46 protein-coding genes (2 of these 46 running past the window's edge) are annotated in these 57,671 nt (G+C 73.6%); 25 read left to right on the forward strand and 21 right to left on the reverse strand.

Annotated features, from left to right (window positions below):
- Positions 1-752, reverse strand: the 5' portion of a protein-coding gene (locus POF43_RS03345) for a glycoside hydrolase family 15 protein (protein WP_271324333.1). Its footprint begins 1,438 nt before the window's first position; 752 of the gene's 2,190 nt are visible here — the first part of the coding sequence; it begins with the start codon at positions 750-752; its stop codon lies off the left edge, out of view.
- Between the two features lie 299 nt (positions 753-1,051).
- Between POF43_RS03345 and POF43_RS03350 the strand changes: the two genes are divergently transcribed.
- The 6 genes from POF43_RS03350 to POF43_RS03375 all read left to right on the forward strand — a co-directional run bounded on the left by POF43_RS03350 (position 1,052) and on the right by POF43_RS03375 (position 9,370).
- Positions 1,052-2,929 (forward strand): carbohydrate-binding protein, encoded by a 1,878-nt coding sequence (locus POF43_RS03350; protein WP_271324332.1) that lies wholly within the window; start codon positions 1,052-1,054, stop codon positions 2,927-2,929.
- 97 nt (positions 2,930-3,026) lie between these two features.
- The gene (locus POF43_RS03355; protein WP_271316079.1) at positions 3,027-4,232 is read left to right on the forward strand and encodes an ROK family transcriptional regulator; all 1,206 of its coding nucleotides are present in this window, start codon (positions 3,027-3,029) and stop codon (positions 4,230-4,232) included.
- A 118-nt stretch (positions 4,233-4,350) separates the two neighbouring features.
- Positions 4,351-5,679, forward strand: coding sequence for an ABC transporter substrate-binding protein (locus tag POF43_RS03360; RefSeq protein WP_271316080.1), 1,329 nt, complete (start codon positions 4,351-4,353; stop codon positions 5,677-5,679).
- Between the two features lie 92 nt (positions 5,680-5,771).
- Positions 5,772-6,749 (forward strand): carbohydrate ABC transporter permease, encoded by a 978-nt coding sequence (locus POF43_RS34755; protein WP_271324331.1) that lies wholly within the window; start codon positions 5,772-5,774, stop codon positions 6,747-6,749.
- Complete coding sequence (locus POF43_RS03370; RefSeq protein ID WP_282704392.1) at positions 6,746-7,630, forward strand: carbohydrate ABC transporter permease; 885 nt, start codon at positions 6,746-6,748, stop codon at positions 7,628-7,630. Before POF43_RS34755 ends, POF43_RS03370 begins: the two co-directional genes overlap by 4 nt.
- Before the next feature lie 162 nt (positions 7,631-7,792).
- Positions 7,793-9,370, forward strand: a complete 1,578-nt coding sequence (locus tag POF43_RS03375) for an alpha-amylase family glycosyl hydrolase (RefSeq protein WP_271323088.1) — start codon at positions 7,793-7,795, stop codon at positions 9,368-9,370.
- A 129-nt stretch (positions 9,371-9,499) separates the two neighbouring features.
- Here the strand turns inward: POF43_RS03375 and POF43_RS03380 are convergent, their stop codons facing one another.
- Positions 9,500-10,510, reverse strand: coding sequence for a phospholipase D-like domain-containing protein (locus tag POF43_RS03380; RefSeq protein ID WP_271316767.1), 1,011 nt, complete (start codon positions 10,508-10,510; stop codon positions 9,500-9,502).
- Positions 10,511-10,970: 460 nt separating this feature from the next.
- On the opposite strand from POF43_RS03380, the gene POF43_RS03385 reads away from it, so the two are divergent.
- The gene (locus POF43_RS03385) at positions 10,971-12,110 is read left to right on the forward strand and encodes a glycoside hydrolase family 3 N-terminal domain-containing protein (protein WP_271323087.1); all 1,140 of its coding nucleotides are present in this window, start codon (positions 10,971-10,973) and stop codon (positions 12,108-12,110) included.
- A gap of 31 nt (positions 12,111-12,141) precedes the next feature.
- Here the strand turns inward: POF43_RS03385 and POF43_RS03390 are convergent, their stop codons facing one another.
- From POF43_RS03390 to POF43_RS03400, 3 genes are all read right to left on the reverse strand, one after another.
- Complete coding sequence (locus POF43_RS03390; protein WP_271316769.1) at positions 12,142-12,906, reverse strand: G1 family glutamic endopeptidase; 765 nt, start codon at positions 12,904-12,906, stop codon at positions 12,142-12,144.
- A gap of 382 nt (positions 12,907-13,288) precedes the next feature.
- Positions 13,289-15,085, reverse strand: a complete 1,797-nt coding sequence (locus tag POF43_RS03395) for a serine hydrolase domain-containing protein (protein WP_271323086.1) — start codon at positions 15,083-15,085, stop codon at positions 13,289-13,291.
- A gap of 239 nt (positions 15,086-15,324) precedes the next feature.
- Positions 15,325-16,608, reverse strand: coding sequence for an exo-beta-N-acetylmuramidase NamZ family protein (locus POF43_RS03400; protein ID WP_271323085.1), 1,284 nt, complete (start codon positions 16,606-16,608; stop codon positions 15,325-15,327).
- Between the two features lie 424 nt (positions 16,609-17,032).
- Between POF43_RS03400 and POF43_RS03405 the strand changes: the two genes are divergently transcribed.
- The 4 genes from POF43_RS03405 to POF43_RS03420 all read left to right on the forward strand — a co-directional run bounded on the left by POF43_RS03405 (position 17,033) and on the right by POF43_RS03420 (position 22,632).
- Positions 17,033-18,679, forward strand: coding sequence for a glycoside hydrolase family 3 protein (locus POF43_RS03405; RefSeq protein ID WP_271323084.1), 1,647 nt, complete (start codon positions 17,033-17,035; stop codon positions 18,677-18,679).
- 10 nt (positions 18,680-18,689) lie between these two features.
- Positions 18,690-19,712, forward strand: a complete 1,023-nt coding sequence (locus tag POF43_RS03410) for an alpha/beta hydrolase (RefSeq protein WP_271323083.1) — start codon at positions 18,690-18,692, stop codon at positions 19,710-19,712.
- A gap of 58 nt (positions 19,713-19,770) precedes the next feature.
- Positions 19,771-20,265 (forward strand): metallophosphoesterase family protein, encoded by a 495-nt coding sequence (locus POF43_RS03415; RefSeq protein WP_271316127.1) that lies wholly within the window; start codon positions 19,771-19,773, stop codon positions 20,263-20,265.
- Positions 20,266-20,424: 159 nt separating this feature from the next.
- Entirely contained in the window at positions 20,425-22,632 is a 2,208-nt protein-coding gene (locus tag POF43_RS03420; protein WP_271323082.1) for an MMPL family transporter, read from the forward strand.
- Positions 22,633-22,654: 22 nt separating this feature from the next.
- Here the strand turns inward: POF43_RS03420 and POF43_RS03425 are convergent, their stop codons facing one another.
- Positions 22,655-24,268 carry an APC family permease gene (locus POF43_RS03425; protein WP_282704393.1) on the reverse strand — a complete coding sequence of 538 codons (1,614 nt, stop codon included), beginning with the start codon at positions 24,266-24,268 and terminating at the stop codon, positions 22,655-22,657.
- Between the two features lie 197 nt (positions 24,269-24,465).
- On the opposite strand from POF43_RS03425, the gene POF43_RS03430 reads away from it, so the two are divergent.
- Positions 24,466-25,404, forward strand: a complete 939-nt coding sequence (locus tag POF43_RS03430) for a tetratricopeptide repeat protein (RefSeq protein ID WP_271314945.1) — start codon at positions 24,466-24,468, stop codon at positions 25,402-25,404.
- Positions 25,405-25,705: 301 nt separating this feature from the next.
- Positions 25,706-27,343: an APC family permease gene (locus POF43_RS03435; RefSeq protein ID WP_271314944.1), complete on the forward strand. Its 1,638-nt coding sequence runs from the start codon at positions 25,706-25,708 to the stop codon at positions 27,341-27,343.
- Positions 27,344-27,525: 182 nt separating this feature from the next.
- Here POF43_RS03435 and POF43_RS03440 read toward each other — a convergent pair whose 3' ends face one another.
- Positions 27,526-28,683 carry a PP2C family protein-serine/threonine phosphatase gene (locus POF43_RS03440; protein ID WP_271324601.1) on the reverse strand — a complete coding sequence of 386 codons (1,158 nt, stop codon included), beginning with the start codon at positions 28,681-28,683 and terminating at the stop codon, positions 27,526-27,528.
- Positions 28,684-28,688: 5 nt separating this feature from the next.
- Positions 28,689-29,693 (reverse strand): non-homologous end-joining DNA ligase, encoded by a 1,005-nt coding sequence (ligD, locus tag POF43_RS03445; RefSeq protein ID WP_271314942.1) that lies wholly within the window; start codon positions 29,691-29,693, stop codon positions 28,689-28,691.
- A 78-nt stretch (positions 29,694-29,771) separates the two neighbouring features.
- Between ligD (POF43_RS03445) and POF43_RS03450 the strand changes: the two genes are divergently transcribed.
- The gene (locus tag POF43_RS03450) at positions 29,772-30,848 is read left to right on the forward strand and encodes an ATP-dependent DNA ligase (RefSeq protein ID WP_271314941.1); all 1,077 of its coding nucleotides are present in this window, start codon (positions 29,772-29,774) and stop codon (positions 30,846-30,848) included.
- A gap of 15 nt (positions 30,849-30,863) precedes the next feature.
- Positions 30,864-32,048: a PP2C family protein-serine/threonine phosphatase gene (locus POF43_RS03455; RefSeq protein ID WP_271314940.1), complete on the forward strand. Its 1,185-nt coding sequence runs from the start codon at positions 30,864-30,866 to the stop codon at positions 32,046-32,048.
- Positions 32,049-32,433: 385 nt separating this feature from the next.
- On the opposite strand, the gene POF43_RS03460 is transcribed toward POF43_RS03455, so the two are convergent.
- Complete coding sequence (locus POF43_RS03460) at positions 32,434-33,345, reverse strand: LysR family transcriptional regulator (RefSeq protein ID WP_271314939.1); 912 nt, start codon at positions 33,343-33,345, stop codon at positions 32,434-32,436.
- Positions 33,346-33,570: 225 nt separating this feature from the next.
- Between POF43_RS03460 and POF43_RS03465 the strand changes: the two genes are divergently transcribed.
- A complete protein-coding gene (locus POF43_RS03465; RefSeq protein ID WP_271314938.1) occupies positions 33,571-34,644 on the forward strand; it encodes a phosphatidylinositol-specific phospholipase C domain-containing protein in 1,074 nt (357 codons plus the stop codon).
- Between the two features lie 385 nt (positions 34,645-35,029).
- A complete protein-coding gene (locus tag POF43_RS03470) occupies positions 35,030-36,256 on the forward strand; it encodes a S53 family peptidase (RefSeq protein ID WP_372515803.1) in 1,227 nt (408 codons plus the stop codon).
- A gap of 561 nt (positions 36,257-36,817) precedes the next feature.
- On the opposite strand, the gene POF43_RS03475 is transcribed toward POF43_RS03470, so the two are convergent.
- From POF43_RS03475 to xylB, 3 genes are all read right to left on the reverse strand, one after another.
- Positions 36,818-37,360 carry a hypothetical protein gene (locus POF43_RS03475; RefSeq protein WP_271322764.1) on the reverse strand — a complete coding sequence of 181 codons (543 nt, stop codon included), beginning with the start codon at positions 37,358-37,360 and terminating at the stop codon, positions 36,818-36,820.
- 101 nt (positions 37,361-37,461) lie between these two features.
- Complete coding sequence (locus tag POF43_RS03480) at positions 37,462-38,616, reverse strand: ROK family transcriptional regulator (protein ID WP_271322772.1); 1,155 nt, start codon at positions 38,614-38,616, stop codon at positions 37,462-37,464.
- Positions 38,617-38,728: 112 nt separating this feature from the next.
- Positions 38,729-40,153 (reverse strand): xylulokinase, encoded by a 1,425-nt coding sequence (xylB, locus tag POF43_RS03485; RefSeq protein WP_271314424.1) that lies wholly within the window; start codon positions 40,151-40,153, stop codon positions 38,729-38,731.
- Between the two features lie 115 nt (positions 40,154-40,268).
- Here xylB and xylA point away from each other — a divergent pair, with 115 nt between their 5' ends.
- A complete protein-coding gene (gene xylA / locus POF43_RS03490; RefSeq protein WP_271322765.1) occupies positions 40,269-41,432 on the forward strand; it encodes a xylose isomerase in 1,164 nt (387 codons plus the stop codon).
- Between the two features lie 69 nt (positions 41,433-41,501).
- On the opposite strand, the gene POF43_RS03495 is transcribed toward xylA, so the two are convergent.
- Entirely contained in the window at positions 41,502-42,119 is a 618-nt protein-coding gene (locus POF43_RS03495) for an SMI1/KNR4 family protein (protein WP_271322766.1), read from the reverse strand.
- Between the two features lie 146 nt (positions 42,120-42,265).
- On the opposite strand from POF43_RS03495, the gene POF43_RS03500 reads away from it, so the two are divergent.
- The 4 genes from POF43_RS03500 to ku all read left to right on the forward strand — a co-directional run bounded on the left by POF43_RS03500 (position 42,266) and on the right by ku (position 46,850).
- The gene (locus POF43_RS03500) at positions 42,266-43,729 is read left to right on the forward strand and encodes a lipase maturation factor family protein (protein WP_271322767.1); all 1,464 of its coding nucleotides are present in this window, start codon (positions 42,266-42,268) and stop codon (positions 43,727-43,729) included.
- 104 nt (positions 43,730-43,833) lie between these two features.
- Positions 43,834-44,784, forward strand: coding sequence for an isoaspartyl peptidase/L-asparaginase (locus POF43_RS03505; protein ID WP_271322768.1), 951 nt, complete (start codon positions 43,834-43,836; stop codon positions 44,782-44,784).
- A complete protein-coding gene (locus tag POF43_RS03510) occupies positions 44,781-45,605 on the forward strand; it encodes a M55 family metallopeptidase (RefSeq protein ID WP_271322769.1) in 825 nt (274 codons plus the stop codon). The genes POF43_RS03505 and POF43_RS03510 overlap by 4 nt, the downstream gene beginning before the upstream one ends.
- A gap of 243 nt (positions 45,606-45,848) precedes the next feature.
- Positions 45,849-46,850 carry a non-homologous end joining protein Ku gene (gene ku / locus POF43_RS03515; protein WP_271322770.1) on the forward strand — a complete coding sequence of 334 codons (1,002 nt, stop codon included), beginning with the start codon at positions 45,849-45,851 and terminating at the stop codon, positions 46,848-46,850.
- A gap of 103 nt (positions 46,851-46,953) precedes the next feature.
- On the opposite strand, the gene ligD (POF43_RS03520) is transcribed toward ku, so the two are convergent.
- The 3 genes from ligD (POF43_RS03520) to POF43_RS03530 form a co-directional block, all read right to left on the reverse strand.
- On the reverse strand, positions 46,954-47,973 hold the full coding sequence (gene ligD / locus POF43_RS03520; protein WP_372515804.1) for a non-homologous end-joining DNA ligase: 1,020 nt from the start codon (positions 47,971-47,973) through the stop codon (positions 46,954-46,956).
- Positions 47,970-48,398: a Crp/Fnr family transcriptional regulator gene (locus POF43_RS03525; RefSeq protein WP_271314431.1), complete on the reverse strand. Its 429-nt coding sequence runs from the start codon at positions 48,396-48,398 to the stop codon at positions 47,970-47,972. Before POF43_RS03525 ends, ligD (POF43_RS03520) begins: the two co-directional genes overlap by 4 nt.
- A gap of 473 nt (positions 48,399-48,871) precedes the next feature.
- Positions 48,872-49,522, reverse strand: a complete 651-nt coding sequence (locus POF43_RS03530) for a CatB-related O-acetyltransferase (protein WP_271322771.1) — start codon at positions 49,520-49,522, stop codon at positions 48,872-48,874.
- A gap of 184 nt (positions 49,523-49,706) precedes the next feature.
- Between POF43_RS03530 and POF43_RS03535 the strand changes: the two genes are divergently transcribed.
- Positions 49,707-49,940 carry a hypothetical protein gene (locus tag POF43_RS03535; RefSeq protein ID WP_282699189.1) on the forward strand — a complete coding sequence of 78 codons (234 nt, stop codon included), beginning with the start codon at positions 49,707-49,709 and terminating at the stop codon, positions 49,938-49,940.
- Positions 49,941-49,992: 52 nt separating this feature from the next.
- Here the strand turns inward: POF43_RS03535 and POF43_RS03540 are convergent, their stop codons facing one another.
- Positions 49,993-50,817, reverse strand: coding sequence for a crotonase/enoyl-CoA hydratase family protein (locus POF43_RS03540; RefSeq protein WP_271324557.1), 825 nt, complete (start codon positions 50,815-50,817; stop codon positions 49,993-49,995).
- 280 nt (positions 50,818-51,097) lie between these two features.
- Here POF43_RS03540 and POF43_RS03545 point away from each other — a divergent pair, with 280 nt between their 5' ends.
- Positions 51,098-53,236, forward strand: a complete 2,139-nt coding sequence (locus POF43_RS03545; RefSeq protein WP_271324558.1) for an RICIN domain-containing protein — start codon at positions 51,098-51,100, stop codon at positions 53,234-53,236.
- A gap of 180 nt (positions 53,237-53,416) precedes the next feature.
- Here POF43_RS03545 and POF43_RS03550 read toward each other — a convergent pair whose 3' ends face one another.
- The 3 genes from POF43_RS03550 to POF43_RS03560 all read right to left on the reverse strand — a co-directional run bounded on the left by POF43_RS03550 (position 53,417) and on the right by POF43_RS03560 (position 55,620).
- Positions 53,417-53,707 carry a DUF6295 family protein gene (locus POF43_RS03550; protein ID WP_271315885.1) on the reverse strand — a complete coding sequence of 97 codons (291 nt, stop codon included), beginning with the start codon at positions 53,705-53,707 and terminating at the stop codon, positions 53,417-53,419.
- Between the two features lie 21 nt (positions 53,708-53,728).
- The gene (locus POF43_RS03555; protein ID WP_271324556.1) at positions 53,729-54,469 is read right to left on the reverse strand and encodes a dienelactone hydrolase family protein; all 741 of its coding nucleotides are present in this window, start codon (positions 54,467-54,469) and stop codon (positions 53,729-53,731) included.
- A 134-nt stretch (positions 54,470-54,603) separates the two neighbouring features.
- A complete protein-coding gene (locus POF43_RS03560) occupies positions 54,604-55,620 on the reverse strand; it encodes a M48 family metalloprotease (protein ID WP_271324555.1) in 1,017 nt (338 codons plus the stop codon).
- 735 nt (positions 55,621-56,355) lie between these two features.
- On the opposite strand from POF43_RS03560, the gene POF43_RS03565 reads away from it, so the two are divergent.
- Positions 56,356-56,976, forward strand: coding sequence for a TetR/AcrR family transcriptional regulator (locus POF43_RS03565; protein ID WP_271315882.1), 621 nt, complete (start codon positions 56,356-56,358; stop codon positions 56,974-56,976).
- A gap of 54 nt (positions 56,977-57,030) precedes the next feature.
- Here the strand turns inward: POF43_RS03565 and POF43_RS03570 are convergent, their stop codons facing one another.
- On the reverse strand, positions 57,031-57,671 hold the 3' portion of the coding sequence (locus POF43_RS03570; protein WP_282704394.1) for an LCP family protein. Its footprint extends 766 nt past the window's final position; 641 of the gene's 1,407 nt are visible here — the last part of the coding sequence; its start codon lies beyond the right edge, outside the window — the gene reads right to left on this strand; the stop codon is at positions 57,031-57,033.

The raw sequence follows: 57,671 nt of genomic DNA on the forward strand, positions 1-57,671 counted from the left end.
TACCAGGGCGCCACGGTGGCGCTGGAGGTGCTGGAGTCGGTGTCGTCGCCGACCTGGTGGCCGGTGGAGGCCCCGAACGAGCCCAGGACCAGGTGGTACTGGCCCGAGGACGACATGTCGACGACGTCGGCGTCGCGGGTGGAGTCCCAGGTCGCGGTGTCGGTCCTGCCGCTGCTCGCCCCGGTGTTGTTGACGTGCAGCTGGTCGAGGATGTTCTCGGTGACGGATGCGGACGTGGTGTTCTTCAGCCGGTAGGTGACCACCATGAAGTGCTGGTTGGGCACGGTGGTGTAGTCGCGGCCGATGGTCACCGGCATCGCGGTGCCGTTGTAGGCGCCGTAGTCGCTGCGCAGGATGCCACCGGAGTCGAGGTAGCCGGTGGCGGACGAGAACTGGTGCACCTGGTCGTACTTGACCCCGTGCGTCTCGTCGCGGAAGAAGCCGGTGTAGTCGCTGATCTGGTTGGTGTCGGAGCCGGCGGAGGCGGTACCGCCCGGGGAGTAGTGCAGTTCGGCCAGCCGCGGGCCGAAGCTGGTGTTGGTGTCGGTCTGGGCCAGCTGCGACGCCATCCAGATGCCGGTGGTGTCGCTCCAGTTGTTCATGTAGAGCGACCGGGCCGTCTCGGTCGTCGGCTGGGTGGTGGTCGCCGCCGCGGCGGGGGCGGCGGTCATCGCCGCCGCGCCGACCGCGCCGGCCACCGCCACCGCGCCGGCGGTGGCCAAGCCGATCAGTCGTATGCGAAGTCTCTTCATGCGTGGGCCTCTCACTGAGCCGCACCGTAGGGGGACGGCCGCCGGGGGCGTCAGTGGACGGGACCGACCTCGGGGCGGCAAGAGTGTCGTGCAGGTTAATTGCGCCCGTCAAGCAACAAACCCGTTCCGATACCCGGTCGTTGGCAACGCGCCCGGTGGAACCCCGGTGAATCACAGCCCGGCAACGGAAGGAGACCGGGGAGTTTTTTCCTTGACACACGTAATTGACCTGCGTGAGACTCGCCGCGGTCCCGACAGGCCACGGGCGACGGTGCCCGGTTCGGCGAACGGAGGCACGGATGAACATCTCACGGCGCGCCCTGCTCACGGGAGCGGGCGCCGCGGCGCTCGGCGGTGTGACGGCGGCGGCGCGGCGCGGCGGCGGCACGCAGGTGCCGCTGCGGGTCGCCCAGGTGGCCGCCGCGGCCGCGTCGATCAGCCCGACCAGCCGCAACAGCGTCTGGACCCGCTCCGGCGCCGGACCGCTGTACTGGTCGGCCTACAGCTGGGACTACACCAACAACGCCACGCTGCCGGAGTCGGTGTGGCAGCAGAACGTCGACTGGGTGGCGGCGACGTTCAAGTCCTCGGGCTACACGATGTGCTGCACCGACGGCTGGGTGGACTACACGCAGCAGACCAACGCCAACGGCTACATCCTCAGCTACAGCGACGACTGGGCCAACGACTGGCAGTACTGGGCGAACTACTGCTCCGGCAAGGGCCTCAAGCTCGGCGTGTACTACAACCCGCTGTGGGTGAGCGCCGCCGCGGCCGGCGACTCCACCAAGACCGTCACCGGCATGCCGGGCGTCACCGTCGGCTCCCTGGTCGACAGCGGCGACTTCCTCAACTCCAACGGCGAGCTGTACTGGGTCGACGTCACCAAGAACGGCGCCAAGCAGTTCGTCCAGGGCTACGTCAACTACTTCAAGAACCTCGGCGTCGCCTACCTGCGCACCGACTTCTGGGCCTGGTACGAGGCCGGCGCCACCGACGGCCAGGGCGGCATCGTCGCGCACGGCTCCACCAACTACGCCACCGCGCTGGAGTGGATCGCCGAGGCGGCCGGCGACACGATGGAAGTCAGCGTCGTCATGCCGAACATGTACGACAACGGCGCCCGCGAGGTGCTGTACGGCGACATGGTGCGGATCAACAACGACGCGACCACCGGCGGCTGGACACACCTGAGCGGCGGCCGGCAGAGCTGGCAGGACAGCTGGTCGCAGTGGGACAACGCGTTCAGCGGCTTCACCGGCTGGGCGCACCGCTCCGGGCGCGGGCAGCTGATCCTCGACGGCGACTTCCTGATGATGAACAGCTTCGCCTCGGACGCCGAACGGCAGACCGCCATCAACCTGTTCACCGTCGCCGGCTCGCCCGTCGCGATCTCCGACCGGGTCGACAACATCGGCGCCAACGCCTCGTTCTACACCAACAGCGACGTGCTGAGCCTGCACAACCAGGGCCTGACCGGGAAGCCGTACTTCTACAACGGTTCGCTGTACTCGGTGGACGGCACCTCCCGCGACACCGAGCGGTGGATGGGCCAACTGCCCGACGGCAGCTGGGCGGTGGCGCTGTTCAACCGCAACGACACCAACACGGTGACGAAGTCGGTCAGCTTCGGCACCGACCTGGGCATCGTGGGCGCGGCGGACGTCAAGGACATGTGGTCGCACGCCGACCTGGGGTCGATGACGTCGTTCTCGGCGAGCCTGGCCCCGCACGCCTCCCGGCTGGTGCACGTGGTGCCGGCCGAGTCGACCAAGCGGTACCAGGCGGCGTTCGCGGCCTGGGGCGGCGGCGCCAACTTCAACAACGACCACACCGGCTACTCGGCGATGGGCTTCGTCGACAAGCTGGAGGCGGCCGAGGCCGGCGCCAACGTCACCTTCGCGGTGCAGGCCGCCACCGCCGGATCGCACACCGTCCACTACCGCTACGCCAACGGCGGCGGCACGGCCGGCACGGTGACGGTGGAGGTCCAGACGGCCAACCGCACGGTGGTCGAGGCGCCCGTGACGGTCTCCTTCCCGGCCACCGCCGACTGGAACACCTGGGCCACCGTGACCGGCACGCTGACGCTGGCCGCCGGTCTCAACTTGATCACGATCGCCCGGACCACCGCGGACGCCGGCGCGATCAACCTCAACTACATCGAAGTGTCCTGATCGGCGCCGACCACCCGTACCACCGGGTTCCCGGCATCCGGCGCATCGCCGCGCGATCAACCACCACCGGTCATCCGGCGCTCCTGGAGGCGGCCCGTTGAACGTCAGGGAACGGCACGCCGCCGCGCCGCGGCCCGCCATGACCGACCTGATCGGGGAACGCACCAGGGCGGAGATCTTCGCCCTGGTGCTGACCTCGGGACCGGTCTCGCGCACCGCGCTGGCCGACCGGCTCGGGCTGTCGCCGTCCACCGTGACGCGGCTGCTCGCGCCGCTGGTGGAGGCCGGCCACCTGCGCGAGACGGTCTCGGAGGCGACCGGTCCCGGGCGGCCGCGGCGGCTGCTGCACGTCAACACCGAACGCCAGGTGGTGGTCGGCATCAAGATCGCCCCGACGCACGTCGCGGCGGTGCTGACCGACATGGGCGCCCAGGTGCTGCGGCGGGCCGAACGGGCGATCGCGGACTGCTCGCCGGGCACGGTGCTGGCGGCCTCGGCCGGGCTGACGGAGGAACTGCTGCGGGAGGTGCCGGGCAGCGCCGCCGGCGTGCTCGGCGTCGGCGTCGGGGTCAGCGGCCACGTCGACTCACCGGCCGGGGTGTGCCGCTACTCGGCGCTGCTGGACTGGCACAAGGTGGACGTCGCCGGACCGCTGTCGGCGGCCACCGGACTGCCGGTGGTGGTCAACAACGACGTCAACACCCTCGTGGTGGCGGAGCGCTGGTTCGGCCAGGGGCGGGACGTGGACTCCTTCGCGGTGGTCACCGTCGGCTCGGGGATCGGTTGCGGACTGCTGCTGGACGGCTCGTTGTTCGCCGGTGCCAGCGGCATGGCCGGCGAGCTGGGCCACCTGCCGATGGACCCCGACGGCCCGCTGTGCAGTTGCGGGCGGCGCGGCTGCCTGGAGGCGCTGGCCTGCAACGACGCGGTGCTGGGCCGGCTGCGGCGGGCCGGGGTGACCGGGGTGGACGGCATCGACGACGCGGCGGCGCTGGCCCGCTCCGCCGACGGCCCCGGCGCGCCGGCCGCGCGGGCCGCGTTCGCCGCCGCCGGGGACGCGCTCGGCCGGGGGCTGGCCGGGCTGTGCAACCTGCTGAACCTGGAGAAGATCATCGTGGCCGGTGAGGGCGCCGCCGCCCACGACCTGTTCGGCCCCGCGATGACCGCCGCCCTGGAACGGCACGCCTTCTCCGAGGCGGCCCGGGACTGCGAGGTCCAGATCGACCCGGTAACCGACGACCTGTGGGCGCGCGGAGCGGCGTCCTTGGTCATCAAGGAGACGGTGAGGGCTCCGCTCTCGTAAGATCCGCCACCAACAACGCGCTGGTTCCTCGACCGACTCCCGGTTGCGAGGGGCTAGCCTCAGTCCCCCTGCACAGAGATACAGTCCGTTCGAAATTTCCTCCGCACAAGGAACCCTCATGCACATACGCACCGCAGTCCGCTCGAACAAGGCCATGGCCGTGATCGGGGCCGCCGCCCTGATGCTGGCCGCCAGCGCGTGCTCGTCCGGCAGCAGCAGCGACAAGACCCCGTCCGCCTCCGGGCCGGCCAAGGGCACCATCGTCTGGTACGCCAACCAGTTCGGGCCGACGAACACCGACGTCCGCAAGACCCTGATCGCCGCGTTCGAGAAGGCCAACCCGGCCATCAAGGTGAAGCTCCAGGCGGCGCCGAGCGACTCCGACACCTTCCGCTCGACGCTGACCACCCAGATCTCCGGTGGCAACAGCAGCTTCGACGTCTACGACGGTGACGTGGTCTGGCCGGCGCAGTTCGGCAAGGCCGGCCTGGCGCTGCCGCTGAACAAGTACTTCCCGGCGTCGTACTGGAAGACCTTCTCCCCCGGCCTGGTCTCCTCGCTGACCTACCAGGGCAAGATCATGGCGGCGCCGCTGTTCACCGACAACGCGTTCCTGTTCTACCGCAAGGACCTGCTGGCCAAGGCCCACCTGCCGGTTCCCACCACGTGGGAGCAGCTGCAGAGCGAGGCGAAGACCCTCCAGCAGAAGAAGCTCGTCAAGTACGGCTTCGCGGCGCAGTTCGACTCCTACGAGGGTCTGACCGCCGACTTCACCGAGTTCGAGGCCGACGCGGGCGGCGCGACGCTCAACAGCGGCGCCACCAAGTCGACCATCGACTCCCCGGCGGCCCTGAAGGCGCTGACCTTCATGCGCGGCCTGGTCAGCAGTGGCGTGGCCCCCTCGGCCATCACCACCTTCCAGGAGCAGCAGTCGGAGAGCCTGTTCACCTCCGGCCAGGTGGCGTTCCTGCGCAACTGGACCTACGCCTACGCCGACTCCGACTCCAGCGCCTCGAAGGTGCAGGGCAAGGTGGGCATCGCCAACCTGCCGACGTTCGACGGCAAGTCCGGCCCGGGGTACTCCACCACCGGCGGCTGGAACATGTACGTCAACCCGCACAGCAAGCACCTGGCCGCGGACGTGGCGTTCGTCAAGTGGATGACGGGCACCGCCGCCCAGAAGATCATGGGCATCCAGGGCGGCGAGCTGCCGGTGAACGCGGCCGCGCTGGCCAGCCCGGACGTGCAGAAGGCCAACCCGGCCTACCCGGTCGCCGCGAAGAACAAGCTGGCGGCCCGCCCGTCGGACGCGGCGGAGTACGCGCAGGTGTCGAACTCGATCTACAGCAACGTCAACGCGGCGGTCTCGGGTTCCTCCTCCCCGAAGGACGCGCTCGGCAAGGCCGACAAGGCGATCACCACCGCTCTGGGCAGCAACGGCCTCTGAGGGCCCCGGCCGGACCCCTCGCACTCGACCGGAGGGCGCGGGGTCCGGCGCACAGTCGAACGATGAAGTTCAACGCGTGAAGAGGCAGGAAAGTGTCTGCGGATCAGGCAATACACCCACCGGACCTTGACAACTCGCCGAAGAAGCGGGGGCGTTCACGATCCGGCACCAGATCGGGACTGGAGCGCAGCTCCGCCCGGCTCGGCTGGGCCTTCGCCAGCCCCGCGCTGCTGCTCGTCGCGGCGGTGACGATCTTCCCGATCGTCTTCTCGCTGATCATGAGCTTCAGCAACGTGAACGTGACGGGCGACGGTTTCAGCCTGTCCGGCTTCACCGGCCACAACTTCTCGATCGTCTTCACCAGCGACCTGTGGCAGCACGCGATCGTCTTCACGACGCTGTACACGATCGTCACCGTCATCGTGGAGATCATCCTGGGCACGGCGATCGCCCTGGTCCTGGAGCGGCTGACCGCCTCGCGCGGCTGGATGATGGCGCTGCTGCTGCTGCCGTGGGCCATCATCACCGTCATCTCCGCGCAGCTGTGGAGCTACGTCTACAACGGCGTGTACGGCGTGCTCAACGTGGTGCTGTCACCGCTGAACGGCGGGCACGACATCAACGTGCTGGGCGGGTCGTTCTCGGCCACCGCCGCGATGGCGGTCGCCGACATCTGGAAGACCACGCCGTTCGTCGCGATCATCGCGCTGGCCGGCCTGGTCATGCTGCCCGGTGACATCGTGGAGGCCGCCCGCATCGACGGCGCCAACGCGTGGACCATCTTCTGGCGGGTGCGGCTGCCGCTGCTGCGCCCGACGCTGTCGATCGCGGTGCTCTTCCGCATCCTCCAGGCGTTCGGCCTGTTCGACCTGCCGTACGTGCTGACCGGCGGCGGTCCCGGCGACTCCACCGAGTCGCTGGCGCTGCTGGGCTGGAAAGTCATGTTCAACGACCTGAAGTTCGGTCCCGGCGCCGCGGTCGCGGCGAGCACGGCGGGCATCGTGCTGATCGCCTGCCTGGTGTTCCTCAAGGTCTTCCGTTCACAGGTCGGCTCCGAGGAGACCGCATGAGCACCGTGACCGCCCCCGCCGCCACTCCGGCCCCCGCCCCCGCCCGGCCGCGGCGCCGGGCCGACGGCGCGCGGATCATCACCGTCGTCGCGGCGCTGCTGGTGGCGCTGTTCGTGGCGCTGCCGCTGTACTGGATGGTGGCGACCGCGTTCAAGAGCACCGGCGACGTGGCCGCCGACCCGCCGCAGTACTTCCCGACGCACCCGACGACGGCGAACTTCGGCAGCGCCTTCCACCAGTACAACTTCGGCCGCTACATCGAGAACTCGGCCGTGGTGTCGGTGATCGCCACGCTGCTGGTGCTGGGCTTCGGCATCTTCGCCGCTTACGCGCTGGCCCGGCTGCCGGTGCGCGGCAAGGCCGGCGTGATGATGACGCTGCTGATGATCTCGCTGTTCCCCACGGTCGCGCTGGCCGCCCCGCTGTACCTGCTGATGCGCGACATCGGCTGGCTCAACAGCTACCAGGGGCTGATCCTGGCGTACACGGCGCTGAACCTGCCGTTCGCCATCTGGATCCTGCGCAACTACTTCCTCGCCATCCCCAAGGAGATGGAGGAGGTGGCGTGGATGGACGGCGCCTCGCCGGTGCGCACGGTCGTCAGCATCATCCTGCCGCAGGCCAAGCCGGGGATCTTCACCGCGGGGATCTTCGCGTTCGTCGCGTGCTGGACGGAGTTCCTGATCGCGCTGACGCTGGACAACGACGACGCGCACCGCACGATCCCGGTGGGCATCGCGCTGTTCGGCGGCCAGTTCACCACTCCGTACGGCACGATCTTCGCCGCCTCGGCGGTGGCGATGCTGCCGATCGCGATCCTGGTGCTGGTCTTCCGCAAGGCCGTCGTGTCGGGCCTGACCGCCGGCGCGGTCAAGGGCTGAGGCCCGTTCGCCGTTCCGCCACGCCCGCCCCCGGTGCCCGCGAGGGAACCGGGGGCGGGCGTGCGTGGTGACCGGGACCCGTCCCGGTCGTCCTCCCCAACCGCTCGGGTCGCGCGGCGCCGGCCGGTGCCGCGCACCCCGTCCTGGAGAAGATCTCTGCCGATGACCTCCCGACGTTCCACCCCCCGCTGGCTCGCCGACGCCGTCATGTACCAGATCTACCCGCAGAGTTTCGCCGACTCCGACAATGACGGCGTCGGTGACCTGCGCGGCGCGGCGCAGCGGCTGGACTACCTGTCCTGGCTCGGCGTCGACACCGTCTGGTTCAGCCCGCTGTTCGCCTCGCCGTTCGGCGACGCGGGATACGACGTGATGGACTACCTGGCGATCGCACCGCGCTACGGCACCAACGAGGACGCCTTCGCGCTGGTCGAGGCGGCCCGCGAGCGCGGTATCCGGGTGATGCTGGACCTGGTGCCCGGCCACACCTCGCACAGGCACCCGTGGTTCCAGCACTCGGCGCACGACCCGGCCGACCACCGCTACATCTGGTCGGACCGGGTGGGCGCGCCGGTGCGCGACTGGATTCCCAACCAGGGCCGGCGCGGCGGCTACTACCTGGCCAACTTCTATCCCATCCAGCCGGCGCTGAACTTCGGCTACGCGCGGATGGACCCGGCCGAGCCGTGGCGGCAGCCGGTGGACGCCGAGGCGCCGCAGGCCAACCGGGCGGCGCTGCGGAAGATCATGGCCTACTGGTTCGACCACGGGGTCAGCGGTTTCCGGGTGGACATGGCGGCCTCCCTGGTCAAGGACGACCCGGGGCTGGCGGAGACCGCGAAGCTGTGGGGCGAGATGCGCGACTGGATCGACGCGACGTACCCCGACTGCGTGCTGCTGTCGGAGTGGGGCGACCCGAAGACGTCGGTGCCGGCCGGTCTGCACGCGGACTTCTTCCTGCACTTCGTCGGGCGCGGCATGCGGTCGCTGTGGGACAACTCCACCGGAAGCCGCGGCAGTTGGTGGACGGACCAGGCGTGCTACTTCGACCCGGACGGCCGCGGCTCGATGGCGGAGTTCCTGTCCGCGTGGGGCGAGGCGGACCGGGCGATCGACGGTGCGGGCTTCGTGGCGCTGCCCACCGCCAACCACGACTTCTCCCGGCTGACCTGCGGTCCGCGCACCCGCGACATGGTCGCCCCGGCGTTCGCGTTCCAGCTGACCTGGCCGACGCTGCCGGTCGTCTACTACGGCGACGAGATCGGCATGCGGTACGTGCCGGGGCTGCCGGACAAGGAGGGCAGCCAGCTCGACGGGGAGGCCCGGCAGGGGTCGCGCACCCCGATGCAGTGGGACGACTCGGCCAACGCGGGCTTCTCCGGCGCGCCGGCCGACCGGCTCTACCTGCCGGTGGACCCGGCGCCGGACCGCCCGACGGTGGCCGGTTCGCAGGCCGACCCCGCTTCGCTGCTGCACCAGGTGCGGCAGCTGATCGCGCTGCGCAGGGCGACGCCGGCGCTGGGCACCGGCGGCTCGGTGGAGGTGCTCAGCGACGGCTACCCGTTCGTGTACCTGCGCGGCGGCAGCCACCTGGTCGTGGTCAACGGCCGCCGCGAGCCGGGCCGTGTCGCGCTGGGCGGGCTGTCCGGCGCGTTCCGCCCGCTGGTCGCGCACGGCGCCGAGGTGCGCGACGGCGACGTGGTGGCCGAGGGCTTCGGCTACGGCGTCTTCGAGCTGTAGGGGTCGGCGGCAGCCCCGCCGGGTCGGCGCGGTCGGTGGGCGACGGGCCGTGCGACGGGTGCGGGCCGGGTCCCGGCGCGGTGCGCGCGGACCCGGCCCGCGGGCCGGCGCGGTCCTACGACCGTGCGGTCACGACCAGTTGGTGCCGCCCGCGTAGTCCGAGGCGAGCGCGGACTGGACGCCGGAGATGATGGTGGTGTTGTTGGTCAGGAAGCCCAGTTCGCGGTTCTCGTTGAGCGAGGCGTTGGAGAAGTTCTCCGAACCGGCGAACACCTGGGCCGCGCTGGTGCCGTAGTCGGCGACGATCGCCTTGGCGTGGATGTAGAGCGAGGCGGTGTAGGCGTAGGTGTGCACGTGCACCCCGGCCGCGGTCAGCGCGTCGAACTCGGTGCCGTACTCGTTGTCGTCGTTGGTCATGATGACCTCGACGTTCACCCCGCGCTTGGCGGCGTTCTCCAGCGCGGTGGTGACGGTGGCGTCGCCCATCTCCTCGTTCTCCACCGACAGCGTCTTGGTGGCGCCGTTGATGAGGGCGAGGATCTGCGACTGCGAGTCGGTCGGGCTCCACACCAGGTGGTCGCCATCGGTCGGGGTGATCGCGGTGCCGGCGTAGTCGGCGTTGAAGACCTTCTCGATCGCCTTCACGTCCAGCGAGTTGTTCTCGATGACGGCGAAGTCGCGGCTGGTGGAGTAGTACTGGCTGGTCAGGTTGCCGGTCATGATCGCGCTGGTCGTGTCGTCGATCGTGACGGTCTTCTGGTGGGTGGCCGCATACGTCTTCGAGGCCCACACCGTCGGGACGCCGTTGGCGTTGAGGTAGTTGTAGGCCGTGGTGTTGCTCGACTTCTCCAGGTTCTGGTCCAGGATCACTCTGACCTTCACCCCGCGTTTGGCGGCGGCGGCCAGGTCCTGCTCGGCGGTGGTGTCGGTCAGCTCGTACATCGTCATGTCGATCGACGTCTTGGCCGCGCCGATGAGGTTGTAGATCGCCGTGTAGCCGTCGGTCGGCTCGGTCACCAGGGTGTACGTGACGGTGTGCGGGGCGGCGGTCGACGGGGTGGCGGCGACGGCGGCACCGGAGCCGGTGGCCAGCGCGGCGGCGGCCAGGACGCAGAGGGAGCGGATGGGCAGGCCGGACATTGCGCACCTCACAAGGACGTCGAATATGGCATGCACAGAACAGCACATCGACGTGTCGCGGACTACACGTGGCGGGCGAAGACCTGGGCGGGGGTTGGTAAATTCCGGCGGCGGCGGCCCGGGCCGATCCGCCGCCGCACCACCGCGCGCGAGCGCCACCTTTGAAGACATCGGCGACCCGGCGTACGCGCGCGGCCACCGCAGGTGACGGCACAGCCGGCGCACAGCGCGGGCAGCGCGGCCGCCGGGCCGCCTTTCACCTGGGAAGTCTTTACTTTCGGCGGAAGTCATCTCCGCAGCTCTTTCAGTCCACCGGTGGTCGAGACCAATGGAGTTCCGGCGATCCCCTTCCGCGTGCGGCATGATCACGCGTACGGTCGCAACGCCTTGGCGCCTGTCATGGCCACGGCAATCAGGCGGCACCGAGCGCTTCCCACCCCTCGCACCGGAAGAGGCACCCATGGACGAGCCCCGCAGTCTCCACGTCCGGCGACGCACCCTCCTCGCCGCGACCGGCGCGGCCGTGGCTGCCGCGTCCGTGACCACCACCGCGGCCGCCGCCGCGACCCGGCTGCCCGGCGCCGCCCGGCCGGCCACGCTGACCGCCGCGCAGACCGCCGGACAGCGGGTCATCTGGTCCTACCCCGGCCTGACCCCGCCGCAGAGCCTGCTGACCGCCATCTCCTACGGGCACGCCGCGGGCGTCATCTTCTTCGGCGAGAACATCTCCAGCAACAGCCAGATCGCCTCCGTCATCGCGCAGTTGAACGAGGCGAACGCCTCCAACCCGGTGAAGTCCCCGCTGCTGATGATGACCGACCAGGAGGGCGGGCAGGTGCGCCGGCTGTCCGGGGCGCCGACCCTGTCGGAGAAGCAGATCGGCGCGTCGTCCCAGGCGTCCAGCCAGGCGGCGAGCGCGGGCACCGGCGCCGGGCAGAACCTGCTGAGCGCCAGCATGAACATGAACCTGGCCCCGGTGCTGGACGTCTACCGCACGGCCGGCGACTTCGACGACCAGTACGGCCGCTCCTACAGCACCGACCCGGCCGTCTGCTCCAGCCTGGGCAGCGTCTTCATCCACTCCCAGCAGCAGACCGGGGTGGTCGCCTGCGCCAAGCACTTCCCCGGCCTGGGCGCGGCGACCGCCAGCGAGGACACCGACGCCGGCCCGGTCACCCTGACCCAGTCGCTGTCGGACCTGCGCAACATCGACGAGTACCCCTACGCCGCCGCGATCACCTCCGGCGTGAAGTCGGTCATGGTCTCCTGGGCGATCTACACCGCGCTGGACTCCACGAACCCGGCCGGCTTCTCGTCCGCCATCATCCAGGGCGAACTGCGCGACCGCCTCGGCTTCACCGGCGTGACGATCACCGACGCGCTGGAGGCCGGCGCGATCCCGTCGTCGATGACCACCGCGCAGCGCTCGGTGAAGGCGGCCGGCGCCGGCATGGACCTGCTGCTGTGCTCGGCCCGCGACGTCTCGCAGGGCATCGACGCGGTCAACGCGCTGGCCGACGCCTACACCTCCGGGTCGCTGCCCAAGAGCGCGTTCGACGCCGCCGTCAGCCGCGTGCAGGCCCTGCGCGCCTCGATCTGACCCCCGCGCCCGCCGCACGTGGTGCGGGACGTCAGTTGTGGTCCCAGGTGACGGAGAAGTTCTCGCCGCCGGACAGCGCCGACGTGGTGGCCTTCGTGGTGCTGCCGGAGGCCATGTTGATCTGGTCCGGGTCGAAGTCGCCGATCGGCTCGCCGTTGGCGGTGGCGCCGGTGAAGGAGGCGGTGCCGAAGTTGGTCAGCGGCAGCACGCTGTCGCTGGCCGGGGCCTCGGCGATGATCTCGGCGGAGGCGTCCTCGGCGGTGGAGGAGGTCTTGGTGGTGGTCTTCGTCCAGCCCTGCGTGGTGTCCGCCAGCTTCAGCGTGAAGGTGCTGCCGCTGACGCTCACCGTCGAGGTGAAGTGGTCGCCGGCCTTGACGGTGTTGGTGTAGTTGACCGGGTAGGCCGGGTACATCTCGTACCACGCGTAGTACTGCGGGGAACCGCCCGAGCAGTCGACCTCGCTGCCGGTCTGCTCGACCGAGTCGCTGCCGTCGCCGTCGATGCCGATCCAGAACGCCGCATAGGTGTCCTTGCTGGTGCAGGTGCCCTTCGGCTGCACCCAGCTGGAGGAGACGCTGGTGAACGTGCCGCCGGTGGCCGAGTAGCCCGCCCAGTTCGAGCTGCTGCTGTGCAGGATGCGGCCGTGCGGGTCCATGATGCGCTGGCCGGCCATCGGCGTCATGCGCAGCGCGTGCGGGGTGACCGCACCCGCCTGCGGCGCCATCATGGCGGCGGACAGCAGGGCCGCGGCAGCGGCGGCCGCGGACAGGGCGGAGATTCTGAAGGTTGCCGACATGGTGCTCCTTCTCGCGGTGGTGTCGCGGAACGACGAGCAAACCCGGCGGCACCTGTGGCGCCGGGCACCTGGCGACGAACTGCCCCCCGCCCGGGAGCGGTTGACGATGTGCAGACAATCACAGGTCGGCACACCGCCACCGGGCACCGACGGCAAAGCCTGCGCCAAAAAACGCCAACCGCGCACCCGGATATGGGGATTTGACGCCTTTCGCGGCTTCACCGGCCCTTCACCACTACGACACCTCGCGCCCGCCCGGTGACCGCTGTCCCCTCCCGCCCCACCGCCCCCGTGCGACCGGTGCCCGCACAGCACGACGCCCGGAGCACGGACCGTGGGGTCCGGGGCTCCGGGCGTCGGGGAAGGCGGGAACGGGCGGTGGTCAGCGGTCGGTCAGGGTGAACCCGGTCGCGGTGAAGGCCCCGGGGGCGCGGTCGCCGTCCAGGAGCAATCCGCCCGCGTCGCGGACCGTCACGTGGGCGACGTTGACGCCGCGTCCGGTGTACTCCGCGTCGGTGACGTACTGCCAGCGCAGCACCAGCGGGCCGGTGGCGGCCGGCACCGCGGCGGTCACCCGCCACCAGGCGCGGGCGCCGCCGGACAGCGCGGTGACCTGGCCGGCCGGGGCGCCGTCGCCGGTGGCGGTGACCGCGACGGTGGTCCAGGTGGTGCCGCCGTCGGTACTGGCCAGCAGCGTCAGCAGGTCGTCGCCGGGTTCGGTGTCGACGAACCCGGTCCAGGCGACCTGGAGCGCGCTGCCGCGGGCGGTGAGCGTGGCGTCCAGCGTCGCGGTGGTGGCGTCGGGGTTGCCGGCGTACCAGCTGCGGCCGCCGCCGGGCACCCGCACGGCCATCGCGTTGGCCAGGCCGTCGGCGACCGCCCGGCGCGCCGGGTTGGTCGAGCCCCAGTTGCGGGTGGGGTGGCAGCGGTTGCTGAACTGCAGCGCGATCGAGCGCGACAGCGGGTCGATGACGATGGTGGTGCCGGTGAAACCGGTGTGCCCGGAGGTGCGCGGGCTGTCCAGCCGGCCGCTGTACCAGCGCTGGTCCAGCTCGAAACCCAGGCCGTGCGAGTCGCCGGGGAACTTCTGGTTGTAGTTGGTCATCATCTCGGTCACCGACTCCTCGCTGAGGATGCGGTGCCCGGCGTACACCCCGCCGTTGAGGACGGCCTGGGAGAGCACCGCCATGTCGGCGACGGTGGAGAAGACACCGGCGTGGCCGGCCACCCCGTCCATCGCCCAGGCGTTCTCGTCGTGCACCTGCCCCCACACCAGGCCGCGCTGCGGCTCGCCCGGGCCCTGCTCGTACTCCTCGGCGGCGATCCGCGGCTTGAGGGAGGCCGGCGGGTTGTACATGGTGTCGCGCATCCGCAGCGGTGCGGTGATGCCCTCCTCGACCAGCGTGTCGAGGGTCTTTCCGGTGATGGCCTGGAGGACCTGCTGCAACGAGAGCATGTTCAGGTCGGAGTAGAGGTAGGTCGAACCGGCCGCGTACTGCGGGACGGTGCCGAGGATCGCGGCGACCTTGGAGGCCATGTCCGGGTAGGTCCACAGCGCCGGCGTGGGGTCGGCCGGCAGCCCGGAGGTGTGGGTGAGCAGCATCTGGATCGTGATGTCGCCCTTGCCGTTGCTGGCGTAGGACGGCAGGTAACTGGCGACGGTGGCCGACAGGTCCAGGGTGCCGGCCTCGATCTGCTGCATGGCGCAGATCGAGGTGAACAGCTTGGAGAGCGAGGCCAGGTCGAAGATGGTGTCGGGGCGCATCTCGATGCACTGGCTGTCCGGCAGGAGGTCGCCCGCCAGGTCGGCGTAGCGCACCGCCCAGCCGGCCGCCTCGTGGGTGACGACGACTCCGTCGTGGGCCAGCAGCGTGACCTGGCCGGAGTAGAGCGGGTGGCCGGTGGCCGGGTCCGGCACGGTGTAGCCGTTGACGATGTCGATGCCGGCCTGCAACGCGCCCTGGTCCAGGCCGAGTTCGGCACCGGGGGCGGAGCGCAGCAGGGTGTGCTGCGGGGCGAAGTCCTGCTGCGGCTGGTCGAAGCGGCCGGTCAGCGGTACCCGCGCGGGCCGGGGCGCGGCGGCGGGGCGCACGGCGGCCCCGGCGGCGGCGGGCACGCCCAGCACCGCGGCGGCGGCGGTCAGGGGGACGGCGGCGAGGACGGCTCTGCGATCGAGCATCGGACGGTTCTCCTTCGGGTTGCGGTCCGGCGGCGCGTCGGTGGGGACGCCGCGTCGGCGGGGGGACAGGGCGTCGGTGGTCCGGCGTCGTATCGGCGGTGCGGGGCCGCACCGGTGGCGGGACGTCACGTCCGCGGGCCCGGCGTCGCGTCGGCGGCGGGCACGGCGGCGGGGCGTCGCGTCGGCGAGTTCGATGTCGCGTCCACGGCACGGGCACCGCCTTGTCGGGACGCGTCGCCTCAGCGGTAGAGCAGGAAGGGTTCGCGGCGGGCGCGGAAGGCGGCGAGTTCCGCGCTCCAGGCGCCGACGACGTCATCGGTGCCGGCGCCGGCGTCGACCATGGTGCGCAGCCGGCTGGAACCGGTGAGGTCGTCGATCCAGTTGTCGGGCCGCCAGCCGAAGACCGAGGGGTACAGCCGCCGGGCGGTGACGATCATCGCGACGGCGGTACGGATGGCGTCGACGCGGCGGCGGTCGGTGAGGTGGACCTGGACGCCGCCGCAGGTGCTGTTGGCGAACTTGTCGAACGTCGGCACGGTGTAGTTCTCCCGGAACCGCACGCCGGGCAGACCCTGGGTGTTGAGCTCCTGCGCCCAGCGCCAGTCGATGCCGGGGGCGCCGATGAGTTCGAACGGCCGGGTGGTGCCGCGCCCCTCGGACAGCAGGGTGCCTTCGAACATGCAGGTGCCGGGGTAGAGCAGCGCGGTGTCGCCGGTGGGCATGTTGGGGCTGGGCGGCACCCACGGCAGGCCGGTGTCGGTGAACAGGTCCGCGCGCCGGTGGCCGCGCACCGGGACGACCTCCAGCCGGTCGCCGAGCCGCTTGCCGCCGCAGTCGGCGGGCAGGAAGAGCTCGTCGAACATCCCGGCCAGCTCGCCGGCGGTCATGCCGGGCTGCTGCACGATGGGCTTCAGGCCCACCCCGGTGGCGTAGGCGGGGTCGAGCAGCGGGCCGTACGCCTGGCCGCCGACCGGGTCGGGCCGGTCGAGGACCACGAAGGACGCGCCGGTGGCGACGGCCGCGCACATGGCGGTGTACATCGACCAGGTGTAGGTGTAGAAGCGGGCGCCGACGCCGGCGATGTCGAAGACCACGGTGTCGACGCCGGCCTTGCGGTACATCGCGGCGAGCGCGTCGGCGGTGGCGCCGTAGGCGTCGTAGACCGGGATGCCGGTACGCGGGTCGCGGTAGTCGCCCTCGGAGCCGCCGGCCTGCGAGGTGCCGCGGAAGCCGTGTTCGGGGCCGAAGGCGGCGACCGGCCGGACCCCGGCGTCGGTCATGTCGTCGACGATGTGGGTCAGGTCGCGCAGCACACCGGTGGGGTTGGTGAGCACCCCGGTGCGGCGGCCGGCGAACGCCTTCCAGCGGCCGGCGGCGAGCTGGTCGGCGCCGGGGACGACGCCCGCGCGCGGTGCGGTCGGTGACGGGCCGTCGGTCGCGGCGGCGTGTGCCGGGCCGGCGGCGATGACCGGGGCGGCGATCGCGGAGGCCGCGATGAAGCCTCGTCGGCTGAGCCGTGCCATGTGGGTTCTTCCTCCCGCGGCGCGTTCGAGGGGCGGCGAGCGGCGAGGCCCTGACGGGCCGCAAACGGCCGGGGCCGCCCGGGACGGGCGGCGGGGGACGGGCCTCGCGACAGGTGGGGACGGCGGAGTGGATCAAGCGTGCGGATCACTACGGCACCGGACGCTACGCGGGTAGCGGGCTTCGGTCAATGACGTGAGGATCGTTGACAGCGGGTCAGCCGTCGCGGTCGAATGCGTCGGCACCCGGACGCCTGGTCTATTCCACTTAGCCCCCGGAGGCTGGAAGATGCGTGGTCGTGCGGTCCTGCCTCTCCTGCTGGCCGCGGCCGCGGCCACGCTGACGCCGGCCGCTCCGCCGGCCCGCGCGCACGCTGCCGGGCCGGCCTCTTCGACGGACCGTCAGATCCGGGCCACCATGGCGCGGATGACGCTCCGGGACAAGGTCGGCCAGCTGTTCGTCTGCGAGGTCCACGGCACCGGCGCGACCACCACCACCGCCGCGCAGGCCACCGCCAACCACCACCTGTACGGCCCGGACGTCGGCAACGGGGCCCAACTGCTGGCCAAGTACCACCTGGGCGGCGTCATCTACTTCGGCTGGGCCGGCAACCTGGCCGGCCCGCAGCAGATCGCCGCGCTGTCCAACGGCCTCCAGCGGGCGGCGCTGAGCGACCCGGACGGCGTACCGCTGCAGATCAGCACCGACCAGGAGGGCGGCGTCGTCAACCGGATCGGGGCGCCGCTGGCGGTCTCCCCAGGCAACATGGCGATCGGCGCGGCCTTCTCCCCCCGGGTGGCCTACGACACCGCGAAGGCCGGCGGCACCGAACTGCGGGCCCTGGGCATCACCGTGGACGACGCACCGGTGGTCGACGTCAACACCGAACCGGCCAACAGCGCCGACGGCCCGCGCTCCTTCGGCGACGACCCAGCGACGGTCGCCGCGCTGGGCACCGCCGCGGTCGACGGCTACCGGTCGGCCGGTGTCGCCGCGCAGGTCAAGCACTTCCCCGGGCTGGGCGACACCACCGTCAACACCGACAACGGCGTGGCGGTCACCGACCGGACCCGGGCCGAGATCATGGCCGAGGACGTCCCGCCGTTCCGTGCCGCGATCACGGCGGGCGTGCAGTCCGTCATGGCCGCGCACATCGTCGCCCCGGCGCTGGACCCCTCCGGGGCGCCGGCCAGCCTGTCGCGGCCGATCGTCACCGGCCTGCTGCGCGACACCCTGCACTACGACGGCGTCGTCATCACCGACTCGCTCAGCGCCGCCGCCCTCGGCGGCATCGCACCGGACCGGATCGTCCTGGACGCCATCAACGCCGGCGACGACGAGCTGCTGATGCCCGCCGACCTGCCGTCCGCCGTCGCCACCGTGCTGACCGCGGTGCACGACGGCACGCTGAGCACCGCCCGCATCGACCAATCGGTTTACCGCATCCTGCGCGAGAAGTACGAACTCGGGCTGTTCACCGACCCGTACACCACCTCCGGCGCGGTCGGCGCGAACGTCGGCACCCCGGCCCACCTGGCCACCATGGCCGACGCGGCACGCCGCTCGATGACGCTGCTGCGCAACGACGACCGCACCCTGCCGCTGGCCGCCGGCCGGCACGTGCTGGTCACCGGCTGGGGCGCGAGCCCCACCACCGCCCTGGCCGCCGACCTGACCGCGGCCGGCGTCAGCACCCGGCGCCTTTATACCGGCTCCCCCGACCAGGCCGCCATCGACGCCGCGGTCGCCGCCGCCAGGGCCACCGACGTCACGGTGGTCACCACCTACAACGCCTGGGGCGACGCCACCCAGCGCGCCCTGGTCGACCAGCTGCTGGCCACCGGCAGACCGGTGGTGGTCGTCACCGTCGGCGGCCCGTACGACCTGGCGTACTTCCCCGGGGCGCGCACCTGCCTGGCCGCCTACGGCTACCAGCCGGTGACCCTGTCGGCGGTCTCCGACGCCCTGCTGGGCACCGCGCCCACCGGGCACCTGCCGGTCACCGTGCCGGACGCCGCCGGGGACACCACGTTGCTGCCCTACGGCTCGGGCCTGCCGGGCTACGGACGCTGAGGAGAATCGGATGCGCACTTCGACCCGGCTGTTACGCACCGCGGTGACCGTGGCGCTGGCCGCGCTGATCGCCGTGCTGGGCTCCGGCGCCGGGCCGGCCGCCGCCCGGCCGCCCGCCGCCGCCTCCCCGGTGGCGGCGACCGCGCCGGACGGCGCCCGGGTGGTGGCGGCCCGTCAGGTCGCACCGCGGCAGGTCGACCTGACGGTCGACTCCCCGGCACTGGGCACCACGGCCCAGGTCAGGCTGCTCACCCCGGACGGCTGGCGGCCCGGCGACGGACGGCACTGGCCGACGCTGTGGCTGCTGCACGGCTGCTGCGGCGACTACACCAGCTGGACCGCGATGACCGACGTGGCGAACATCCCGCAGCTGCGCCGGGTGCTGGTGGTGATGCCGGAGGCGGGCAACACCGGCTTCTACAGCGACTGGCTCGGCGACGACGGCTCCGGCCGCGCCCCCGGCTGGGAGACCTTCCACCTGCGTGAGCTGCTGCCGATCCTGGACGCCTCCTACGGCGGCGGGCCGGACCGTACGGTGGCCGGGCTGTCGATGGGCGGCTTCGGCGCGCTGTCGTACGCCGCCCGGCACCCGGGGATGTTCCGCGCCGCCGCGTCCTACAGCGGGGTGGCCGACCCGCTGGAGACCCCGGGCGGGCCGCAGAACATCGCCGCCATCGCCGCCGGTGAGGGCGCCGACGCCGACGCCCTGTGGGGCGACCCGGTGACCGACCGGGCGGTGTGGGCCGCGCACGACCCGTACACGCTGGCGCCCGCGCTGCTGCGGCTGCCGGTCTTCCTGTCCTGCGGCGACGGCGTCGCGGGACCCTATGACCCGCCCGGTGCTACCAGCGCGTACGAGACGCTGTTCCTGGCGGAGAACCAGCACCTGGCCGGGCGGCTCACCGCGCTCGGCGACCGGCGGCTGACCACCGACTTCTACGGCCACGGCACCCACTCCTGGCCGTACTGGCAGCGCGAACTGCACCGGTCGCTGCCGATGCTGCTGCGCGCGATGGGCGTGTCCGAGGTGTGACCCGCCGTACCCGTGCGACGCCCGGTGCGCCGGCCGCCGCACGGGTACGGTCGGCGGTGTGCGTCTCGTGATCACCTCCGACACCCATCTGCCCCGGCGTGCCAAGCGGCTGCCGGACGCGCTGCTGGCCGCCGTGGACGGCGCCGACGCGGTACTGCACGCCGGCGACTGGGTGGACACCGCCGCGCTGGACCTGCTGCTGGGCCGCGCACGGCGGCTCGTCGCGGTCCACGGCAACAACGACGGCCCCGAACTGCGGGCCAGGCTGCCGCTGGTCGCCCGCGCCGAACTCGGCGGTGTGCGGTTCGGCGTCGTGCACGAGACCGGCCCGGCGCGCGGCCGTGAACGCCGCTGCGCGGAGCGCTTCCCCGATCTCGACGTGCTGGTCTTCGGGCACAGCCACATCCCGTGGGACTCCGTCGCCCCCGGCGGCCTGCGGCTGCTCAACCCCGGCTCGCCCACCGACCGCCGGCGCCAGCCGCACCACACGTACCTGTCCGCCGAGGCGGCCGGCGGCACGCTGAGCGCGGTGACGCTGCACCGGCTGACCTGACCGCGGGCGCGCCGGGCGGTGCGGGCGGGACGCGGTGGGCCCCGGTGGTCGCCCGGGTGCCGGGGCGGGCGGTGCCGGCCGGTGTGGGAGGGGGCGCGGCACGGTACGTATGGGCCCCCGGCGCGGTGGGCGTACCGGGTCTCGTCCCCGGGAGGCCGTATGTGCGCTGCGACCAGGCGGCCCGTTGCCGCGGCGGCGCCCGGCCGGCTGGAGCGGCTGGGGCGGTGGTGCGCGCGGCACTGGCCGGTCGTGGTCGTCGGGTGGGTGATCGCGCTGGTCGCGGTGCACGTGCTCCAGGCGGTGTTCGGCGGCGCGTACGCGGACGACTTCTCGTTGCCCGATTCGCCGGCGCAGCACGGGCTGGACGTGCTGCGGGCGCACGATCGGCAGGCCGGCGGGGTCAGCGGCACCGTGGTGCTGCGCGACCGGTCCGCCGCGCTGTCGTCGGCGGGCGACGAGGTCACGCGGGCGGTGACCGCGCTGGACGGGCTGCCGCACGTCATCACGGCGGTCAGTCCGCTGCCGCCGGCCGGGTCCTCGCAGCCGACCGGGGCGCTGTCGCCGGACGGGCACATCGGGTACATCACGGTGCGGTTCGACAAGAACCCCTCCGCGCTGGGGGCGTCCTACCTCGGCGGGGTGGACCGGGCGGTCGCGCCGCTGCGGTCGGCGGGTGTCGAGGTGGAGTACGGCGGGCCGCTCGGCGAGCTGGCCCGGCCGGCCGGCAGCGACCTGACCAGCGAGGTCATCGGGTTCGCGGTGGCGGTGGCGGTGCTGCTGGCGGCGTTCGGCAGCGTGCTGGCCGCGCTGCTGCCGCTGCTGACCGCGCTGCTGGGCGTGGTCGTGGGCCTGGGGCTGCTGGGGCTGCTGGCCGCCGCCGCCACCTTCGCCAGCGTCTCGCCGACGCTGGCGACCATGATCGGGCTGGGCGTGGGCATCGACTACGCCCTGTTCCTGTCGACGCGTCACCGCCAGCAGGTCCTCGACGGCGTGCCACCGGTGGCGGCGGCCGGGCGGGCGACGGCAACCAGCGGGCGGGCGGTGCTGGTGTCCGGCTGCACGGTGGTCGTGGCGCTGGCCGGGCTGTACGTGTCGGGGGTGGGCTTCATCGGCAAGCTGGGGGTGGCCGCGGGCGTCACGGTGGTCACCGCGGTCGCCACCGCGCTGACGCTGGTGCCGGCGCTGCTGGGGGCGGCCGGGCGGGCGGTGGACCGGCTGCGGGTGCGGCGGGCGGTGGCGGAACCGGCGTCGCCGGACGGCACCGGCGGCTGGCACCGGTACGCGGCGCGGGTGCGGCGGGCGCCGTGGTGGTTCGCGCTGGGCGGGGTGGTCGTGGTGCTGGTGCTGGCGGTGCCGCTGCCGTCGATGCGGCTGGGCCACGTCGACGACGGCGCCGACCCGGTGGCCTTCACCGACCGGCGGGCCTTCGACCTGATCGCCACCGGCTTCGGGGTGGGCGCCAACGGCCCGCTGACGGTGGTGGTCGACCGGACCGCGGTGCCGTCGGCGGACCGCGCGGCGCTCGACGACCAGGTGGCCTCGGCGCTGAAGGACCTGCCGGGCGCGGCGGGTGCGACCGCTGCGGCGCCGGCCGGGGACGGGGACGTGCTGCTGTCGAGCGTGGTGCCGGCCGGGGCGCCGCAGGACGCCGGGACCACGGATCTGGTCAACCGCCTGAAGGACACCGTGCTGCCGAAGGCGGTGGCCGGCACGGCGGCGGCCGGGTACGTCACGGGCACGACCGCGGCCCAGGTGGACTTCCTCGACATCGTCACCGCGCGGCTGCCGCTGATCATCGCCGTGGTGGTGGCGCTGGCGTTCGTCATCGTGCTGGCGGTCTTCCGCGGTCCGCTGGTGGCGCTGAAGGCTGCGGTGCTCAACCTGCTGTCGATCGCCGCGTCGTACGGCGTGGTGGTGGCGGTCTTCCAGTGGGGCTGGGGCGGGCCGGCGCTGGGCGTGTCGGGCCGGGTGCCGATCGAGAGCTACGTGCCGATGATGATGTTCGCCATCGTCTTCGGGCTGAGCATGGACTACGAGGTCTTCCTGCTGTCGAGGGTGCGCGAGCGGTGGCTGGCGACCGGGGACGCGCCGGGGGCGATGGCGTACGCGCTGGAGGTGACCGCCCGGGTCATCGGGTGCGCGGCGCTGATCATGGTGAGCGTCTTCGCCGCGTTCCTGCTCAGCGACGACATCGTGGTGAAGATGCTGGGCCTGGGCCTGGCGGTCAGCGTGGCGATCGACGCGACCGTCGTGCGGCTGCTGCTGGTGCCGGCGGTGATGACGCTGCTGGGGCGCGGTGCCTGGTGGGCGCCGCGGTGGCTGGAGCGGGTGCTGCCCCGGCTGGACCCGGAGGGCGGCGGGCGCTGAGCGGCGCACCGGCCGGGCGGGGTCACCTGCGGCGCGGTCCGCGGTGCCGGGGGCCGGGCGGGGCGGCGGGGTCGCGCCAGGCGGGGTCGGCGGCGGAGACCGGGATGGTGTGGCGCAGGAAGAAGGCGGGGGCGATCCAGCGGTAGACGACCATGAGGACCGCGCCGAGGATGAGCGCGCCGGCGCCGATGACGAAGACGCCGCCGAGGTGCCAGTGCGGGGGGAACGGCAGGGTCCACGAGGTGCTGCCGTAGTCGGGTTCGGCGTAGACCACGCAGGCTTCGATGAAGAAGAACAGCAGCAGGACGCCGCCGAGGCCGGGCATGACGCCCTTGGTCCACAGGTCGCGGGCGGAGCGGGTGAGCACCTTGCGGTAGTACCAGACGCAGGCGAAGCCGGTGAGGCCGTAGTAGAACGCGATCATCAGACCGATGGAGCCGATGGAGTCCGCCAGCAGGTTCTGGCTCAGCCGGGTCATCACCACGTAGAAGGCGACCGAGGCCAGTCCCATGCCGACGGTCGACCAGGTCGGGGTGAGGAAGCGGTGGTGGACCCGGGCGAACTGCCGGGGCAGCGCCTTGAAGACGGCCATGGACAGCGTGGTGCGCGCGGTCGGCAGGATGGTGGTCTGGGTGGAGGCGGCCGCCGAGGTCAGCACCATGAAGACCAGCAGCTTGGCCAGGAACCAGCCGAACCCGGTGGTGCCGAAGATCTCCGAGCCGAGGTTGGACAGCACGTCGTCGGAGGTGGCGGGGTTGCCGAGCCCGATGCCGGTGGTGCCGACGCCGGCGTAGGCCTGGGCACCGGTGGTGACCAGCAGGTACATCAGCAGCAGCAGGATCGTGGACAGCACCGCGGCGCGCCCGGGGGTGCGGTTGCGGTCGGCGGTCTCCTCGTTGACCGACACCGCGGTGTCCCAGCCCCAGTAGATGAAGACGGCGGCCAGCACCCCCTTGGTCAGCACGTCGACCGAGCCGACGGACGACGGGTCGAACCAGGAGCCCGACACGTGCCGGGAGACCGCCGGCGCGCCACCGCTGTAGGCCTTCACCAGGGCGGCGACGCCGAGCAGGATCAGCACGATGATCTCGACGGTCAGCAGGATCTTCTGGCTGTTCGCCGAGATCTCGATGCCGATGTAGCAGATCAGGGTCATCACCGCGATCCACACCACGCCGGCCACCGTGGTCCACAGCGTGCTGCGGGCCACGCCGTCGGCGCCGACGAGCTGGAAACCGTACTGGCCGGCGATCTGCGCGAGGTTGGCCATCACGATGATGTCGGCGGCGATGATGCCCCAGCCGCCCATCCAGCCGGTGCGCGGTCCGAAGGCGCGCGAGGCCCAGGTGAAGGTGGTGCCGCAGTCGGGGTCGGCCTGGTTCAGCTCCTTGTAGCCGTAGGCGATCAGGAACATCGGCACGAAGCCCAGCACGATGATGATCGGCGACTGGAGACCCACCCCGGCGACGATCACCCCGAGGGTGGCGGCCAGGCTGTAGGCCGGGGCGGTCGACGCGAGCCCGATGACGGTGCTGGAGAACAGGCCCAGGGCTCCGCCCTTGAGCCCTTTGTCGGTGGTGGCGTGCGGGCCGGTGGGCCCGGAGGCCGGCGCGGTCCCGGTGGTGGGGTCGCTCATGTCGTCTCCGCTCCGCGCTCGGCGGGCTGTGGTGATCACAGCATCCGCCCCGCCGCCCACCTGCACAAGCGGAAGGTAAACCGCCGCCCATCGGCTGCCGACGGAACCGGAAAACCGGCCGCCCGCACGGCTTCGCGCTCATAACGATCCCGGTCAGCCCTGTGCCCGGACGCAGGCGGTGCCTAAGCTCCGGGGCCATGGCGATATTTGGACCGCGCCGGGGGACACCGCGCCTGGCTCCCGAGCTGGACGACGTCGCGCTGGGCCGGGTTCGCAAGCAACTCCAGGTCACGGCCGCCCCCGGGATGTCCGGTATCCGGCTGGACCAGCTGGAGGGGGTCCTGACCGAACCGGGCACCGACTGGGACCGGCGGATGCACCGGCTGACGGTGCTGGCGCCGCTCGCCGACGCGGCCACCGCCGACTCCTGGCAGCGGCGCCGTCCGCACTCCGGCGAGCCGCTGCTGCTGCGGGCCTGGAGCGCGCTGGCGTACGGCCGGCGCCAGGGTGAGCTGGCCGACGCCCAGGAGGTGCTGGACCTCAGCTACCGGGCCGCCGACCTGGCGCCGGACGACCCGGGGCCGTGGATCACGGTGCTCGGGGTGCTGCGGCTGCTGCGCCGGCCGCTGGCGGAGGTGCTGCCGGTCTGGCGGGAGGCCACCGCCCGGGACGCCTGGAGCCGGGAGGCGCACCTTCAGATGCTGGGCTACCTCTCCCCCGAGGAGTGCGGCTCCCCCGGCCAGGTGCTGGACTTCGTCGACTCGATGCGGTCCGCGGTGCCGCCCGACGCCCCGACCGCGGGGGTGGAGCTGATCGCGCTGGTGGAACGGCACGAGCGCACCGTCTCCAGCGGCGGGCTGAACGGACTGATGGCCAGCGGGCAGTGGGGGCAGCCGCGCGCGGCCGCGGTACTGGACGAGGCGCTGGCCGACTGGCCGCGGCCGGGCCACCTGCGGCACGCGGCGGCCCGCGCCGACCTCAACCTTCTCGCATACGCACTGGTGCGCGCCAATCGGGTGGCGGACGCGGCGGAGGTCTTCGCCGCCGTGGGGGGCCTGGTGACGGCGTGGCCGTGGGGGCTCGGGGGGGACCCGGTGCGGCAATTCGCGCACTGGCAGAGCCGGGCCCAGCTGTGAATGGCGGGCCGCCGCTGGGCTCGAATCGAACTCAAGTAGCCCATGAAACGTTCAAGCCAACACCAAGCGATGGTCAAGCGATTAGTCGTACGTGACGCGCCTGGATGCGGACCACCCGGTCCGACCTGCGCAAACGGTAGGTTCTGGGCCCTCGGGCACATGACCACCCGGATGGGCGCGCTCGAACGGAGAATCAACCACCGGTAGGTAACTATTCAGACAACGACTCTTTGCAGACCAACAAGGACTCCCTAATCTGGGGCAACTTTCAAAAGCTCAGTCCTCATTCGAGAGGCCCCTTATGGTTAGCGTTGACAAGTTCGCACCCGACACCGGAAAAAATTCCAGCTCGTTGCGTCGGGATGTCGGACTCATCGGTCTGATGTGGGCCTCCGTGGGCTCCATCATCGGCTCCGGGTGGCTGTACGGGGCGCAGAAGGCCGTGGTGGCCGCCGGCCCGGCGGCCGTCATATCGTGGCTCATCGGTGCCGTCGCGATCGTGCTGCTGGCGCTCGTGCACGCCGAGCTCGGCGGTATGTTCCCGGTCTCCGGTGGCACGGCGCGCTACCCGCACTACGCCTTCGGCGGCCTCGCGGGCATGTCGTTCGGCTGGTTCTCCTGGCTCCAGGCCGCCACCGTGGCCCCCATCGAGGTCGAGGCGATGATCGGCTACGCCGGTCACTGGAGCTTCGCCCAGGGCTTCGAGCACGCGAACGGCACACTGACACCAAGCGGTATCGCCGTGGCGGTGTTGCTGATGGCGGTGTTCGTGGCGGTCAACTTCCTGGGTGTCCGGGTGCTGGCCAACACCAACAGCGCCGCGACGTGGTGGAAGGTCCTCATCCCGCTGGCCACGATCTTCATCGTCGCCATCACCCACTTCCACCCGCACAACTTCACCGCGCAGAGCTTCGCGCCGTTCGGTGCCAAGGGCATCCTGAGCGCGATCAGCAGCTCCGGCATCATCTTCGCCCTCCTCGGCTTCGAGCAGGCCATCCAGCTCGCGGGTGAGAGCAAGAACCCCAAGCGCGACCTGCCCCGCGCCACCCTCGGCTCGGTGGCCATCGGCGCGGTCATCTACCTGCTGCTCCAGATCGTCTTCATCGGCGCCCTGCCGCTGTCGTCGTTCGCGCACGGCTGGGCCAAGCTCAGCTACGCGGGCATGTCCGGCCCGTGGGCCGGCCTGGTCACCGTGGTCGGCCTCGGCTGGCTCGGCGTGATCCTGTACCTGGACGCGGTCGTCTCCCCCGGCGGCACCGGCCTGATCTACACCACCACCACCTCCCGGGTCTCCTACGGCCTGTCGAAGAACGGCTACGCGCCGAAGCTGCTGGAGCGCACCAACTCGCGCGGCGTGCCGTGGTTCGGCCTGATCCTGTCCTTCGTCACCGGTGTGATCTGCTTCCTGCCGTTCCCCAGCTGGCAGGAGCTGGTCGGCTTCATCACCTCGGCGAGCGTGCTGATGTACGCCGGCGCCCCGCTGGCGTTCGGTGTCTTCCGCGACCGCCTGCCGGCCATGGACCGCCCCTACCGCCTGCCCGGCGGCAGCTGGATCTCCCCGCTGTCCTTCGTGGTCGCCAGCTTCATCATCTACTGGGCCGGCTGGACCACCCTTCAGCGCCTGGGCTACGCGATCATCATCGGCTACGTGCTGCTGGGCTCGTACGCCTGGTACGCCATCAAGAAGAACCTGCCGAACGCGCCGAAGCTGGACTGGAAGGCCGCGCAGTGGCTGCCGGTCTACATCATCGGCATGGGCGTCATCTCCTGGCAGGGCGGCTTCGGCGGCCAGAACCACCTCAAGCTGTGGTGGGACCTGCTCGTCATCGCCGTCTTCTCGCTGGGGATCTACTACTGGGCGCGGTCGACGGCCGTCTCCGGTCAGGAGATCGAGCAGAACATCGACAGCGTCGAGGTCGTCGACGCCGGCGGTCACTGACCTGCGGCGTTCACTGATCCGCTGATCCCGCCGCGGGTTCGTCCCGCGGCGGGTGGGTCTCTCGACGGGAGCCCGGCCGGTACCCACCGGCCGGGCTCTCGCGCGTGCGGGCCCCACCGCTCACGGCGGCCGGGGACAGCGGGCGGGCCCCGCCCGGCGCCCGGGCCCTCCCGTGCCCGGCCTCACTCCTCGCGCCGCACCACCAGCACCGCCACGTCGTCGGCCGGGCCCGCGCGACCGCTGTACGCGCGGACGTCGGCGAGCAGGGCGTCGACCAGGGCGTCCGGGTCGCGGTCCGGCAGCGCGGCCAGCCGGCCGGCCAGCGGGTAGAACCGGCCGGCCCGGTCGCGGGCCTCGGAGACGCCGTCGGTGTACAGCACCAGCCCGTCACCGGGCTCCATCGCCAGCTCGGCCGCCGGATAGCCGCCGCCGACCAGCCCGAGCAGCGCCAGCGGCGGCGCGAACCGCGCGGGCCGCACCTCGGTGACCGCGCCGCCCCGCAGCAGCAGCGGCGGCGGGTGGCCGCAGTTGACCACGACGGCGGGCCGGCCGGGCCCGGGCACCCCGACCAGCACCGCGGTGACGAACTCGGGGGTGCCGCCCTGCCGCTCGTCGCCGGGGCGCCGGGCCAGCGCGGCGTCCAGCCGCACCGCGACCGCCGACAGGTCCGGTTCGCTGCGGGCCGCGTCCCGGAAGACGCCCAGCACGTCGGCGACGGTCTCCACCGCCGCCAGGCCCTTGCCGCGCACGTCGCCCAGCAGCAGCCGCACCCCGAACGGGGTGTCGACCACCTCGTAGAGGTCACCGCCGATCCGCGACTCGGCCGCGGCGGCCACGTAGCGCACCGCGACCCGCAGCGGTCCCACCCGGGCGGGCACCGGGCGCAGCAGGGCGCGCTGGGCGGCCTCGGCGACCGTGCGGACGGTGGCCAGCTCACGTTCCCTGGTGCGCACCAGCACGACGGTGGCCGCACTGGTGAAGGTCACCGCCAGCACCGCGGCGCCCGCGGTGATGTGGACGACGGCGGAGACGTCGGAGTTGAGCAGCGACAGCACGACGACCAGCAGCAGCGCGACACCGCCGGCGGCCAGTGGGACGGCCGGGCGGCGGGCACCGGTGCTGGCCAGCACCGGGACGGCGGCCAGCAGCGGGGAGAAGGTGTAGGTCGGGCCGGTGGCCAGGTCGACGGTCACCGCGGCGGCGATCAGCAGGTAGGCGGCCAGGATCAGCAGGCGCACCCGGGGCGGCAGCGCGGGGGTGACGGCGGCCGGCCCGCCCGGCCGGTCCTGCCCGCGCGGGGCCCCGCCCCGCCGCCCGGCCCGCCCGGCGGTACGGGTCACCGGGATCAGTGCCTGGCCCGGCTGGGCCGGACGCGTTTGGGCTCGCCGGCCATCTTGGGGTGGTCCGGCGGATAGGGCAGGTCGCCCAGGCCGTGCTCGGCCTCGTCGCGGGCGGCCAGCTCCAGCGCGGCGTCCAGCGAGAAGGCGTGCTCGTCCATGTCGGCGTGCACGTCGCCCACCTCGGCGTACCGGGCCGGCATGGTGACCAGGTCGAAGTCGCCGGGGCGGGCGTCGGGCACCTCCGGCCAGCGCAGCGGCGCGGAGACCGGGGCGTGCGGGCGCGGGCGCACGGAGTAGGCGGAGGCGATGGTGCGGTCCCGGGCGGTCTGGTTGTAGTCGACGAAGATCTTCGCCCCGCGCTCCTCCTTCCACCACTTGGTGGTGACCTGGTCGGGCATCCGGCGTTCCAGCTCCCGGCCGACCGCGATGGCCGAGCGGCGCACCTGCACGAAGGTCCAGTGCGGCGCGATGGGCACGAAGACGTGCAGGCCGCGCCCGCCGGAGGTCTTCGGCCAGCCGCGCAGCCCGAGGCCGTCCAGGACGTCGCGCAGCTCGTGGGCGGCGCGGACCGCGTCCTCGTAGTCGGTGCCGGGCTGCGGGTCGAGGTCGATGCGCAGCTCGTCGGGGTGGTCGACGTCGCCGCGCCGCACCGGCCACGGATGGAAGGTCAGGCAGCCGAGGTTGGCCGCCCACACCACGGCGGCCGGCTCGGTGGGGCAGATCTCGTCGGCGTGCCGGCCGCTGGGGAAGGCGATCCGGCCGGTGGGGATCCACTCCGGGGTGTTCTTCGGCGCCCGCTTCTGGAAGAACGACTCGCCGCCGACGCCGTCGGGGTAGCGCTCCAAGGTGGTGGGCCGGTCGCGCAGCGCGCGCACGATGCCGTCGCCGACGGCCAGGTAGTAGCGCGCGACGTCCAGCTTGGTCAGACCGCGTTCGGGAAAGTAGACCTTGTCCGGATTGGACAGCCGTACCGTGCGGTCCCCGACCGTCAGCTCGATCGCCTCGCCCATGCGTCCCACGGTAGGCGGGGCCCGGGGCGGGCGCCTGTCGGCGGGCGGGCGGCGGCGGGCGGCCGCACAATCGGGATCATGGACCTTCCGGTCATGCCGCCCGTCAAGCCGATGCTGGCCAAGCCCGCCGCCCGCATCCCCCCGGGTATGAGCTACGAGGCCAAGTGGGACGGGTTCCGGGCCGTCGTGCACCGCGACGGCGACGAGATCGAGATCGGCAGCCGCACCGGCAAGCCGCTGACCCGGTACTTCCCCGAGGTGGCGGCGGCGCTGCTGGCCGAGCTGCCGCCGCGCTGCGTGGTCGACGGCGAGATCGTCATCGCCCGGGACGGCCGGCTGGACTTCGACGCGCTGCTGGAACGCATCCATCCGGCCGACTCACGGGTGCGCACGCTGGCGGAGCGCACCCCGGCGTCGTTCGTGGCGTTCGACCTGCTGGCGCTGGGCGACGACTCCCTGATGGACGTGCCGCAGTCCGGGCGGCGCTCCCGGCTGGTCGAGGCGCTGGCCGGGGTACGCCCGCCGGTGCACGTGGCGCCGGCCACCACCGATCTGGCGGTCGCCCGGCAGTGGTTCGAACGCTACGAGGGCGCCGGGCTCGACGGGGTGGTGGCCAAGCCGCCCGACATCCCCTACCGGCCGGACGAGCGGCTGATGGTGAAGGTCAAGCACGAGCGGACCGCGGACTGCGTGGTCGCCGGGTTCCGCCACCACAAGAGCGGTCCGGTGCTCGGCTCGCTGCTGCTGGGGCTCTACGACGCCGCCGGGCGCCTTCAGCACGTCGGGGTCAGCGCGTCGTTCACGATGCGGCGGCGCGAGGAGCTGGTGGAGGAGCTGGCGCCGTGGCGCATGGACTCCGCCGAGGGCCACCCGTGGCAGGAGTGGGCCGACGCCGAGGCGCACACCGCCGGCCGGATGCCGGGGGCGCCGAGCCGGTGGAGCGGCAAGAAGGACCTGTCGTGGGTACCGCTGCGCCCGGAACGCGTCGTGGAGGTGGCCTACGACCACATGCAGGGCGACCGGTTCCGGCACACCGCGCGGTTCCGCCGCTGGCGGCCGGACCGCACCCCGTCCAGCTGCACGTACGCCCAGCTGGAGGAACCGGTGCGCTACGACCTGGCCGACGTGCTGGCGGCGCCGCCCGCGCCGGCCTGACCCGGACGGAGGAGCATGCGGACCGAACCGCCCGGCCGGGTCCTGCGGCGTGCCCGGCGCCGGACGCGCGACGCCGTCGGCGCCGGCGGGTCGGCGCGGCCGGCCGGCGAGCGGGTGATCCCCGGGGTGGGCCGCGCCGGCAACCGCCGGCTGCGCGCGCTGCCGGCGGTGCTGCTGGTGTGTGGGCTGGTGCTGGACCTGTTCACCCCGCCCGACCTGAGCGCGGCGCCGTTCTACTCGGCGGCGCCGATGGTCGCCTCGACCCTGCTGACGCTGCGCGCAACGGTGCTGACCGGGGTGCTGGCGTGCGCGGCGGACGTGCTGGTCGACGCCCGTTACGGCACCCTGTCGGGGGGCGGCGGGCAGACCGAGGTCGTCACCATCGCCACGGTCTCCGGTATCGCGGTGCTCATCAACCGCCTGCTGAAACGCACCGACCTGCGCCTGGAGTCGGTGCGCGGGATCGCGCTGGCCGTGCAGCGGGCGGTGCTGCCGCAGCCACCGGGCCGGATCGGCTCGACGGACGTGGCCGCGCGCTACGAGGCGGCGCAGTCCGACGCCCGGCTCGGCGGCGACCTGTACGCCGTCCAGGACACCGCGTACGGCCTGCGGTGCATCGTGGGGGACGTACGTGGCAAGGGGCTGGGCGCGGTCGAGGCGGTCGCGGTGGTGCTCGGCGCGTTCCGGGAGGCGGCCGAGCTGGAGCCGACGCTCGGCGGGGTGACGGGCCGGGTGGAGCGGGCGCTGGACCGCGAGGGGCTGCGCCGCGCGAGCCTGGACCGGTTCGAGGGCTTCACCACGGCCGTCCTGGCCGAGATCCCGCCCGGGGGCGGCGAGGTGCGGGTGATCAACCGCGGTCATCCGCTGCCGCTGCTGCTGATGCCGGACGGCACCGTGCGGCAGGTGACGCCGGGCGAGACCGCGGTACCGCTGGGCATGGAGTCACTGCTGCCGCCGCGCAACACGGCCGACCACGTGCCGTTCCCCGACGGGACGACCCTGCTGCTGCACACCGACGGGCTCACGGAGGCCCGCGACCGCGCGGGGGTCTTCTTCGAACCGGTGGCGGCGATGAGCGGCCGGGTCTTCGCCGGCCCGGAGGACCTGCTGGACGCGCTGCTGGCCGACGTCGACCGGCACACCGGCGGCGCCCGCGACGACGACCTGGCGATGATCGCCCTCACCCGGCGCCCCCGCTGACCGACCCGGCCGGCGCCGCGCAGCGGGGGCGCCGGGGGGCGGTGTTGTGCCGCGCGGGCGTCGGGGCGTCGGGCGGGCGCCGGGCGTCGGGCGTGGGATGCGGGACGCGGGAGGCGGGGCTCCCGTTGGCGGGTCGCCGGGCACCATCGTGGTGCGAGACGCCGGTCGCCGGTCGCCGGTTCAACGTGAACCGGTCGCGGGTCGGTCCCCACGCCACGCGGACGCGGTCACCGGGAGCCGGACGCGGGCATCGGGCATCGGGCGTCAGGCGCGGGACCCGGTCACCGGACGCCGCACAGCCGCCGGAGGCGGTCCCCACGCCACGCGGACGCGGTCAACGGACGCGGGACCCGGTCACCGGACGCCGCGCAGCCGCCGGAGGCGGTCAGTCCCACGCGGCGCGGATGCGGTCCGCCTGGAGCCGCAGGGCCGCCAGCAGGTCGCGGGCGCTGCCGGCGGTGGTGGAGCGCAGCATGGCGACCGCGATCTGCCGGGCCAGCGGCGGGCCGTCCAGCGGGCGGATCGCGAGGTCCTCGCGCGGGGTGCCGAGGGCGAGCCGGGGCAGCAGGGCGATGCCGGCGCCGGCCGCGACGAAACCCTGGATGACCCCGTAGTCGTCGGTGCGCAGCGCGTGCACCGGCTCGAAGCCGGCCCGGTGGCAGGCCCAGGTCAGCAACCGGTCGCAGGGGTCCCAGTCGGTGGTGCCGACGATCCACGCCTCGTCGCGCAGCGCCGGCAGCGGGACCCGTTCCAGCCGGGCGCAGGGGTGGTCGGCGGGCAGCGCCAGCAGCAGCGGGTCGTCGAGCAGCGGGTGGACGTCGATGTCCTCGTCGAGGTCGAGGCGGTCGCCGGGCTGGGAGAAGACCAGCGACAGGTGCAGTTCGCGCGAGCGCAGGCCGTCCAGCAGCGCGGGCAGTTCGCCCTCGGTCAGCGACAGCTCGACGCCGTGGTTGTGCAGCGAGCGGACCGCGGGCGGCAGCAGCAGGGCGCCGGCCGTGGGGAAGGTGCCGACCCGCAGGGTGGAGGCGCCGCGCTCCACCAGGTCGCGGACCTCCTTCTCGGCCGCGGTCAGCCGGCGCAGCACCGCGTCGGCGTGCGGCAGCAGGGCCTCGCCGACCTCGGTGAGGGTGGCGCCGCGGGCACCGCGGCGGACCAGCTGGGCACCGAAGTGCGACTCCAGCGAGGCCAGGTGGTGGGTGATGGTGGGCTGGCTGTAGTGCAGGGCGCGGGCCGCTCCGGCGAGTGAACCCTCTCGGGCTATGGCCCGCAGTACGTGCAGGTGCCGCAGGTCCATCATGCCTCCAGCATAGAGACCCGCTATGGAGCACGGCGGGGCACGGCCAAGAGGACTTGGGGGGCCGGACGCGGACGCGGGGACCGGATCGGCTACGCCGATCGGCGTAGCGCGGGCCGGTACCGGGGCCGCAGGGGGGCCGTTGTTCACCCGGGGTGACCTGTCGTGGACATGTCTAGGCCATTACGCTTCCGAATCCGTCCTCCGATCGAGAAGGGCCCTTCAGGCATGTCCGTATTCTCTGTCCGCAGACTCCTCGCGCCGCTGGTCGCGGGCGCGCTGGCCTGCGCCGCCGCGCTGCTGCCGCTGGCCACGGCGGCGCCGGCCGCCGCCGACGGCACCGGCGACCTGTCGCTGGCCGGTGCCACCACGGTCGGCATCCACAACACCTATGACCCGAGCGCCTACCCGTACCTGGCCGACGCGCTGGACAACGGCGCCTCGCTGATCGAGCTGGACACCTGGGTCGACATCGTCACCAACGAGTGGAAGGTCAGCCACTCCAACCCGCTGGGCAACGACAACAACTGCGTGACCGCCACCGACGCCTCCGGGCTGTACAGCGGCGGCGCCAACAAGGACCTGGGCGACTGCCTGGACGACATCCGGCTGTGGATGGGCGCCCACCCCGGGCACGGGCCGATCATGATCAAGCTGGAGCTGAAGGAGGGCTTCGACCAGACCGCCGGCATGGGCCCGGCCGCGCTGGACGCGCTGGTCAAGCAGCACCTGGGCTCGATGGTCTACACGCCGGGCGACCTGCTGGCCAAGCCCGGCGGCGGCAGCTACCCGGACCTGGACACCGCGGCGAAGGCCGGCAACTGGCCGACCCGCTCGGCGCTGTCCGGCAAGGTGCTGCTGGAGGCCATCCCCGGCACCGTCGAGCAGGGCAACCCGTTCGACCACCTGTGGACCGACGTGGAGTACGCCGACTACCTGCGCGACCTGAACGCGAGCGGCAACGTCTCGCAGGCGGAGATCTTCCCCAGCGTGCTGAACGCGGCGACCGGTGACCCGCGCACCCGGTACACCGACACGACGATCCGCCCCTGGTTCGTGGTCTTCGACGGCGACGCCGCGACCTACGTGAACGGGATCGACACCTCCTGGTACGACACCAACCACTACCTGCTGATCATGACCGACGCGCAGAACGTCACGCCCACCTTGGACGACACCGCACCGAGCGTGGCCGACGCGCAGGCCAGGGTGGCCCAACTCGCCGCCGACCACGCCAGTTTCGTCTCCTGCGACTGGCAGGGCCTGACCACCGTGCTGCCGGAGGTCCTGCCGCGCGGCTGAAAATCGCCGCCCCCGTACGCCCCGCCCGCCCCCGGACCCGGCAGAACCGGTCTCCGCGGGCGGGCGGTTGTGCTCAGTGCGGCGCGTTGCCGGTCAATTGCCGCTGCTTATGCGGCTTTTGCGGGGAAATGCGGCCCACAAGGTGACCCCTGGGACGGCAGGGTCTCTTGTGAGGGCCGCCACGTTGGGCTAACTTCACCGCCAGACACCACTGACCGGGGTGGCAATGAGACGGCGGATGACCGTCGTTCCGCCGTTGTCATGCCCATGCCGGTATGTGGTGTTACGCAACGCCGCTCCACCCTTCACCGCTCCAGGGAGCGCGAACACCGTCACCCCACAACGACGGCCGCGTATCCCCAACCCCCACAGGGAGGGCAGTTCGTTGACCACGACTTCCGCACGCCGCCGCAGAATCCAGCGCACCGCCGGTGCCGTCGTCTCGGCCGTCGCGCTGATCAGCGCGGGCATGGCCACCGCCGCCACGGCGGGCGCCGCCACCCCGGCCGGTCACGGCCAGGACTACAAGCGGGTCTGTTCGGTCGCCAAGCCCGGCTTCGCGGCCTGCAACGCGCTGGAGCGCACCAACGTCGTCCAGAAGATGGCGCTGTCGCCGAACGCGACCCCCGACGGCTACGGCCCGTCCGACCTGACCAGCGCCTACAACCTGCCCACCGACGGTGGCGCCGGCCAGACCATCGGCATCGTGGACGCGCAGGACGACCCCAACGCCGCCTCCGACATGGCCGCCTACCGCGCGCAGTACGGCCTGCCGGCCTGCGGCGACGGCTGCTTCAGCAAGGTCGCGGAGGACGGCAGCACCAACTACCCGACCGCCGACTCCGGCTGGGCCGGCGAGATCTCGCTCGACCTCGACATGGTCTCGGCCATCGCGCCGAACGCCCACATCATCCTGGTCGAGGCCACCTCGGCGAACATGGACGACCTGGGCGCGTCGGTCAACGAGGCCGTCTCGCTGGGCGCGGGCTTCATCTCCAACAGCTACGGCGGCTCCGAGGACTCCTCGGACACCTCCGCCGACAGCCAGTACTTCAACCACCCCGGCACCGTCATCACCGCCTCCGCCGGTGACGACGGCTACGGCGTCGAGTACCCGGCCGCCTCCCCCGGCGTCACCGCGGTCGGCGGCACCTCGCTGAGCCAGGACTCCAGCTCGCGCGGCTGGAGCGAGAGCGTGTGGGGCAGCTCCTCCGGCGGCGAGGGCACCGGTTCCGGCTGCTCGACCATCGAGCCGAAGCCGTCCTGGCAGACCGACGCCGACTGCTCGGGCCGTACCGTCGCGGACGTCTCCGCGGTGGCCGACCCCAACACCGGTGTCGCGGTCTACGACACCTACGGCGCCAGCGGCTGGAACGTCTACGGCGGCACCAGCGCCGCGTCGCCGATCATCGCGTCGGTCTACGCGCTGGCCGGCACCCCGTCCTCGGGCAGCAACCCGGCGTCGTTCCCCTACGCCAACACCGGCGCGCTGAACGACGTCACCTCCGGCTCCAACGGTGACTGCTCGGACTACCTGTGCACCGCGGGCTCCGGCTACGACGGCCCGACCGGCCTGGGCACCCCGAACGGCACGGCGGCCTTCACCGGCTGACGCCCGTTCACCCCGCTCAACGAAGGCCCCCGGCGCGCGAGTTGGCGCCGGGGGCCTTTCGCGTGCCGGGCGGCCGGGGCGCGGCTGCGACGGGCACGGGCCGGGGCGCGGGGACACCGGGGGCGACCGGTGAGGGTGCGGAGGAAGGCGCTGGCGTCGCCCGGGCGGCACCGTGGTCCATCCGAGACCGTGACCCGCCCGGCGGCACCGTGCGCCGCGGCCCGGGCGTCCGGGCGGTATCCGGGGCATCCGGGGCATCTTGGAGGACGGCGGCGTCTACGGCCGGAGCGTGGCCGCACCGTGTACCGCGTACCGGCCCGGCGGGACGCCACCGCGGACCGGCCCGGCGGGACGTAGCACCTGCCGCGGAACGGTCCTGCGAGCATCCGCGCGATCCGCCGCGCCCGGGCCGGTGACCGACCGCCCGCCGACCGGCCCGCCCGGCCCTGTGACGGCCCGCGGGCGCGGGCGGCGCCGTCGAGGCCCGCGAGGGGCCGCGCGGCGGTGAGGGGCTCGCACACGGCGGCGCGCCGGGCGGTCCTCAGTGCTTGCTCGCGGTCCTCAGTGTCCGAACAGGTGCCGTCCGGGCCGGTGGCTCGTCCCCCGGCCGCCGGACACCTCGGGCGGCAGGCCGCCGTCCTGGGCGCGCTCGTCCGCGACGGTCGGGTCCTCCGCCATCACCGGGTCGGCGCCCCGGTCCACGTAGCCCCGCTCCTCGGCGCCGCGGTTGACGTACCCGCGGTCCGCACTGCTGCGGTCCACGTATCCGCGGTCCACGTAGCCCTGTTCCGCGTAGCCGTCCTGAGCGCGGGAGGCCAGTTGGTCACGTTCGGCCTGCGCCTCGCGGGCCTCGCGCTTGGCCGCCCGCAGCTCCGCGCGCCGCCGGACGGCCCGCCGTCCGCCGCCGCGCATCATCACCAGCCCCAGGCAGAACAGCAGCGCCAGCGCCGCACCGGCCAGGAAGACCGCCATCGTGTTCATCGTCGCGATGGAGTGCCCGAGCACCGTGGGGGTGTAGTCGGGGCCACCGGCGGAGTTGCCGGCGATCAGCAGGCCGGTGAACGCGGCAGTCGCCGCGACGAGAAGAAGTCCCAGCAAAAGCATCGCAGTCACCTCGATCCGTGCGCTTCATCCTCGGTAGGCGGCTACCCAGAACGGCCGGGTTCAACTGCACCCCGCCGCGAGCACCCCGCGTGACCGCCCGGTCACCGGGCGGCGACCGCCGAGGCGTAACGGGCCGGGTCCTCGATGACGCCACGCACCGTCAGCATCGCGGCGCCCAGCACCGGTCCGCGCCGGCCGAGCGCGGAGACGGTCAGCGCGCCGGGGTCCCACGGGCGGACCGCGACCCGGGCGCGGATCTCGCGGCGCATGCCGGGCAGCAGCCAGTCGCCGAGTTCGGCGTAGGCACCGCCGAGCACCACCGCCGCCGGGTCGACGAGGTTGACGACGCCGGCCAGCGCGGTGCCCAGCGCGACGCCGGCCCGCTCCAGCGCCGCCAGCACCGGCTCCTCACCGCGGGCCGCCCGCCGGGCCAGGTCGGCCACCCGGTCGCCGGCCGGCTCGCGCAGACCGGCCGCCCGGACCACCGCCGCCGCCCCGGCGTACCGCTCCAGGCAGCCGCGCGAACCGCAGGCGCACGGCTCGCCGTCGGGGTGGACCGGGACGTGGCCGAGCTCGCCGGCGAAGCCCCGCACACCGCGGAAGAGCCGGCCGCCGACCAGCAGCGCCGCGCCGATGCCCGCCTCGGCGGAGACGTGCACGGCGTCGGCGCACCCGGTGCCGAGCCAGCGTTCCGCCTGGGCGCCGAGGTTGGCCTCGTTGTCGACGGTGAGCGGCACGCCGGGCAGCCGTTCGGCCAGCAGGGCGGCGGCCGGCACCTGGCGCCAGCCGAGGTTGGGGGCGTGCGCGACGACGCCGTCCGGGGTGACCAGGCCGGGCACCGCGAGCGCCGCGCCGGCCGTGGGCGACGGATGGCTGTCCATCAACTCCTGTGCCATGTCGGCCAGTTGACGCAGCACGTCGGCCGGGTCGCGGTCCTGCGGGGCGTGGTCGGCGCGGGCGGTGGCGCGGACCGTGCCGGTCAGGTCGACCAGGCAGGCGGCCAGGTGGCGCACCCCGACCTCCAGGCCCAGGCCGGCCGGGCCCGCGGGGTCGGGGCCCAGCGCGCTGCCCGGCCGGCCGACCCGGCCGCTGGGGGCCGGGCCGCGTTCGGCGACCAGGCCGGCGGTCATCAGCTCGTCGACCAGGCTGGAGACCGCGGCGCGGGTCAGTCCGGTGCGGCCGGCCACCGCGGCGCGCGACAGCGGTCCGGCGTCGGCCACCGCGGCCATGACCAGGGCGAGGTTCTGCCGGCGCATGCCCGCCTGGGAGGCCGGGCGCCGGACCGGGTCGGCGGGGTGCGGGTGACCGGGCACCGGGTCGGTCCGCTCCACGGTCGCGCTCCTCGCAGCTCGGTCGTCCACCTGTGCCCTACGCCTGACGGTAGGTCATCAGCTCGGCGGCGCGGCTCAGCGTACCGGCGATGCGTTCGACGGCCTCGGTGTCGCGCGGGACCGCCTCCAGCAGCGGGCCGTCGGCGGCGCCCCAGCGGCGGGCCACGTCGTAGGGCGACTCGCCGGTGACCAGCCCGGCGGCCTGGGCGGCGGCGCCGAGCGCGACGAGTTCCCTGCCCTGCGGCACCCGCACCGGGCGCCCGGACAGCCGCCGGACGGTGTCCTGCCAGGCGGCACCCTGGGCACCGCCGCCGATGAGCAGCAGTTCGTCACCGGCGCCGGCGCTCTCGCCGCCCTGGCGCAGCACGTCCTCCAGGGCGACCAGCAGGGTGTGCACCGCGCCGTCGTAGGCGGCCTGGAGCAGCTGGCCGGGGGTGGTGTCGTGCCGCAGGCCGTGGAAGAGCCCGGAGGCGTTGGGCAGGTTGGGGGTGCGTTCGCCGTCGAGGAACGGCAGGACGACCGCGGTGCCGCCGGCCTCGACCGCGTCGCGTTCGCGGCCGAGCAGGGTGGCGATCCGGTCGACGGCCAGCGTGCAGTTGAGGGTGCAGGCCAGCGGCAGCCAGTCCTCGCCCGCGTCGGCGAAGCCGGCCACCGTGCCGGTGGGGTCGGCGGGCCGGCCGCGGGTGACGGCGTAGACGGTGCCGGAGGTGCCCAGCGACAGCACCGGCACCCCGGGCCGCAGGCCCAGGCCCAGGGCGGCGGCCATGTTGTCGCCGGTGCCGGCCGCGACCGGGACGCCCTCGCGCAGCGCGGCGCCGGCCCGCACGGTGCCGGCCGCGGCGCCGGCCGGGACCACCTCGGGCAGCAGCGCCGGATCGAGGCCGACCAGGCCGAGCAGGTCCTTGTCGTAGCCGGCCGGCGTCCACCAGCCGGTGCCGGAGGCGTCGCCGCGGTCGGTGGTGCCGGCGCCGGTCAGCCGGCCGGTGAGGTAGTCGTGCGGCAGCCGCACGGCGGCGGTCGCGGCGGCGGTGTGCGGCTCGTTGTCGCGCAGCCAGGCCCACTTGGCGACGGTGAACGCGGCGGTGGGCACCGACCCGGCCCGGCCGGCCCAGCTGTGGGCGCCCAGCCGCGCGGTGAGCGCCTCGGCCTGCGGCGCGGACCGCACGTCGTTCCACAGCAGCGCCGGGCGCAGCGGGGCGCCGGCCGCGTCCAGTACGACCAGGCCGTGCTGCTGGCCGCCGATCGAGACGGCGGCGGCGCGGTCGGCGTGGCCGGTGGCCCGGACGGCGTCGTCGAAGGCCCGCCCCCACTGGCGGGGGTCGCTCTCGCGGCCCTCTCCGGCGCTGACGGTGTGCGGGGCGCGTCCGGTGCCGAGCACTTCGCCGGTCTCCACGTCGACGGCGACCGCCTTGGTGGCCTGCGTCGAGCTGTCGACGCCGATGACGACGGGTGCGGCGGCCATGTCGGTCTCCTCTGCGGTGCGGGGGCGGGTCGGTTCGGGGGCTTCCCCTGGGCCTACTGTCATACTAGTTTGTTTTCCGCCTTTACGAATAGAGCCGCGACCCCGGGAGCCCGCCATGCCGCAGTCCTTCACCCCCACCCCCGAGGACCGCTTCACCTTCGGGTTGTGGACCGTCGGCTGGACCGGGCGCGACCCGTTCGGCGACCCGACCCGCGCGGCGCTGGAACCGGCCGAGTCGGTGCGGCGGCTGGCGGACCTGGGCGCGTACGGCGTGACGTTCCACGATGACGACGTGGTGCCGTTCGGCGCGTCGCAGGCGGACCGCGACGACCGGCTGCGGCGGTTCCGCCGGGCGCTGGAGGAGACCGGGATGAAGGTCCCGATGGCGACCACCAACCTGTTCACCCACCCGGTCTTCAAGGACGGCGCCTTCACCGCCAACGACCGCGACGTGCGGCGGTTCGCGCTGCGCAAGACGCTGCGCAACATCGACCTGGCCGCCGAACTGGGCGCGTCGGTGTACGTGGCCTGGGGCGGCCGGGAGGGCACCGAGTCCGGCGCGGCCAAGGACGTGCGGGTGGCGCTGGACCGGCTGAAGGAGGCGTTCGACTTCCTGGCCGGCTACGTCACCGAACGCGGCTACGACCTGCGGTTCGCCATCGAGCCGAAGCCCAACGAGCCGCGCGGCGACATCCTGCTGCCGACGGTGGGCCACGCGCTGGCGTTCATCGAGCGGCTGGAGCGGCCGCAGCTGTTCGGGGTGAACCCGGAGGTGGGCCACGAGCAGATGGCCGGGCTGAACATCACGCACTCCGTCGCGCAGGCGCTGTGGGCGGGCAAGCTGTTCCACATCGACCTCAACGGCCAGTCCGGCATCAAGTACGACCAGGACCTGCGGTTCGGCGCCGGCGACCTGCGGCAGGCGTTCTGGCTGGTGGACCTGCTGGAGGGCGCCGGGTACGCCGGGCCGCGGCACTTCGACTTCAAGCCGCCGCGCACCGAGGACTACGCCGGGGTGTGGGCGTCGGCGGCCGGCTGCATGCGCAACTACCTGATCCTGCGCGACCGCGCGGCGGCGTTCCGCGGCGATCCGCGGGTCGCCGAGGCGCTGCGGGCCGCCCGGCTGGACCAGCTGGCGGTGCCGACGCTGGCGCCGGGCGAGTCCCTGGAGGCGCTGCTGGCCGAGCCGTTCGACCCGCGGGCCGCCGCCGAACGCGGCATGGCGCTGGAGGCGCTGGACCAGCTGGCGCTGGACCACCTGCTGGGCGTGCGGGGCTGACGGACCGCGGGAGCGGCCCCGGCGGGGTGCGCCGGACCGCCCCCGGCGGGACCCGGTGGTGACGGGCGGTCAGACGGCGGCCGGGGTGCCGGCCCGGGCCCGGGCCTGCGCGCCCCACCGGTCGAGTTCGACCGACTGCAACTGGTCGTCGGCGACGGCGGCATCGAGGTCCCCCCAGTCGTCGGCGTCCGGGTCGGCGTACCAGCCCGTCCCGGCGAGCGAGGTCTCCAGCCAGCCGGCCAGGCCGTCGGCGTCCTTGAACCAGGCGTTGGCCCAGTCGTGGTCGGCCTCGTTGGGGTCGAACAGCACGACGGTGCCCTCGGCGCTGCGGCAGTCCACCGCGGCGATCATCTCGCTGCCCCAGGTCAGCAGCGGGACCACGCCCTCGGGCCAGAACCAGCCGGGGTCGCCGGGGTCGGCGGACCGCCGGGCGGCGTACCCGGCGACCAGCGCGCCGGGGTCGCCGGCCGGGCCGTCCAGCGGGAAGAACCGGTCGTCGGGGCCGAAGCCGCCGTCGGCGATCTCGGTGTACAGGCGGGCCAGCAGCGGGTGCAGGGCGAAGCCGAGGCGTTCCTCGGCCGCCGCCAGGTCCCGGGGCGGGACCGGGTCGGGCAGGAGGGCGCAGCGTTCGTGGGCGCGGGCCGCCAGGCGTGCGATCAGATCGTCATAGCGGTCATGGACAGTCATGGGACGGCATCATGCCGTCCGGCCGGCCGGAAGCTGTGACCGGGGCATCCCCAACCTGTGCGCCGCGGGCGGAACCGGCCGGCCCGATTCGCCGTCAGGGGGCGCGCACCGCACACCGGGGCGGGGCGAAGTGGTACAGATGACCGGTGGAGTGGTTCACCGTCCCCGGCCAGCAGCTGGGCCGGCTGGTCTTCCAGCGGGGCCTGGCCGCCGTGTACGCCGTCGCGTTCGCCTGCTGCGCCGCGCAGTTCGGAGCGCTGATCGGGCGGCACGGGATGCTGCCGGTGCCGCGCTTCACCGCCCGGGTGCCGTTCCGGCGCGCGCCGAGCCTGTTTCACCTGCGGTATTCCGACCGCCTGTTCGCGTCGGTCGCGTGGGGCGGGACGGTGCTGGCGGCGGCGGTGGCCGGCGGCGCGGCGGACGCGGTGCCGCTGTGGGCGGCGACGGTGATGTGGGCGCTGCTGTGGGCGGCGTACCTGTCGGTCGTCAACGTCGGGCAGGTCTGGTACGGCTTCGGCTGGGAGACGCTGCTGCTGGAGACCGGCTTCCTGGCGGTCTTCCTGGGCAACGCGCGGTGCGGCCCGCCGGTGCTGACGCTGTGGCTGCTGCGCTGGCTGCTGTTCCGGGTGGAGTTCGGGGCCGGGCTGATCAAGCTGCGCGGCGACCGCTGCTGGCGGGATCTGACCTGCTTGTCCTACCACCACGAGACGCAGCCGATGCCGGGACCGCTGAGCTGGCTGTTCCACCGGCTGCCCGGCCCGGTGCACCGGGTGGAGGCAGCCGCCAACCACGTGGCCCAACTGGTCGTCCCCGTCCTGCTGTTCACCCCGCAGCCGGTGGCGGGGACGGCGGCCGCGGTGGTGGTCGTGACGCAGCTGTGGCTGGTGGCGTCGGGCAACTTCGCGTGGCTGAACTGGCTGACGATCGTACTGGCGCTGCCGACGGCGCTGGCCGGTCCGCTGTCCGGGGCGCTGCCGGACACCGGGGCCCGCCCGCCGGCGCCGGGCTGGTTCGAGGCGCTGGTGATCGCGGTGACCGCGCTGGTGGCGTGGCGCAGCGCGGGCCCGGTGCGCAACATGCTGTCGCGCCGCCAGCTGATGAACGTCTCCTTCGACCCGCTGCGGCTTGTCAACTCCTACGGCGCGTTCGGCACGGTGGGCCGGGTGCGGTACGAGGTGGTGGTCGAGGGCACCGGCGAGCGGGAGGTGACGGCGGGCACCCGGTGGCTCGAGTACGGCTTTCGCGGCAAGCCGGGCGACCCGCGGCGGCTGCCGCGCCAGTGGGCGCCCTACCACCTGCGGCTGGACTGGATGATGTGGTTCGCCGCGCTGTCGCCGGGCCCGCCGGGCGAGTGGTTCACCGTCTTCGTCCGGCGGCTGCTGGAGGGCGACCGGGCGACGCTGCGGCTGCTGCGCTCGAACCCGTTCCCGCGCACCCCGCCGGTGTACGTGCGGGCGGTGCTGTACCGGTACCGCTTCACCACCTGGGCGGAGCTGCGGGCCACCGGTGCGTGGTGGAGCCGGACGCCGGTGCGGGTGTACCTGCCGCCGGTCGGCCCGCGGGACCGGGCGGGCGGGGACGGCGGCGCCGGGCCGGCGGCGGCCCGCTGACGTGCGGCGATCGGCCGCCGCGGGCGCGGTCGTACTGGTGGCGGACCGGCGGCGGGTGCCAGACTGCGCCGGACGGCGGACGGACCTGCGGAAGGTGGCGTGGCATGGCGGAGCCGGTGATCATCGGCAGCGAGCGCAGCGAGGCGGGCCTGGCGGCCGGGATGGAGACGCTGCGGCGCGGCGGTTCGGCGCTGGACGCGGTGGAGGTGGCGCTGCGGGCCTGCGAGGACAACCTCGACGACCACTACGTCGGCACCTCGGGGCTGCCGAACGCGCAGGGCGTGGTGGAGCTGGACGCGTCGGTGATGACCGGTTCCGACCGGCGGTTCGGCGCGGTGGCGGCGCTGCGCGGCTACCCGCATCCGGTCTCGGTGGCCCGCGCGGTGCTGGAGCGGCTGCCGCAGCACAGCCTGCTGGTCGGCGAGGGCGCGGCGATGTTCGCCAAGGAGTGCGGCTTCGGCACGGCGGAGCTGCTGACGGAGACCTCGCGGCGGCTGTGGCGCGAGCGGCTGGCCGCCGCGTCGGCGGAGTCGGTGGAGGGGGAGAACACCGCGGCGACCTCCGGCGACCGGCGCTACCGGCAGCAGGCGCTGGACCTGGTCCGGCGGCTGCCGCCGCACGACGGCCCGTGGGGCACGATCAACGTCATCGCGCTGGACGCCTCGGGCGAGATGTGCGTGGGGGTGTCCACCTCCGGCTACCCGTACAAGTACCCGGGCCGGGTGGGTGACTCGGCGGTGCCGGGCGCCGGCAACTGGTGCGACCTGCGGGCCGGCGGCGCGGCCTGCACCGGGCGCGGTGAGCTGGCCATGCGCGGCGGCACGGCCCGTACCGTGGTCGACCTGATGGCCGGCGGCGCGGACCCGGCCGGGGCGTGCGCCGCCGCGCTGCGCGAGGCGGCCGGCCTGCCGGACGACTTCCGCGCCGAGCTGCGGGCGCTGGCGCTGGCCCCGGACGGGCGGCACGGCGGCGCGTCGGGGCAGCGGGGTTCGGTCTACCAGGTGATGACGGCCGGCTGTACGCAGCCGCGGACGTGTGCGAGGAGGGTGGCGTGAAGGTCTTCGTCTCCAGCGACATGGAGGGCACCGCGGGGGTGGTGGCCTGGGAGCAGTGCCGGGCCGGGCAGCCGGAGTACGCCCACTACCGGGAGCTGCTCCAGGAGGAGGTCAACGCGGCCATCGAGGGCGCGGCGGCGGCCGGGGCGGAGGAGTTCCTGGTCAACGACAGCCACGGCGCGATGGCCAACCTGCGCCCCGAGCGGCTGTCGGGCCACGCGCGGTACCTGTCGGGCCGGCACAAACCGATGTACATGATGCAGGGCCTGGACGCGACGTTCGACGCGGTGTTCTTCGTGTCGTACCACGGCTCGATGTCCGGCGGCTCCTCGGTGCTGTCGCACACCTACAACCCGCTGGCGATCAGCGAGGTGCTGCTCAACGGGGTACCGGCCGGCGAGTCGGGGATCAACGCGCTGGCGGCGCTGGGGTACGGCGTGCCGGTGGTGCTGATCACCGGGGACGACACGACGGCCCGCGAGGTCGAGCCGTTCTGTCCCGGCGTCCACCGGGCGGTGGTGAAGACGTCGGTGTCGCGGTTCGCGGCCGACAGCATGCACCCGCTCCAGGCCCGGGAGCTGATCCGCACCGCCGCGCGGGCGGCGATCGAGTCGCTGCCGCAGGCCGGTCCGCCGGCGATCACGCTGCCCGCCACGCTGGAGGTGACGTTCCGCAACGCGGACCTGGCCGAGATGGCGACCTGGATCACCGGGGTGGAGCGGACCGGGACGGTGAGCGTGGCGATGGCCGGCGAGAACCCGTTGCGGCTGTTCCGCACCTTCGTCACGGTGGTGCTGCTGACCCGGGGCATCGCGGAGTGAACCGGTGCCCCGGGCCGGTACGGCGTGAGCCGGGCGCGTTCCGCGCGGGCGCGCCGCTCACCGCCGCGCCCGCCCGGGCCGGTGCCGCAGCCGGTTCCGCTTCGCTGCCGGACGCCCCCGGCCGACCGGGCGGGCGCGACCGCCGCGAGCCGGTCGCACCGGTGCCCCGGACGGGCGATCGGGGCCGGTCAAAGCCAGCGGTGACGGCTTACGCTTAAGGCTCCGCGACGGAGGGACACGCGCATGCGCAGCATCTGGAAAGGGGCCATCACCTTCGGCCTGGTCTCCATTCCGGTTTCGCTGTTCAAGGCGACCCAGGAGCACCGGCTGCCGCTGCACCAGGTGCACGCCGAGGACGGCGGCCGGGTGCGGCAGAAGCGGGTGTGCGAGGTCTGCGGCGAGGAGGTCGCCTACGCCGACCTCGCCAAGGGGTACGAGGACGGCCAGGGCCGCCAGGCGGTGCTCACCGACGACGACCTCGCCGACCTGCCGCTGCCCAGCAAGAAGATCATCGACGTGCTGGCCTTCGTCGACGCCGACGACATCGACCCGGTGATGCTGTCGTCGACGTACTACCTCGACACCGGCTCGGCCACCGCCGACAAGCCCTACGCGCTGCTGCGCGACGCCATGGTGGAGGGCGGCAAGGCGGCCATCACCAAGATCACCCTGTCCACCCGCGAGTCCCTGGCGCTGCTGCGGGTGCACGAGGGCGTGCTGACGCTGCACACCATGTACTGGCCGGACGAGGTGCGTCCCGCCACCGACCTCGGCCCGGCTCAGAACGTGACGATCCGGCCGCAGGAACGCAAGATGGCCGCGAGCCTGATGGCGACGCTGTCGGAGGACTTCGACCTCGACGCGCTCCACGACGAATACCAGAGCGCGCTGGAACGGCTGGTCAGCGCCCGGCTGGAGGGCAAGCCGGCCCCCGCCCCCGAGGCGGCCGGCGCCCCGGACAACGTCATCGACCTCACGTCCGCCCTCCAGGCCAGCCTGGACGCCAGCAGCGGCCGGGCCTCCGGCGGCGGGGCCGGCGACCAGGACGGGTCCGCCGCGGGCCCGGCGGGCGGCGGGCGGGCGGCGAAGAAGACCGCGGCCGGCAAGAAGACCGCCGCGAAGAAGACCGCCGCCAAGACGTCGTCCGGCGGCTCCGCCGGCAAGGGCGCGGCGGCGAAGAAGACCGCGGCGGCCGGCAAGAAGAAGGCGGCGGCGAAGAAGACCTCCGCGCGCAAGGCGTCGTGACGCGTTCGCCCCGCCGCCCGGCCCCACCGGGGTGCGCGCGGGCGTACGCGGCGGGCCGGCCGGCCCTGGCCGGGGCCTTGTCCGGGCGTGCGCGCGGGGCCGGCTAGCCCTGCGGGCGTTCGCGGACGACCTGGCCGGCGGGTTTGTCGTCGCGCAGGCCCAGGAAGCGCGGGTGGCGCAGCTTCCCGTCGCGGGTCCACTCGGTGAACGCGATCTGGGCCACCAGCCGCGGCTCCACCCAGTGGGCGGCCGACTCGCGCACCGGGTCGGCGAACGGGCTGGCCGGCCGGGCGAGCCCGCTCAGCAGGGCGGCGATCCGGCGCAGGGCGGCCTGGTCGAACCCGGTGCCGACCTTGCCGGCGTACCGCAGCGCGCCGCCGGGTTCGTCGTGGTGGCCCAGCAGCAGGGCGCCGAAACCGGTGCGCGCGCCGGACGGCGCGGTCCAGCCGCCGATGACGAGTTCCTGCCCGGCCGAGCACTTCAGCTTCAGCCAGTCCGCGGACCGGCCTTCCGCGTACCGGCCGTCGGCCCGTTTGGCGATCAGGCCCTCCCAGCCCCGCCGGCAGGCGTCCTGGAGCATCGCGGGGTCCCAGGCGTTGCGGTGCGGGGTGAGGCGCAGCGGCGCGGCGAGGACCAGTTCCCGGCGCAGCAGCGCCTTGCGGGTCCGCAGCGGCAGCCGGGTCAGGTCGTGGCCGTCGAGCCGCAGCAGGTCGAAGACGTAGTACGTGACGGTCACGCCGCTGGCCGCCGCCGCCCGCGCGTCGGTCAGGCCCATCCGGCGCTGGAGCAGGCTGAAACTGGTGCGCCCGCGGTCCAGCGCGACGACCTCGCCGTCCAGCACGAGGTCGTCGTGGCGCTGGGGGGCCAGCGCGGCGGCGATCTCCGGGTAGGTGGCGGACAGCGGCTGCCCGGTCCGCGAGACCAGCTCGGCGCCGGTGCCGGAACGGGCGGCCAGCACCCGGACCCCGTCCAGTTTCCGTTCGAACAGCCACCGGTCGTCGAAGTCGCTCCGGTCGCTGCGCACCGCCAGCATCGGCCGCGTCAGCCGCAGCGGCCGGCCGGGCGACAGCCGGGAGCGCTGCTCGGCGGGCAGGGCGTCCAGCGGGCCGCGGCCGGCGGTCACGAGTCGATGAGCCGGGACCGGGCGGCGTGCAGCCGCTGGGCCAGCACCTCGGCGACCGCCCGGATCAGGGCGTATCCCAGCCGCGGATCGTGGTCGCACTCCTCGCGGATCTCGGCGCCGTCGAACTCGTAGGCGCGCACCGGGCTCAGTGCCTCCGCGCCGAAGTCCCACTCGTACGGCGGGAACATCCACGACCAGCCCAGCAGGTCGCCCGGGCCCAGGGTCTCCACCGTCACACTGCGCGACTCCGACAGCCGCAGGTCCAGCGTGACCGCGCCGGACCGGATGACCCAGAACCGGTCGGCGTTGCCGCGTTCCTCGAACACCCGCGCGTCCTGCGGGAAGGAGACCTCACGGGCCAGCGTCAGCATGCGTTCGCGGAACTCGGGTGGTATCGCCCGCAGCAAGCGGGTACCAGCTGTCATGGCCGACCTCCTCGCCGTGGGCAACCGACCGGGCGTACCCCCATTGGACCCACGATCGCCTCCGGCGGCATCCGGAGGGCGCGAAACCCTTCCCGTGCCCGGGCCGGCGCCGGTCCGCCGGGCCGGGTCCGCGCCGGGGGCTGGCCGTTCTACGCCGGGGTCGCACGGGGTCGGGCGGGTCCGCACCGGGGCCACTCCGGGATCGGCCGGGTACGCACCGGGGTCGGCCGGGTACGCACCGGGGTCGGCCGGATCTGCGCCGGGGGCCGGCCGTTCTACGCCGGGGTCGCACGGGGTCGGGCGGGTCCGCACCGGGGCCACTCCGGGATCGGCCGGGTACGCACCGGGGTCGGCCGGATCTGCTCCGGATCCGCACGGGTCCGCGCCGGGTCCGCCGCCGGTTCGGCCTGGCCAGCCGCCGGGGTCGCACCGGGTCCACGCCGGGTCCGCGCCTGGCCCGCCGCCGACCAGCGTCAGGTACCGCGGGCGTCCGGAGCGGCGGCCTCCAGGTCGGCTACGGTGCCGGACATGATCGTCCGCACGTGTGCGGTGATGTGCTCGGCGGGCCAGTCCCACCAGGCCACCGCGAGCAGCCGGGCCACGTCCTCGTCGCTGAAGCGCGAACGCACCCGGCGGGCCGGGTTGCCGGCGACGATCGCGTAGTCGGGCACGTCCGCGGCGACCACGGCACCGGCGCCGATGATCGCGCCGTGCCCGATCCGCACCCCGGGCATGACCGTCGCGCCGTGGCCGAACCAGACGTCGCTGCCCACGACGGTGTCGCCGCGGTTCGGCAGGCCGGTGAGCAGGTCGAGGTGCTCCGCCCACGAGCCGCCCATGGTCGGGAAGGGGAAGGTCGACGGGCCGTCCATGCGGTGGTTGGCGCCGTTCATGAGGAAGCGCACGCCGGTGCCCAGCGCGCAGAACCGGCCGATGACCAGCCTCTCCGGGCCGTAGTGGTGGAGAACGTTGCGGGTCTCGAACGCGGTCGGGTCGTCCGGGTCGTCGTAGTAGGAGTACTCCCCCACCTCGATCAGCGGGGAGGTCACCAGCGGCTTGAGGAGCACCACACGCGGCTGGCCGGGCATCGGGTGAAGCACCGTCAGGTCGGCGGGCACGGGCATGGCGGGCGCTTCCTCACGGGCCGGGAGTGGGTCTTGAGCCCATGATCGCGGTACCGCGCCGGCGAGGACACCGATTTCCCTCCCGCCGGCTTTGTCCCCCGGCAGGACGTGACCGGTGCCGGTGGGTCGGCGTTGACCGGGTGGGTCCGGTGAACGGCACCGGCGCGGTGGAAGGACGGCGGTCATGGGACGTAGGCGGATGCGGACGGCGGTGGCGGTGGCGGTGCTGGCGGCGGGGTGCCTCGCGGCGGGGGGCGGTACGGCGGTGGCCGCCGCGGGCGGGGACGCCACCGGGTGCGCGCTGCCGCTGTCCGACCTGAGCCTGCTGGGGGTGAAGGCGGCCCCGGACTCCCTCGGCGGCGCCTGCGACGCGCTGAAGACCGACGGCGGCCACGACCCAGGGCTCGGCGGACACTGACGGCGCCTGCCCGCGGCGGACGGAGTGCCGGGGCCGGCCGCGGCGGCGGACGTTACCGCCCGTCGTCCCCGGCGGACTGCGTCTGCGGGTGCTCCCCTTCGTCCCGGTGCTCCCCCGCCGGAGCGAATCGGCCGTGCCGGCCCTCGCCCGCGGTGAAGCGGGCGGCGCCTTCGGACGCGGTGGCCAGCACCCGTTGCCCGTGGGCGAGTTCGTCGGCCAGTGCGGTCTCCAGGGGCAGGCCGTGCTGGGCGTGCAGGGAGGCGAGGTCGGAGCGCAGGCAGGGCTGGGGGAAGGCGGCGAGCTCGGCGGCGAGGGCCTCGGCGGCGGCGCGGGCGGTGCCGGGCGCCACGACGCGGTCGGCGAGTCCGATGGCGTGGGCCTCGGCGGCGCCGACCGGGCGGCCGGTGAGGATGAGGTCGGCCGCACGTCCCTCGCCGATCAGCCGGGGCAGCCGCACCGTGCCGCCGTCGATCAGCGGCACGCCCCAGCGGCGGCAGAAGACGCCGAACACCGCGTCCTCCTCGACGACGCGCAGGTCGCACCACAGGGCCAGTTCGAGGCCGCCGGCCACCGCGTGCCCGCTGACCGCGGCGATCACCGGCTTCGTCAGCCGCATCCGCGTGGGGCCCATCGGCCCGTCGCCGCCGGGCGCGACGCGGTTGCCGCGTTCGGTGCCGATGGCCTTGAGGTCGGCACCGGCGCAGAAGGTGCCGCCGGCGCCCCACAGCACCGCGGCGGCGGCGTCCGGGTCGGCGTCGAAGGCGCGGAAGGCGTCGGCGAGGGCGGCGGCCGTCGGCCCGTCGACGGCGTTGCGGCACTGCGGGCGGGAGAGCACGACGGTGGTGACCGGACCGCGGCGCTCGACGTGGACGCTCATGAACCGGAACCTAACAGGCGTCTCGCGGCCCTGCGGGGCGGGCGCCGGACCCGGTTCCGGAGTTGGTCCGGACTATTGACGGCCCCTCATCACGCTTGTTAAATCACGCCATAAAATAAGGCGTGATGAAATGCCACGCCACTCAGGAGCCCCGCCGTAGCGGCGGGTTGAGGGAGGCGCTGTGGTTCCCGTTCTCTCCGGTCGTCGCGAAGCGCGCAGACCCGCGAAGACCACCGCGGCCGCCGCCGCGCTGTCGCTGGTCGGCGCGTTCTGCCTGGCGATGGCGACCGCGCCCGCCGCGCACGCGGCGAGCCTGCCGACCGGCTTCACCACGGTGGTCAACGTCGGCAGCGGCAAGTGCGTGGACGCCCGCGCGGCCGGCACCGCGGACGGCACCGCGGTGCAGCAGTACGACTGCAACGGCAGCGGCGCGCAGCAGTGGGAGCTCCAGCCCACGTCCGGCGGCTACTACCAGGTCGACAACTTCAGCAACACCGCGGAGGCGTGGGACGTCACCGACGTCTCCACCGCCGACGGCGCGCTGATCCAGACGTGGACCTACGGCGGCGGGCAGAACCAGCAGTGGCTGCCGGTCGCGGAGTCCGGCGGCTCGTACCACTTCGTCAACCGCGACAGCGGCAAGTGCCTGGACGTGCCGAGCGCCTCGACCGCGGACAGCGTGCAGTTGCAGCAGTACGACTGCAACGGCACCGCCTCGCAGTCGTTCACCCTCGGCGCCGGCTCCAACCCCCCGCCGCCGCCCGGCACCCCGGACTTCGGGCCGAACGTGACGGTCTTCGACCCGTCGGAGTCCGCCTCGACCATCCAGAGCCGGATCAACTCGGTCTACTCCCAGCAGGAGACCAACCAGTTCGGCCAGCAGCGCTACGCGATGCTGTTCAAGCCGGGCACCTACAACGTGGACGTGCCGGTCGGCTACTACACCGAGGTCGCCGGGCTCGGGCTGTCACCGGACGACGTGACCATCAACGGCGGCGTGCACGTGGACGCCAAGTGGGACGACGGCAACGCCACCCAGAACTTCTGGCGCGACGCGGAGAACATGTCGGTCAACCCCACCTCCGGCACCGACATGTGGGCGGTCTCGCAGGCCGACCCGTACCGCCGGATGGACCTGCACGGCAACCTCCAGTTGTGGGACAACACCGAGAACTCCAGCACCGAGTGGGCCTCGGGCGGCTTCATCGGCGACTCGCGGATCTCCGGCCAGATCAACTCCGGCAGCCAGCAGCAGTTCCTGACCCGCAACACCACCATGCAGGGCGGCTGGACCGGCTCCAACTGGAACATGGTCTTCGTCGGCGACACCAACGCGCCGTCCAACAACTTCCCCAGCCCGCCCGACACCTCGGTCGCCCAGACCCCGACGTCGCGCGAGAAGCCGTTCCTGTACGTGGACGGCTCCGGGAACTACCAGGTCTTCGTACCGGCGCCGCGCACCAACTCGCAGGGGGCCAGCTGGACCGGCGGCAGTGCGGCGGGCACCTCGCTGCCCATCTCCGACTTCTTCATCGCCCAGCCGTCCAACACCGCCGCCGACCTCAACGCGGCGCTGGCGGCCGGCAAGAACCTGCTGTTCACCCCGGGCGTCTACCACCTGACCCAGACGCTGAACGTCACCCGCCCCGACACCGTCGTGCTGGGCCTGGGCCTGGCCACGCTGGAGGCGGACAACGGCGTCACCGCCATCTCCACCGCCGACGTCGACGGCATCGACCTGGCCGGCCTGCTCATCGACGCCGGCACCACCAACTCCGCCACCCTGGTGCAGATCGGCCCGGCCGGCTCCTCCGCCGGCCACGCCTCCGACCCCACGACGCTGTCGGACTTCTTCGTGCGGATCGGCGGCGCCGCGGTCGGCAAGGCCACCCAGTCGGTGGTGGTCAACAGCGCCAACGTCATCGGCGACGACCTGTGGCTGTGGCGGGCCGACCACGGCACCGGTGTCGGCTGGACGAGCAACACCGCGGCCAACGGCCTGGTGGTCAACGGTGCCAACGTCACGATGTACGGCCTGGCCGTCGAGCACTACCAGCAGTACCAGACGACCTGGAACGGCAACGGCGGGCGGACGTACTTCTACCAGTCCGAGATGCCCTACGACCCGCCGAGCCAGTCCGCCTGGCGCAGCGGTTCCAACGGCTACGCCTCGTACAAGGTGGGCGCCTCGGTCACCAGCCACGAGGCGTGGGGGCTCGGCGTCTACTGCTTCTTCAACGTCGACCCGTCGATGGTGGCGGACCGCGCCATCGAGGTGCCGGCCGTCTCGGGGGTGAAGTTCCACGACATGATGACCTTCTCCCTCGGCGGTGACGGCAGCATCACCCACATCATCAACAGCAGCGGCGGCGCGGCCACCGGCTCGTCCGGCGCGCAGAACCTGACCAGCGGTCCCTGACCGGTCCGCCCGACCGTCCGGCACGACGATCCCGGCCACCGCGAAGGTGGCCGGGATCTTTTTTGTTTGGCCCGGGAGGGTCCGGGCACACGCGATGTCAGGTGTGCGGCCCCCTCCCCCGCCACCATCGCGCGGGCCCAGCCGTTCCCCCCACTATCGACTGGGCCCGCACAAACGTCTTCAGGCCGCCGCTGAGGCCGCGGCAGCCGCGGAGGCCAGGCCCGCCGGGGCCGCGGCGAGCGCCTGCTGGATGGCGGCGACCAGGGCCTCGGCGGCCTCCTGGGTCATCTCCAGCGCCACCCGCGCGGCCGGGCCGCGGTCGGGGTTGATGAAGTCGATGTTGACGGTGTGCTCCTGCGGGTGGTGCACCGGGTGGTCGACATAGACGGTGGCCTGCGTCAGGTGCGTCCAGCCCTGCGGGGTCTTGCCGCTGGCGTCGATCTCGATCTTCTCGGTGAGGTACGTGCACATGTCGGATCTCCGGTAAGGGCGTCAGGCGGAGAGGTGGCGGCCGAAGAAACCGGCGATCTTCTCGTAACCGTCGGTGGCCGCCTCGGGGCGGTAGTTGGGGCGGCCGGTGTCGAAGAAGGCGTGGCCGGCCCCGTCGTAGGTGTGGAACTCGTGGTCCTTGCCCAGCCGTTCCAGCTCGGCGGCGAGCTTGGCGGTCTCCTGCGGGCCGGGGAAGTTGTCGTCGGCGCCGAACAGGCCCAGCAGCGGCGCGGACAGCTGGGGGGCCAGGCCCAGCAGCGGCTTCATGTTGGTGCGCTCGGCCGGCGGGTCGTTGACCACGAACGCGCCGTAGCAGTCCACCGCGGCGTCCAGGTCCAGCGAGCAGGCGGCCAGGAAGCTCTGCCGGCCGCCGGAGCAGTGGCCGATGACACCGATCCTGCCGTTGGCGCCGTCCAGCGCCTTGAGGTGATCCATGGCGCCCTTGACGTCCGCGACGACCTGGTCGTCGGCGACACCACCGGTGGCGCGGACCGCGGCGGCCGCGTCGTCCGGCGCGGCACCGGGCGCCTGACGGTGGTACAGGTTGGGGCACAGCGCCGCGTAACCGTCGGCGGCGAACCGGCGGACGACCTCCTTGGTCCAGGCGTCGTAGCCGGGCATGTGGTGGATCACCACGATGCCGCCGCGCGGGCCGCCGTCCACCGGGTGGGCCAGGTAGGCCTCGATCTCGGTGCCGTCGCCGCTGGTGATGGTGACCGTGCCGGCCGTCATCGTGTCGCTCATCCGCCGCTCCCCTTCGATCGCCGCATCGCACCGTGCGCGCGATACGTGTTGGCCCTACACGTACCACAGCGACCTGGCCGTTCGAGCACCATGCCCGCCGCCGGCGACCGTGCCGGGGCGGTCGGCGACCGGGGTCAGATGCGGCCGAGCAGGGCGCCGAGGCCGGGGGCGAGGACCACCAGGACCGGCACCGAGATGATCAGCAGTCCGGCGGCGGTCAGGTGCAGCCGCTGGACCGGGCGCAGCCGGGGCGGGCCGGTGAGCAACCGGTCGACGCGGGCGGCGATCCGCTCGGCCGGCGGCGGTGGCGGGGTGCCGGGCGTCCAGGGCAGCGGGACGCCCCGGCGGGCCGCGCCGGCGCCGACCCGGGCCTCGTTGAGGTCGAGCAGCGCGAGGGCGGTGGCCAGGTTGCCGTGCCGGTGGGCGGCGGCGTCGTCGGCGGCCAGCTCCACCAGGCGCGCGGAGTTGTCGGCGTAGGCGGTGAACAGCGCGGCGGCCGGGAAGGCGGTGGCGAGCGCGCCGGCCGACTGGACCAGCAGGTGGTGGCGGGCCCGGGCGTGGGCGCGTTCGATGGCCAGCACCGCGTCGAGCTGTTCGGCGCTCAGCCGCCGCATCGCACCGGTGGAGACGACCAGTTGCAGCGGGCGGGTGGGCAGCGGCAGCGACCAGGCCTGCGGCCGGGGGTTCTCCATCACCAGCAGGTGTTCGGCGCGGCGGCCGAGCAGCGCGGCCCGCTCCCGGGTCTCGCCGGGCAGCGCGGGCGCGGCCTGCCGGATCTCGTCGTAACGGCGCCGCCGGCTGATGCGGGCCAGGTGCGCCTCACGGAACAGGTGCAGCACCAGGTGGACGGTGCCGGTGAACAGCACTGCGGCGAAGACACCGCGCCAGTCGCCGCCGGTGGCCAGCCCGTACGCCTGCTGCACCCGGCGGGGCGCGTCGTAGAACAGTTCGTCGCGCAGCGGCGGGCACAGGGCGGCGGCGGTGACCAGCAGGGACAGGCCGAAGCACAGCAGGACGGCGGCGACCACGCACTGCCACACCCACAGGGCGACCACGGGTTCGCGGTCCTGCCAGCGGGCGCGGCACAGCAGCCGGGGCGCCAGCACGGCGAAGGCCATGCCGACGATCGGGAGCGCGAAGGCCGTACCCACGTCTACCTCCTCCGCCCAGTTCGCGTGCGGCTGTTGTGTACTTCCGCAGCATGCCCGGCCAACCGGCCGGCGCGCCATGCGGGCGCACCGACTCGTTCAGATTATGGCGCCGCCGGACCGCCCGGATACGCCGTGCGGAACGCCCGCGCGGCGGGTGAGCTGCGCGGAGAGGCCACTTTCCGCCGGTGAAGTCCCCGAAGGCGCGCAGGACCGCCCGGCGGGGCTTTCCCCGGCGGTTCGCGCCTGCCGGGTCCCCGTCTGCGGCGGGCGGTGGCCGGGAGCGCGGACGGTAGGGGTGTCGCCGACGGTGCCGGTGTCGTGCGCGGCGAGCGCGAACACCGGTGCCGTGGCGAGCGTGCGGCCGGTGTCGTGGCCGTGGCGAGCGCGGACGCCGGTGTCGTGGCCGCGGCGAGCGCGAACACCGGTGCCGTGGCCGCGGCGAGCGCGAACACCGGTGCCGTGGCCGGCGCCGGCGCCGGTGCTGTGGCGAGCGCCCGGTGTCGTGGCGAGCGCCGGCGCCCGGTGCCGTGGCGAGCGTGTCAGCATCGGTGCCGTAGCCGTGGCGAGCGCCGGCGCCGGTGTCGTGGCCACCGCCCGGCGCCGTGGCGGGCCAGAAAAATCCGCGGCGCCGGAGGGACCGCGCCGGGGCGCCCGACACCCCTTCGTCATGAAGTCGTCAGCCTCTCCATGTTGGAACGCAACCGTTCCGTTGCTACGTCGCGCTAGGCTCCTCGCATGGACCGCACCTCAGCCCCGCGAACCCGCCGCGCGCCCGCGGGAGCAGCCGTCCTCCGGGACGACGTGACCGCGGCCATCCGCGGCGCCGTCTTCGCCGAACTGGCCGCCGTCGGCTACGCGCGGATGTCCATCGAGGGCATCGCCCGCCGGGCCGGGGTGGGCAAGGCCGCGGTCTACCGGCGCTGGCGCTCGAAACTGCCGCTGGTCCTCGACGTGGTCTCCGCGGTCGCCTCCGCGGGCCTGCCGACACCGGACACCGGTTCGCTGTACGGGGACGTGCGGATGCTGCTGGAGATCACCTCGCGGGCGCTGCGGCACCCGATGGCCTCGCAGATCGTGCCGGACCTGCTGGCCGAGGCGGCCCGCAGCCCGGAGATCGCCGACGCGCTGCGGGAGGCGCTGCGCGAGTCGCAGGACGGCATCGCCCGCGCGGTGGTCGCCTCCGCCATCGGGCGCGGCGAACTGACCGAGGGCACCGACGTCGCCATCGCGGTGGACCTGCTGGCCGGGCCGGTCTACTGGCGGCTGGCGGTCTTCCGCTCCCCCATCGGCCGCGCCGAACTCGACCGGCTGGCCGCCGCCACCGTGGCGGCCCTGGGCGCCGCCCACGACGCCTGACGCCGACCGGGCCGGCGGTCGCGCCGCCGGGGCCGGGGTGGGGCCGGGGTGGGCTCAGCGGGCCGACAGCGGGATGTGGCGGGTGGCGGCGAAGGCCCGCGCCGGGGTCATGGGCACGCCCGCGACCTCGACGGTGGGGTACCGGCTGACCTGGGCGCAGGCGCCGCGCTGTCCGGCGGTGCGCTGGTGGGCGTCGAAGTCGGAGGCGTCGCCGCCGCCGGGGATCGCGCTGCCCGCGCCGGTGACCGCGCCGGCCGTGCTGTCGTCGGCGCCGCCGGTGACCGGCCGCACGGACCACGGGTGCCGCAACTCGCGCCACGCGATCCGGGCCCGCAGCGCGCTGAGGGCGTCCGGTGAGGCGGCCGCCCGGTCCAGGGCGCGGCCGGTGGCGGACCGGCCGCCGCCCGGCGCGGTCAGCGACCGGTCGTCGATGATCGCCTTGAACAGCGCCCGCGCGGCCGGCGCGACCAGGACCCGGTCGGGATCGGCGGGGTCCGGCCGGTTCTGCATGGTGGTGAACGTGACCCGTGAGGCCGGCACCTTGTTGACCGCCCTGGCCAGCTTCAGCAGCTGCGGCACGCCCGCCAGGCCGTTGTCGACGGTCAGGGCCCGGGTGGCGGCGTCGGCCAGGCCGTAGAGCGCGCCGGGGTCGCCGAGGGTGCCGGCGTTCTTCAGCCGCCGCAGCAGCGCCGCCA

It is taken from the genome of Streptantibioticus silvisoli (assembly GCF_027947535.2).
GTDB classification, from domain to species: domain Bacteria; phylum Actinomycetota; class Actinomycetes; order Streptomycetales; family Streptomycetaceae; genus Streptantibioticus_C; species Streptantibioticus_C silvisoli.

Excerpts from the sequence above, each read along its gene's own strand:
- POF43_RS03350 (WP_271324332.1), top strand. The coding sequence starts at position 1,052 with ATGAACATCTCACGGCGCGCCCTGCTCACGGGAGCGGGCGCCGCGGCG.
- POF43_RS03465 (WP_271314938.1), top strand. The coding sequence starts at position 33,571 with ATGTCCGTATTCTCTGTCCGCAGACTCCTCGCGCCGCTGGTCGCGGGC.
- POF43_RS03555 (WP_271324556.1), bottom strand. The coding sequence starts at position 54,469 with ATGAGCGACACGATGACGGCCGGCACGGTCACCATCACCAGCGGCGAC.
- POF43_RS03410 (WP_271323083.1), top strand. The coding sequence starts at position 18,690 with ATGCGCACTTCGACCCGGCTGTTACGCACCGCGGTGACCGTGGCGCTG.
- POF43_RS03530 (WP_271322771.1), bottom strand. The coding sequence starts at position 49,522 with ATGCCCGTGCCCGCCGACCTGACGGTGCTTCACCCGATGCCCGGCCAG.
- POF43_RS03565 (WP_271315882.1), top strand. The coding sequence starts at position 56,356 with ATGGACCGCACCTCAGCCCCGCGAACCCGCCGCGCGCCCGCGGGAGCA.
- POF43_RS03395 (WP_271323086.1), bottom strand. The coding sequence starts at position 15,085 with ATGCTCGATCGCAGAGCCGTCCTCGCCGCCGTCCCCCTGACCGCCGCC.
- ligD (WP_271314942.1), bottom strand. The coding sequence starts at position 29,693 with ATGGGCGAGGCGATCGAGCTGACGGTCGGGGACCGCACGGTACGGCTG.
- POF43_RS03370 (WP_282704392.1), top strand. The coding sequence starts at position 6,746 with ATGAGCACCGTGACCGCCCCCGCCGCCACTCCGGCCCCCGCCCCCGCC.
- xylB (WP_271314424.1), bottom strand. The coding sequence starts at position 40,153 with ATGGCCGCCGCACCCGTCGTCATCGGCGTCGACAGCTCGACGCAGGCC.
- POF43_RS03545 (WP_271324558.1), top strand. The coding sequence starts at position 51,098 with ATGGCGACCGCGCCCGCCGCGCACGCGGCGAGCCTGCCGACCGGCTTC.
- POF43_RS03460 (WP_271314939.1), bottom strand. The coding sequence starts at position 33,345 with ATGATGGACCTGCGGCACCTGCACGTACTGCGGGCCATAGCCCGAGAG.
- POF43_RS03380 (WP_271316767.1), bottom strand. The coding sequence starts at position 10,510 with ATGTCCGGCCTGCCCATCCGCTCCCTCTGCGTCCTGGCCGCCGCCGCG.
- POF43_RS03375 (WP_271323088.1), top strand. The coding sequence starts at position 7,793 with ATGACCTCCCGACGTTCCACCCCCCGCTGGCTCGCCGACGCCGTCATG.
- POF43_RS03430 (WP_271314945.1), top strand. The coding sequence starts at position 24,466 with ATGGCGATATTTGGACCGCGCCGGGGGACACCGCGCCTGGCTCCCGAG.
- POF43_RS03390 (WP_271316769.1), bottom strand. The coding sequence starts at position 12,906 with ATGTCGGCAACCTTCAGAATCTCCGCCCTGTCCGCGGCCGCCGCTGCC.
- POF43_RS03450 (WP_271314941.1), top strand. The coding sequence starts at position 29,772 with ATGGACCTTCCGGTCATGCCGCCCGTCAAGCCGATGCTGGCCAAGCCC.
- POF43_RS03455 (WP_271314940.1), top strand. The coding sequence starts at position 30,864 with ATGCGGACCGAACCGCCCGGCCGGGTCCTGCGGCGTGCCCGGCGCCGG.
- POF43_RS03385 (WP_271323087.1), top strand. The coding sequence starts at position 10,971 with ATGGACGAGCCCCGCAGTCTCCACGTCCGGCGACGCACCCTCCTCGCC.
- POF43_RS03425 (WP_282704393.1), bottom strand. The coding sequence starts at position 24,268 with ATGAGCGACCCCACCACCGGGACCGCGCCGGCCTCCGGGCCCACCGGC.
- POF43_RS03420 (WP_271323082.1), top strand. The coding sequence starts at position 20,425 with ATGTGCGCTGCGACCAGGCGGCCCGTTGCCGCGGCGGCGCCCGGCCGG.
- xylA (WP_271322765.1), top strand. The coding sequence starts at position 40,269 with ATGCCGCAGTCCTTCACCCCCACCCCCGAGGACCGCTTCACCTTCGGG.
- POF43_RS03435 (WP_271314944.1), top strand. The coding sequence starts at position 25,706 with ATGGTTAGCGTTGACAAGTTCGCACCCGACACCGGAAAAAATTCCAGC.
- POF43_RS03360 (WP_271316080.1), top strand. The coding sequence starts at position 4,351 with ATGCACATACGCACCGCAGTCCGCTCGAACAAGGCCATGGCCGTGATC.
- POF43_RS03525 (WP_271314431.1), bottom strand. The coding sequence starts at position 48,398 with ATGACAGCTGGTACCCGCTTGCTGCGGGCGATACCACCCGAGTTCCGC.
- POF43_RS03495 (WP_271322766.1), bottom strand. The coding sequence starts at position 42,119 with ATGACTGTCCATGACCGCTATGACGATCTGATCGCACGCCTGGCGGCC.
- POF43_RS03540 (WP_271324557.1), bottom strand. The coding sequence starts at position 50,817 with ATGAGCGTCCACGTCGAGCGCCGCGGTCCGGTCACCACCGTCGTGCTC.
- POF43_RS03475 (WP_271322764.1), bottom strand. The coding sequence starts at position 37,360 with ATGCTTTTGCTGGGACTTCTTCTCGTCGCGGCGACTGCCGCGTTCACC.
- POF43_RS03400 (WP_271323085.1), bottom strand. The coding sequence starts at position 16,608 with ATGGCACGGCTCAGCCGACGAGGCTTCATCGCGGCCTCCGCGATCGCC.
- POF43_RS03480 (WP_271322772.1), bottom strand. The coding sequence starts at position 38,616 with ATGCGCCGGCAGAACCTCGCCCTGGTCATGGCCGCGGTGGCCGACGCC.
- ku (WP_271322770.1), top strand. The coding sequence starts at position 45,849 with ATGCGCAGCATCTGGAAAGGGGCCATCACCTTCGGCCTGGTCTCCATT.
- POF43_RS03550 (WP_271315885.1), bottom strand. The coding sequence starts at position 53,707 with ATGTGCACGTACCTCACCGAGAAGATCGAGATCGACGCCAGCGGCAAG.
- POF43_RS03405 (WP_271323084.1), top strand. The coding sequence starts at position 17,033 with ATGACGCTCCGGGACAAGGTCGGCCAGCTGTTCGTCTGCGAGGTCCAC.
- POF43_RS03535 (WP_282699189.1), top strand. The coding sequence starts at position 49,707 with ATGGGACGTAGGCGGATGCGGACGGCGGTGGCGGTGGCGGTGCTGGCG.
- POF43_RS03505 (WP_271322768.1), top strand. The coding sequence starts at position 43,834 with ATGGCGGAGCCGGTGATCATCGGCAGCGAGCGCAGCGAGGCGGGCCTG.